A 57,300-nucleotide genomic window follows, 5' to 3' on the forward strand; every position below is an offset into this window, starting at 1 on the left:
CACGCGAGCCCACCTGGTTCGAGCCCGACAGCCGCCTGCCGGATCCCTATGACGGCTTGCTCGACGGCCATGTCGGAGAACCGTTGCCAGTGCATGACTGCATGGGCGTGAGTCTGTATGTGGAAGGGCGGATATGGGGGGCGATCACTCTCGATGCGTTGCATGCAGGGACCTTCGACAGCCACGCGCGGGAGGAGCTCAACCGCTGTACGTTGCAGATCGAGGCCGCCGTGCGGGTAACCCGGCTCGAGCAGGAAAATCGCAGCTTGCGCTTGTCGCGCAGCGATACTCAGGACGTGCGGATGCCCGCTGAAGAAGGTGAAATTCTCGGTCAGAGCGACGTGTTGCGCCAGTTGCTCAATGAGCTGGAGGTGTTGGCCGATTCCGAACTACCGGTATTGCTACTGGGTGAAACCGGGGTCGGTAAAGAACTGTTTGCCCGGCGTTTGCACCGTCTTTCACGTCGGCGTCACAAGCCTCTGGTGCATGTCAATTGTGCCGCCTTGCCGGAATCACTGGCGGAGAGCGAGTTGTTCGGGCATGTCAAAGGAGCTTTTTCCGGGGCGACCAGTGATCGCGCCGGACGTTTTGATGCGGCCAACGGCGGCACGCTGTTTCTCGACGAGGTCGGGGAGTTGCCATTGAGCGTGCAGGCAAAATTGCTGCGCACGTTGCAAAACGGCGAGATCCAGAGGCTGGGCGCCGACAAGCCGCTGCATGTCGATGTACGGATCATCGCCGCGACTAACCGACACTTGCCGGACAGCATTCGCGACGGCTTGTTTCGTGCCGATCTGTATCACCGTCTCTCGGTGTACCCAGTGCCCATTCCGGCCCTGCGCGAGCGCGGTAGCGATGTGTTGATGCTGGCTGGGCATTTCCTTGAACTCAATCGGGCGCGGCTCGGCCTGCGCGGTTTGCGTCTGTCGCCGGCGGCCGAGCGCGCGCTACTGGGCTATGCCTGGCCGGGCAATGTGCGTGAACTGGAACATGTGATCAGTCGAGCCGCGTTGAAGCAGTTAAGCCGCGGCACCAGTCGTAACCTGATCATGACGCTGGAGCCCGAGATCCTGGATCTCGACAGCGCGATGGGGTCACAGGGCTCGGTTGCCAAGTTGCCGCTGGATGCTGCGCCTGACGTGCCATTCCAGCCCTTGGGCGAGGCTGTGGACGATTACCAGCGACAAAAAATTCTCCACGCCTTGAGCGTGTCTGGGGAAAACTGGGCCAGTGCCGCACGGCTTCTGGAGGTCGACCCCAGCAATTTGCACAAACTGGCCCGGCGTTTGCGGCTCAAGTGAGGGACGGCTGCTGGGTGTCGTTGCTCTGTGTTGATGGTGGTCAAGGTGGTGTCGCGCAGTGGCTTGCACACTGGGCAGAACCTTCTGGAGATCACCACCATGCCCCTTTCCCTGGCTGAAATGCGCCGTAGTTACACCCGTGATGGCCTGCAAGACGATCTGGCGATAGACGATCCTTTGGCCTTGTTCCGACAGTGGATGCAACAAGCCCGTGAGACCGAGAGTGCCCCCGTCGAGGCTAATAGCATGGCCTTGGCGACGGTTGACAGCGCGGGGCGACCACATTGCCGGATTCTGCTGCTCAAGGGTTTCAGCGATGAAGGCTTTACGTTTTTCGGCCATTACCAGAGTGACAAGGGGCTGCAACTGGCGAGCAATCCCTGTGCTGCCATGACTTTTTTCTGGCCCGGTCTTGAACGTCAGGTTCGTATTGAAGGCCAGGTGTCCAGGCTCGACCCGCAGCTCTCGGATGCTTACTTCGACTCCCGCCCGCTGGCCAGCCGTCTGGGTGCCTTGGCTTCACCGCAAAGCCGTCCAGTGGCGAGTCGGGCAGCGCTGGAATCCTTATTGGCAGAAACCGAACAGCACCTCGTCGGCCAGACGTTGCCGCGACCCGAGCATTGGGGCGGTTACTGCCTGCATCCTGAACGGCTTGAATTCTGGCAGGGGCGTGCTGATCGCCTGCATGATCGTCTCGACTACCGTTTGCAGAATGGCGTGTGGCAACGAAATCGTTTGGCGCCTTGAGCCCAAACGATCGTCCGGATACTTGGCCGGCCGGCACTGACCCGTTGCCCTGTCGAGGTACCTCCTTGGAGGAATAGGCTCGATCTGGATTCCGGTTCAGGCTGGGCCATACCCTCATCTACGGGAAGGCTTGGATATGGCCCATCTGGCGCAACGCACGTTTCAACCGCTGAACATCGCCGTACTGACCATCAGCGATACGCGAACCTTTGAGACCGACACCTCGGGACAGACGCTGACGGATTTGTTGCAAACGGCCGGGCATGTATTGATCGACCGTGATCTGGTCAAGGACGACATTTATCAGATCCGCGCAAAACTCTCCCACTGGATCGCCGACCCCAAGGTGCAAGTGGTACTGATGACCGGCGGCACCGGATTCACTCCACGTGACAACACGCCGCAAGCGGTCCTGCCCTTGCTGGATAAACATGTGGAAGGCTTCGGTGAACTGTTCCGTCAGGTGTCTCTGGCGGAAATCGGCATGTCCAGTCTGCAGTCGCGGGCATTGGCCGGGATGAGCAATGGGGTGCTGGTGTGCTGCGTACCGGGCTCACCGGGCGCGTGCCGAACTGCCTGGGACAAGATCCTGCTCGGGCAACTGGACAGTCGCACCGGCCCATGTAATTTCGCGCCACATTTGAAGCAGCAGGCGCAGCAGGTGATTGACGCCTGCGAGGCACGCTCATGACCGGCCCGGTGTGCGACAGCGGCAACTTGATGCCTGTGGACGAGGCCATCAGCCGCCTGCTGAGCCAGGTACGGCCGCCGCCACCGGTGCAAAAGATTCCCCTGGATCAAGCCTTGGGGCGAGTGTTGGCAAGTGACATCCATTCCCCGGTAAACCTGCCGGCCTGGGACAACAGTGCCATGGACGGTTATGCCCTCAAGGCGTCTGACCTGCCACCGGCGGGCGGTTATCTGTCGGTGATTGGACGGATTGCCGCAGGGGCCAGCGACAGCTCGCCATTGTTGCCGCAACAGGCGGTGCGGATTTTTACCGGAGCGCCATTGCCACCGGGAGCCGATACCGTGGTGCCGCAAGAACGTTGCCGGGTCGAGGGCGCGCAAGTCTGGTGCCCACCGGTAAGCGTTGGCGAGCATGTGCGCAAGGAGGGCGAGGAAGTACGCCAAGGGCATCTGTTGCTTAAGGCGGGCAAGCGTTTGCGCGCACAAGAGCTAGGGTTTCTGGCGGGTGCCGGAATCGCGCAGGTCGAGGTCTACCGACCGTTGCAGGTGTGCCTGCTCAGCAGCGGAGATGAATTGCGAGAGCCAGGCGAACCGTTGGCGCCGGGGCAGATATACAACAGCAATCGTTACAGCCTCGCCGCGTTGTTGCGCGGTTGGGGCGTGGAAGTGCATGACTATGGGGTCATGGCCGATGAGTTAGCGACCAGCCGGCATGCCTTGAGCCTGGCTTCGTCGGAGTGCGACCTGCTGCTGACCTCTGGCGGCGTATCGGTGGGTGAGGAAGACCATCTCAAACAGGCCATCGAAGCGCTGGGCAGCGTCGATTTTTGGCGACTGGCAATCCAGCCGGGTAAACCGCTGGCGTTTGGCGAAGTCGCTGGAAAACCCTGGATAGGCATGCCGGGCAACCCATCGGCGGCGCTGATTACCGCGCTGGTGGTCGTGCGTCCGTTTCTGCTCAGGGCACAGGGGGTCACTGAGGTGATGCCTGTGCCATTGGCCGTGCCGGCCGGGTTCGATTGGCTGCAGCGCAACAAGCGTCGGCAGTATCTGCGGGCAAAGCTGACCCCAGGCGCTGATGGGCAATTGAGCGTGGAGCTGCACCCTCAGCAAAGTTCGGCCATGTTGAGCGCCGCCTGCTGGGCCGACGGCCTTGCCGTGATCGAGTGCGGGCAGCAGGTTCTCAAGCATGACAACGTCATGTTCCTGTCCTTCGCCGACCTGATGCATTGATAGCAATTGATCACCGTCAATGCCCTGTCTACCGGTCTCGCTAGACTGGCAGCGCATTTTCGACTGCTCTGAGTCTGCGGACGGCAGGTATCCGCCGAGGGTCGAGACGAGTTCTTTCATGAGGATTACCCGTGCAACTGGTCTGCCCGGCAGGGAACCTGCCTGCGCTTAAAGCGGCGGTGCGCCAAGGCGCCGATGCCGTCTACGTCGGTTTTCGTGATGACACCAATGCCCGGCATTTCGCCGGGTTGAATATGGACGACAAACAGTTCGATGCCGCAGTCGCGTTCATTCGCCAACATCAACGCAAACTCTACGTCGCGGTTAATACTTACCCTCAGCCCAAGGGCTGGGAGCGCTGGCAGCGGGCGGTGGATCGCGCCGCCGACTTCGGCGTGGATGCGCTGATCGCCGCCGACCCTGGCGTGCTCAACTATGCCAGTCAGCGTCACCCGCAACTGGCGCTGCACTTGTCTGTTCAGGGTTCGGCAACCCATGCCGCGGCGCTGACGTTCTATGCGCAGCGCTACGGTATTCGCCGCGCCGTGCTGCCTCGGGTGCTGTCGTTGACGCAAGTGCGGCAGGTTGCCGCCAGCAGTCCGGTGCCCATTGAAGTCTTTGGCTTCGGCAGCTTGTGCATCATGGCCGAAGGGCGTTGCCACCTTTCCTCCTACGTCACGGGCGAATCGCCGAACCTGTGTGGCGTCTGTTCGCCGGCCAAGGCAGTACGCTGGAGCGAAGACGCCCAAGGCCTGAGCGCACGCCTCAGTGAAGTCCTGATCGATCGCTACACCCCTGACGAACCCGCCGGTTATCCGACCTTGTGCAAAGGCCGTTTTCTGGTGGGTGGCAAGCGCTTTCATGCGCTGGAGGAACCTACCAGTCTCGATACCCTGGATCTGCTGCCGGAACTGGCGGCTATCGGCGTCGAAGCGGTAAAAATCGAGGGTCGCCAACGCAGCCCCGCCTATGTGGAACAAGTCACCCGCGTCTGGCGCGCCGCCCTGGATGCCCATCGCGGCTCGCCGGGCAGCTTTCGGGTCAAGGATGAATGGCGTCAGGTGCTGGCCGGTTTGTCCGAAGGCAGCCAGACCACATTGGGTGCTTATCATCGATCATGGCAATGAGGGACTGGACATGAAGCTCAGCTTGGGACCGGTCCTGTTTTATTGGGACAAAGAGCAACTCAGTAACTTTTACGCCGAGATGTCGGCCTTGCCTCTGGATGTGATTTATCTGGGGGAAACCGTGTGTTCGAAACGCCGGGCATTTTCATTGGATCAATGGCTGGGCCTGGGGCGCGAGTTGCACGAGTGCAGCCAGGCGCAGATGGTGCTTTCCAGCCTGACGCTGATCGAAGCAGCCTCCGAGCTCTCCAGCCTGCGCCGCCTGTGCGACAACGGCCAGTTGCTGGTGGAAGCCAACGACATGGGCGCGGTGCAGTTTCTGGCCGAGCGCAAGCTGCCCTTTGTTGGTGGCCCGGCACTCAATCTGTACAACGGCCATGCGCTGACGCAACTGCTGGACTGCGGAATGACCCGCTGGGTGCCACCGGTGGAGTGTTCGGCGGCGCTGATTGGCGATGTGATCGAGCAGGTGCGCGAGTTGGGACGTGAGGTGCCGGAAGTTGAAATCTTTGCCTATGGGCATTTGCCCCTGGCCTATTCCGCACGCTGCTTTACCGCCAGGGCGGAAAACCGACCCAAGGACGACTGTCAGTTTTGCTGCATCAACTACCCCGACGGCCTGGCCTTGAGCAGTCAGGAAGGCCAGCCGTTGTTCACCATCAACGGCATTCAAACAATGTCGGCCGACGTGACCAACCTGCTGGCTGATTATTCCGGACTGGTGGCCTGCGGTGCCGATCTGTTGCGCCTGAGCCCGCGAGCCCAGGGCATGGAGGAAGTGATTGCCGCCTATCAACGGGTTCGCCTGGGCGAGACGCCGCCGCTGTTCGTTGAGGGCTGTAATGGTTATTGGCATGGCCAGGCTGGCATGTTGCGCGTCGAGGAGGCAGGCCTGTGTTGAACCGAAAAAAATGGTTATTGAAAGGTGCTGATCGGTTGTTGCCGCTGGCGCACCGAGTGCCTTTTGCCGTACAGCGGTTGGTGTTGCAGCAAGCGCTCAATCGCTGCCTCGCCGAGCCGCTGCGCGACGGCAGTTTTGAACTGCTACGGGGTCGTTGGATGTGCCTGCGGATTCCAGATCTGAGCTTGTCTTGGTACCTGACCCTGGGGCGTGAGGGATTGCAGATCGCCGAGCGAGCAAAGGCGCAAGTGACCATCAGTGGCAACTGGCGGGAGTTTTTACTCCTGGCCAGTCGTCAGGAGGACCCTGACACCCTGTTTTTTCGCAGGCGTCTGGTGATTGAGGGGGATACCGAATTGGGGTTGGCGTTGAAGAACCTGATCGATAGCCTGGACCCTGATGTATTGCCTGTTTGGTTGTGGCGCAATCTGGAGCGGGCAGGGAAGGGGTTGGCGGCGGGGTGAGAATCTGCATTGCTGTGACCTACGCAGATTCGGTGTGTGGCTTGCCTGCGATGAAGGCGGCCTTACAGCCGGCTATCTTTCGCAGATGTACACTCTCCCACATTGGATTTTCATTGCATCAAGACCCTGCCAGATCCTCAAACCATCGTCTCGGCGGCTACGATTATCCGGTTTTTCTCCTCACAATCCTCCCCGACGATCAACCGTTTGATCTCCTCGAATAACTCATCACTCTGCTCCTCGGTGCAGTCCTCGCCATAGCGTTTGCGCAGGCCGTGATGGCTGAGGATCAGGTGCACATTGGCGTGTAGGCCGTGCTGGTTCAGGCAGGCTTCGACGCATTGCAGCGGGCAGCCGTCCAGCGCGAGGATCCGCCGTCCCGAGCGCGCTTTGTTGACCAGCGGCGCGACATGGCCGCCGACACCGACGATGCAGGACATTTCGGCCAGGCCTGCGCGATCCAGGCGCAAGGCCAAGGTGTTGGCCAGTTGTGCGACATTCGAACAGCCGGAGCAGGAGTAGACCAAAGGCAGGGTTGAATCGGGCATGAACATTCTCCACTGATGGACTCTGCCAGTGTGCAAGGCTGGCAGCATTGTGCCTTGACCATGGTCAAATCCGGGGGCGGCTACTGTTGGTAGGCGGCCAGATCCTCTTCGGCGAGGATGCGGATATTGCGGCGCTCCATGGTGATCAGGCCGCTCTCGACCAGACGATGCAAAATGCGCGAGAAGGTTTCCGGCTGGATCCCCAGTTTCGACGCCACCAGACGCTTGGACACCTGCAAGACGATCTGGCCGTTGACCGGGTCCCGTTCCTGGAACAGGAAATTGATGACCCGTCGGCTGGCGTTGGCGAGGGTCAGGGTGTCAATGTCCTTGAGGCGCTGGTGCAGGTGAATGCTCATGCTCGCCAGGATCGCCAGGCAGATCTTCGGCTGATCTTCCAGGGCGTTGCGGTAATGGCTGCCCTCAATGCTGACCAGCACGCAGTCCTTCAGCGCCGTGGCACTCACCGGGTAGAGTCTGGCCTGGCTGAACAGCAAGGCTTCGGCGAAGGTTTGCCCGGCATGGATGATCTCCACCAGGTTTTCCTGACCTTCACCCGTGACCCGGTGCAGCTTGATCTGACCGCTGACCAGCAAAAAAAAACGTTTGGCCGGATCGCCTTGGTGCATGAGTGTGGCGTGACAGCCCAAATGTTTGAGATTGGCCAGATTGCAGACGTCCTGAAAGACCCTTTCCGGCAATTGGCTGAACAGGTGGTGACGGCGCAAGATTAAAACGATTGAAGGGTGGGTCAGCATGGCGTACCTCCGCTGGCGGTCATGGTAGAGCTCGCGGACCCTTCGGCCTATGCCTCCGCAGGTCTACCTCCAAAGAGGGATGTCCGTCAGCTGGTGCTGCGCAGATGCTCCATGGCCCACACGGCCGCCTCTACCCGCGAGCGCAAGCCGAGCTTGTGCAGCAGGTTTTTGACGTGAACCTTGACCGTACCTTCGGTGATGCCCAGCTTGTGCCCGATGACCTTGTTGCTAAAGCCGCTGGCAATGGTTTTCAGTACCTGGCGTTCGCGCTCGGTCAGTTCCACCACAGTCTGGCGTGGTGGTGAACGCAGTGCTTGGGCCATGACCCGAGTCAGACCGGGGCTGATGACCAGTGCACCGTTCAATGCATCACGAATGTATTGAATCAACAGTTCGGGCTCCATGTCCTTGAGCAGGTAGCCATCGGCATCCAGGCGCAGCGCGTCACGAATATCATCTTCGGCGTCCGACACCGTAAACAGCAGCACCTTTCCCGTGTAGTGCGTGGCCCTTAACCGCCGCAGGGTTTCAATGCCATTCATCTGCGGCATGTTGTTATCGAGCAATATCAGATCGGGTTGCAACGGCTCTATGAGCGCGAGTGCTTCCTCACCGTTTCCGGCTTCACCGACGATCTCGAAATCATCCTCGAGTTCGAGCATTTGGCGGATGCCATGACGCATCATCGGATGATCGTCCACCAGCAGGATTCTGTGTCGCAGGGGCAAATTCATGAAACGCTACCTTCTGTTTGCTGCCCGAGAAACTCCGGTTGGAATTCCAGTTGGACGAGGGTGCCTTGCGGCACTCGGGAACATATTTGCAGTTGACCGTGCAAGCTGCGGGCGCGTTCTTCCATGATGGTCAGGCCGTGGTGTTCACGCTTGTCGGTATTGCCGCTGAAGCCCCGACCATCGTCTTCGACCGAGAGCCTGACGGTTTCGCCATCCTGACGCAGTTGCAGCCAGGCGTTTTGCGCATGGGCGTGGCGCGAGCAGTTGGACAGCGCTTCGCGAGTAATTTGCAGAATGTGGATTTGCTCACTGGCCGACAGTTGAAAGGCCAGGGTATCGACGTGCAGGTGCACCAGGAAATCCCCACGGCGGGAGAACTCCAGGGCGGTGTCCTTGAGTTCTTGCACCAGCCCTTCGTCGTGAATCTGCAAGCGAAAGGTGGTCAACAGTTCGCGTAACTGGCGGTAGGCATTGTTCAGCCCTTCGCGCAGTTCGGCGGTGACTGTTTCCAGGGTTTCGACCGGTTCGCCACGGCGCATCAGGGTTTGCATGCGGCTGACCTGGAGCTTCATGTACGACAGCGCCTGGGCCAGTGAGTCGTGCAGCTCGCGGGCGATGATGGTGCGTTCTTCGAGCAGCAGCAGGCGATGATCCTGTTCGCGCTGACGTTTGAGCGAGAGCGAGGTGCCAATCAGGTTGGCCAACGCCTGGATCAGTTGGGACTCCCAACTCTGTGCCCGATGCCCGTCGTCAAAATACGCTTTGAGCTCACCCAGTTCGTTGCCCTGGTTGCTGATGCTGAAAGTTTTCGGACTCGATTTAGTGTGTTTCTGGCAGGTGGCGCATTCACTGCTGGCACAGACTTCCCGCTGGTTTTCGCCATGCAGGGCGAGCATGTGCGAGGCGGGTGCCTGTACCGCGCCGCGTAAACACAGCGATAGACGCAAGCCAGGCAGGCGTTGCTGGAAGCGACGGATCAGTTCATCCAGCCCTTCGGCATTGGCCAGGCGCGTAGCCAGGCTGCGGCTGCTTTGGTACAGCAGTTCCAGGGCAGCATTGGCTTGTTGCAGGTTCAGGGTCTTCTGTTGGACCTGACTCTCCAGAGTACGGTGCGACTCTTCGATTGTTTCGGCCATGGCGTTGAAACTCATGGCCAACTGGCCCAGCTCATCTTGCGACTGATGGTTGACCCTCACTTTGAAGTCAGCGTCGCGAAAGCGCTTGGTGGCATCCACCAATTCTTGCAAGGGCTTTACGACGCCGTACTGCAACTCGTACAGACCGATCAGCAGGATGAAGATGGTGGTGAACAAGGCCATGCCCTGGATTGCCTGCTGCCAGCCTTGTTTGTGTTCGCTTTGTTGCTGCAACAGGCTGACGAACTGGTTCAGCTGCTCGACGAAAGGCAAGGCGTTGGCCTGGAAAAACGCCGAGTCGCCACGCTCCAGCGCCGGACGTAAATCGGCGTTCCATCGTTGCTGGATTTGTTGGTAACTGGTCTGCAGCGCGGTTGCCGGGCCATCTTCCAGCACAGCCTTGAGTGACTGGCTGTCCAGCCGTTGTTGCAGGCTGTCGGTGATGCTCGAGATTTCTTCGGCGGTTGCGCCAGAGGCCAGTTTCCAGCTCAGGTGGTAGGTCTCCATGCGCACGGAACCGGCGGTGTTGATGGCCGCCGCATCGCCTTGACTGAACCAGGCGATAAGCCCGGCGCTCAGGGAGCTGGCGAGGGCCAGGATGGCGATCAGTATTACCGCTAGCGCCGCACGAGCGGGCAGGGAGCTGCGCAACCAGCGCAGCATCAGCGCCGATCCAGAAATAAGATGAGGAAACCTGGCATGTAGAACTCCAAATGGTGGCTGCGGGTGGTTTTGCAGCCGATCTCGGTCGCACTACCTCTAAAGAGTTGTCGGCCGCTCCCAGTCGGTAAAAACGTCTGAAGGAGAATTTAAGTTGCTGATAAATATAGGATTTTATTATCTTTTTGAACTACCTCCTTGGAGGTAGCGCCCTTCAGCATAGGCTTATACCGCCATGGGCTTCGTTGATGTGGGTCAATTTTCTGCAGGGTGCGCCTCACTAGTCTCCAGCCATGGATAACTGACTGGAGAGCGTTGTGACCCAACCGCGTGTGCAACAAGGGCTAGTGCTGGGTATGAGTACGCTGGCCTTCACCGTGTGTTTTATGGTCTGGATGATGTTTGCCGTGCTCGGCGTGCCGATCAAGGAGCTTCTCCAGCTCAACGAAACCCAATTCGGCCTGCTCGCCGCAACCCCGGTGCTGACCGGCTCGCTGGTACGTTTGCCGTTGGGCCTGCTGACCGACCGCTTCGGCGGGCGCAGCGTGTTCTTCCTGCTGATGCTGGCCTGCGTGGCGCCACTGTATCTGATCAGCCACGCCACCGCCTACTGGCAGTTCTTGGCGTTGGGCTTGTTCGTTGGCCTCGCCGGCGGCTCGTTTTCAGTGGGGATTGCCTACGTCGCCAAATGGTTCGACAAGGAGAATCAGGGCTTCGCCATGGGCATCTTCGGTGCAGGGAATGCCGGGGCTGCGGTGACCAAGTTTCTGGCTCCTGCGCTTATCGCTGCCGGCAGCTGGCAGTTGGTGCCGAAAGTCTACAGCGCAATCCTGTTCATCACTGCACTGCTGTTCTGGTTCTTGAGCGCAGAAAACAAAGGCCATCGCAGCGCCACCGGCGCCAGCTTGCGTGAACAACTAAGCGCGTTGAAGGACCCGGCGGTGTGGCGTTACTGCCAGTACTACTCGATCGTTTTCGGCGGCTACGTCGGCCTCGCGCTGTGGATGACCAAATACTACGTGCAGGAATACGGCTTCAACTTGCAAAGCGCGGCTCTGTTGGCAGCCTGCTTTTCCCTGCCCGGCGGCGTACTGCGCGCCGTCGGCGGCTGGATGTCGGATCGCTGGGGGCCTCAGAGCGTCACCTGGTGGGTGTTGTGGGTCAGCTGGATCTGCTTGTTCCTGCTCTCGTATCCCCAGACCCAATTGCAGGTGCAGACCATCAACGGCCCGCTGAACCTTCATATCGGCTTGAGCCCCACGCTATTCACTGTGCTGCTGTTCGTCATGGGCATCGCCTTCGCGTTCGGCAAGGCGTCGGTTTTCAAATACATCGCCAACGACTACCCGGAAAACATGGGGGCGGTGTCCGGCATTGTCGGCCTCGCCGGCGGCTTGGGCGGTTTCGTGTTGCCGATTCTGTTCGGCGCACTGGTGGACCTGACCGGCGTGCGCTCCTCCTGCTTCATGTTGATGTATGGCGTGGTCTGGGTCTCTCTCACCTGGATGTATTTCAGCGAAATCCGCAAACGTCCGTGGCTCGGTAAGCAGCCGCCAGTGACCCCATTCCCGTTTTCCAGCATTGCCCAAGGAGAAGAACATGTCCGTTCTGCAAAAGCCTGATTCAGGCCCGGTCATTCACGACTGGCGCCCGGAAGACCCCGCGTTCTGGGGGCGTACCGGCAAACAAACCGCTACACGTAATCTGTGGATCTCCATTCCCGCGCTGTTGTTGGCCTTTGCAGTGTGGATGGTCTGGAGCACGGTGATTGTGCGTTTGAACGCCATTGGCTTCAGCTTCAGCACCGATCAGCTTTTTTGGCTGGCGGCATTGCCTGGGCTCTCTGGCGCAACCTTGCGGGTCTTCTACTCCTTTATGGTGCCGATCTTCGGCGGCCGCCGCTGGACCGCCCTGAGTACCGCGTCGCTGTTGCTGCCATCGATCTGGATGGGCTTTGCCGTGCAGGACCCGAGCACCTCCTACAGCGTGTTTGTCCTGATTGCGTTGCTCTGCGGTTTCGGCGGCGGCAACTTTGCTTCGAGCATGTCCAACATCAGCTTCTTCTATCCCAAGTCCCAGCAGGGTACGGCCTTGGGCCTCAACGCCGGGCTGGGCAACCTGGGCGTCTCGGTGATGCAGTTCTGTGTGCCGCTGGTGATTACCTTTGGTGTGTTCGGCTTCATGGGCGGGGCACCGCAAGTCCTGCCAGACGGCAGCCAGTTGTGGCTGCAGAACGCAGGGTTTATCTGGGTGCCGTTCATTGTCGCGGTGACGCTGATTGCCTGGTTCGGCATGAATGACTTGTCCAGCGCCAGAGCCTCGTTCAGCGAGCAGGCAGTGATCTTCAAGCGCAAGCACAACTGGCTGATGTGCTGGTTGTACCTGGCAACCTTCGGTTCGTTCATCGGCTTCTCCGCAGCTTTTCCGCTGCTGATCAAAACTTCCTTCCCGGATGTCATCGCCTTGAAATTCGCCTTCCTCGGCCCCTTGGTCGGTGCCTTGGTGCGCCCATTGGGCGGCTGGTTGGCGGACAAGCTCGGCGGCGCGAAAGTGACCTTGTGGAACTTCGTCCTGATGATCGTCATGGTCTTTGGCGTATTGCACTTTCTGCCGCAGAACGGTTCGGGTGGCAACTTCTACGGCTTCCTCGGCATGTTCATGCTGCTGTTTATCACCACGGGCGTGGGCAACGGCTCCACCTTCCGGATGATCCCGGTGATCTTCCGCACCCTTCATGAAAAGTTCTCCGCCGGGCAAGCGCCTGCCATCCGCGAACAAGCGATGAAAAATGCCGGCAAGGAGTCGGCTGCAGTGCTCGGCTTCAGTTCTGCGATGGGCGCCTTCGGTGCGTTCTTCATTCCCAAATCCTTCGGCACTTCGATGGCGCAGACCGGCGGCCCGGAGATGGCCTTCTACATGTTCGTCGGCTTTTACCTGAGTTGCATTGTGGTGACTTGGTGGTGGTACGCCCGCAAGGGCGCCGCGACGCCCTGCTGACACGACCCGAATCCAACCATTGCGTGGGCGGGGCACAGACCCCGCGGCAAGCCTGAGAGGAATACACCTTGAGTCATTTACTGGATCAACTGCGGTTTTTCAATCGCAAGCAAAACGAGTTTTCCGACGGTCATGGAGAAACCCGCAAGGAGTCCCGCGACTGGGAAAACGTCTACCGTTCGCGGTGGCAGTACGACAAGATCGTGCGTTCCACCCACGGGGTGAACTGCACGGGATCCTGTTCCTGGAAAATTTACGTCAAAAACGGTCTGATCACGTGGGAAACCCAACAGACGGACTACCCGCGCACCCGCAATGATCTGCCCAACCATGAGCCCCGTGGCTGCCCGCGTGGTGCCAGCTACAGCTGGTACATCTACAGCGCCAACCGGCTCAAGTACCCGAAAATTCGCAAGCCGTTGCTCAAACTCTGGCGCGATGCGCGGCAGACTATGGCACCGGTCGAAGCCTGGGCCAGTATCGTCGAGGACAAGGTCAAGGCCGACTCCTATAAAAGCAAACGCGGCATGGGTGGTTTCATTCGTTCCAACTGGGAGGAAGTCAACGAGATCATCGCGGCTTCCAATGTCTACACCATTAAGCAATATGGCCCTGACCGGATCGTCGGTTTCTCGCCGATCCCGGCCATGTCGATGGTCAGCTATGCCGCAGGTTCGCGTTACCTGTCGCTGATCGGTGGCGCGTGCCTGAGCTTCTATGACTGGTACTGCGACTTGCCACCGGCGTCGCCAATGGTCTGGGGCGAGCAGACCGACGTGCCGGAATCGGCCGACTGGTACAACTCCAACTACATCATTGCCTGGGGTTCCAACGTTCCTCAGACCCGTACCCCGGATGCGCACTTTTTCACCGAAGTCCGTTACAAGGGCACCAAAACGGTCGCTATCACTCCCGATTACTCGGAAGTGGCCAAGCTCACCGATCTGTGGCTCAACCCCAAGCAAGGCACCGATGCGGCGCTGGCCCAGGCGTTCAACCATGTAATTTTCAAAGAATTCCACCTGGACAAGCCAAGCGCCTATTTCACTGACTACGCCAAGCGCTTTACCGATCTGCCGGTGCTGGTGCTGCTCAAGCAAATGGTCGACAAGGCGCCGGGCGCCGGTTACCAGCCGGACCGCTTCTTGCGCGCCAGTGACCTGACCGACAATCTCGGCCAGGAAAACAACCCGGAATGGAAAACCATCGCCCTGGATGTCAGCGGCGAATTGGTGTCCCCTCAGGGTTCCATCGGCTATCGCTGGGGCGAGAAGGGCAAGTGGAACATCCTTCCCCGTGAAGGCGGCGAAGGCCGTGAGATCGATCTGAAACTGAGCCTGATCGGTGATGACGTAGCCGAAGTGGCGTTCCCGTATTTTGCCGGCGAGTCCCACGAACACTTCCAGCACGTGGCAGGCGATGCGGTGCAATACCGGCGTGTGCCGGTGCATAACGTGGTTCTGGCGGACGGCAGCGTGGCGAAAGTCGCCACCGTGTTCGACCTGTCGGCGGCCAATCTGGCGATCGATCGAGGCCTCGGTGGCGCTAACGTGGCCAAGGACTACGACGACGCCAGCGTACCCGGCACTCCGGCTTGGCAGGAGCAGATCACCGGCGTCAGCCGTGAGAAAGCCATCCAGATCGCCCGTGAATTTGCCGACAACGCCGACAAGACCAAGGGTCGCTCGATGATCATCGTCGGCGCGGCGATGAATCACTGGTACCACATGGACATGAACTACCGTGGGCTGATCAATATGCTCATGCTGTGTGGTTGTGTCGGCCAGACCGGTGGCGGTTGGGCGCACTACGTCGGTCAGGAAAAACTCCGTCCGCAATGCGGCTGGCTGCCACTGGCATTCGGCCTGGACTGGAATCGTCCGCCACGGCAAATGAACGGCACCAGTTTCTTCTACGCCCATAGCTCGCAATGGCGTCACGAGAAAATGAGCATGCACGACGTGCTCTCGCCGCTGGCCGATAAAAGTCAGTTCCCCGAACATGCCCTGGATTACAACATCCGCGCCGAACGCGCCGGTTGGCTGCCCAGCGCGCCACAATTGAACACCAACCCGCTGCATATTTGCCGTGACGCTGCTGCGGCTGGCATGGACCCCAAAGACTACGTGGTCAAGTCGTTGCAGGACGGTTCCCTGCGGTTCTCCTGCGAACAGCCGGACAGCCCGGTGAACTTCCCGCGCATCATGTTCATCTGGCGCTCCAACCTGCTGGGCTCCTCGGGCAAAGGCCACGAGTACATGCTCAAGTACCTGCTCGGCACCAAAAACGGTGTGATGAACGAAGATATCGGCAAGGTTGGCGACTGCAAGCCGGAAGAGGCGGAATGGGTGGACGAGGGCGCTATCGGCAAACTCGATCTGGTCACCACGCTGGACTTCCGCATGTCCTCGACCTGCGTCTACTCGGACATCGTGTTGCCGACGGCAACCTGGTACGAAAAAGACGACATGAACACCTCGGACATGCACCCGTTCATTCACCCGTTGTCGGCAGCCATCGACCCGGCCTGGGAATCGCGTTCGGACTGGGAAATCTACAAAGGCATCGCCAAGGCGTTCTCCAGCATGTCCGAAGGGCATCTGGGCGTTGAAAAGGACTTGGTGACCATCCCGCTGATGCACGACAGCGTCGGCGAACTGGCCCAGCCATTCGGCGGTACCGACTGGAAAAGTGCCGGCGTGGCCCCGGAACCAGGCAAAAACGCCCCGAACTTGCACGTGGTGGAGCGTGACTACCCGAACATTTACAAACAGTTCACGTCCCTTGGGCCATTGCTTGAGAAGAACGGCAACGGTGGCAAGGGCATCAATTGGAACACCGACGATGAAGTGAAATTCCTCGGTGAGCTCAATCACCACGAAGGCGCAGCCGGTATCAGCCAGGGTCGGCCGAAAATCGACACGGCGATCGATGCCGCTGAAGTGATCCTGTCCCTGGCGCCGGAAACCAACGGCCAGGTGGCGGTCAAGGCCTGGGCCGCGCTGTCGGAATTCACCGGGATCGACCACAGCCATCTGGCGCTGTCCAAGGCTCACGAGGCGATTCGTTTCCGCGACATTCAGGCGCAGCCGCGCAAGATCATTTCCAGCCCGACCTGGTCGGGACTCGAAGACGATCACGTCAGCTACAACGCCGGTTACACCAACGTTCACGAAGGGATTCCATGGCGCACCATCACCGGTCGCCAGCAGTTCTATCAGGATCACCCGTGGATGCAGGCGTTCGGTGAGCAACTGATGAGTTATCGGCCGCCGGTCAACACCCGCACCATTGAAGGGGTGAAAGGCAAGCGCAGCAATGGCGAAACCGAAATCGTCCTGAACTGGATCACTCCGCACCAGAAATGGGGCATCCACAGCACTTACAGCGACAACCTGCTGATGCTCACCCTCAGCCGTGGTGGGCCGATTGTCTGGCTCTCCGAGATCGACGCGAAACGCGCCGGTATCGAAGACAACGACTGGATCGAGTGCTTCAACATCAACGGTGCGCTGACCGCCCGGGCGGTGGTCAGTCAGCGGGTCAAGGAAGGCATGGTGATGATGTACCACGCCCAGGAACGGATCGTGAACGTACCCGGTTCCGAAACCACCAAGACCCGTGGAGGTCATCACAACTCGGTCACCCGCGTTGTGCTCAAGCCAACCCACATGATCGGTGGCTACGCCCAGCAAGCCTACGGTTTCAACTATTACGGCACGGTCGGTTGCAACCGCGATGAATTCGTCGTGGTGCGCAAGATGGCCAAAGTCGACTGGCTCGATGGTTCGACAGGCGATGACCTGCCGCGTCCCCTGCCGACCGAAATCGAGGAGAACTGAGATGAAGATTCGCTCACAAATCGGCATGGTTCTGAACCTGGACAAATGCATCGGTTGCCACACGTGCTCAATCACCTGCAAAAACGTCTGGACCAGTCGCGAAGGCATGGAATACGCCTGGTTCAACAACGTCGAATCGAAACCCGGGATCGGTTACCCGAAAGAATGGGAAAACCAGGACAAGTGGAAGGGCGGCTGGATCCGCAATGCCAACGGCACGATTAACCCGCGCATTGGCGGTAAATTCCGCGTGTTGGCGAACATTTTTGCCAACCCGGATCTGCCGAGCCTTGATGATTACTACGAACCCTTCGAATTCGATTACCAGCATCTGCACACCGCACCGCTGGGCGAGCACCAGCCAACGGCACGGCCGCGCTCGCTGATTTCTGGCAAGCGTATGGAAAAAATCGAGTGGGGCCCGAACTGGGAGGAAATCCTCGGTACCGAATTCGCCAAACGGCGCAAAGACAAGAACTTCGACAAGATCCAGGCCGACATCTACGGCGAGTATGAAAATACATTCATGATGTATTTGCCGCGTCTGTGCGAGCACTGCCTCAACCCTACGTGCGCAGCGGCCTGCCCGAGCGGGGCGATCTACAAGCGCGAAGAAGACGGGATTGTCCTGATCGACCAGGAAAAATGCCGTGGCTGGCGGATGTGCATCAGCGGCTGCCCGTACAAGAAGATCTACTTCAACTGGAAAAGCGGTAAATCCGAGAAGTGCATCTTCTGCTACCCGCGTATCGAAGCCGGGATGCCGACGGTCTGTGCCGAAACTTGCGTCGGGCGGATTCGCTACCTCGGTGTGCTGCTGTATGACGCCGACCGCATCAGCGAAGTGGCGAGCACGGCGAATGAGCAGGATCTGTACGAAAAACAACTGGAGATCTTCCTCGACCCGAACGACCCGGCAGTGATTCGCCAGGCCCTGGCCGACGGTGTGCCGCAGTCGGTGATCGATTCCGCACAACGTTCGCCGGTCTACAAAATGGCCGTGGACTGGAAGCTGGCGCTGCCGCTGCACCCGGAATACCGCACCTTGCCAATGGTCTGGTACGTACCGCCGCTGTCACCGATCCAGAACGCCGCCACTGCCGGCACCGTGGGCATGAACGGGGTGATCCCGGACGTTGACAGCCTGCGTATTCCACTGAAGTACCTGGCCAACCTGCTGACCGCAGGCGATGAAAAACCGGTCAAGCGTGCGCTTAAACGCTTGCTGGCAATGCGTGCCTACAAACGTTCCGAACAAGTCGATGGCGTTCAGGACCTGCAAGTGCTGGCGGATGTCGGCTTGAGCGTGGCCCAGGTCGAGGAGATGTATCGCTACCTGGCGATTGCCAACTACGAAGACCGTTTCGTGGTGCCCAGTGCCCACCGTGAAGATGCCATGAGCGATGCCTTTGCCGAGCGCTCGGGCTGCGGCTTCAGTTTCGGCAGCGGCTGCAGTGGCAGTTCCGACACCAATATGTTTGGCGCGAAGAAAGCCAACCGCCGCGACATCCTGAAAACCGTTCAGTTGTGGGAGGAATGAGCATGCGCATTCTCAAAGTGATTTCGCTTCTGCTCGATTATCCGACCGAGACATTGATCGCCGGCCGTGAAGAACTGGAACAGGCGATTATCCAGGCCCGGGAAATCAGCCCCAAGCAGCGCGGCGCGTTGTTCGAATTGCTTGAGCTGATCTGCGCCAATGACCTGATGGACGGGCAGGAGCACTACGGTGCGCTGTTTGGTCGGGGTCGCTCGCTGTCGCTGCTGCTGTTCGAGCATGTGCACGGCGAATCCCGTGACCGGGGTCAAGCCATGGTCGACATGATGGCGCAATACGAGGAGGCCGGTTTTGCCATCGGCGTCAAAGAGCTGCCGGACTACATCCCGCTGTATCTGGAGTTCCTCTCCACCCGCGAAGACATCGAGGCTCGCGAGGGCCTGGCCGATGTGTCGCATCTGTTGGCCTTGCTGGCGGCGCGTCTGGAAGAGCGTGAGAGTGCGTATGCCAGTTGCTTCCGGGCGCTGCTGCAGATCGCCGGAGCCGAGCCCCATCAGGCGGTGGCCGATCTGCGCGCACAGGTTGCAGCGGAACCCCGCGACGACTCCCTCGAAGCCCTCGACAAGATATGGGAAGAAGAGGCTGTGGACTTTCTCCAGGCTGAACAGCAGGACCGTTGTGGCTCCCTGCCGAGTGCGCCGGGCAAGGCCCGTGAGGAAAGCGCAGTCCCGCTGCACTGGGTCGATTTTCAGCATGAAGGGTTGGCCGCCGTGCCAGCCGGGGAGGTAGGTAATGTCTAAATGGAATCTGTTGTTGTTCGGGGTGTACCCCTATGTCGCCTTGGCGATCTGCCTGTTAGGCAGTTGGGCACGCTTCGATCTCTCGCAGTACACCTGGAAGGCTGGTTCCAGCCAGATGCTCAACAAGCGCGGGATGCGCGTGGCGAGCAACTTCTTCCATATTGGTGTGTTGTTTGTATTGGCTGGGCACTTTGTCGGCCTGCTGACGCCCGCGTCGGTTTATCACCATGTGATCAGCACTGAGAACAAGCAGTTGCTGGCGATGGTCTCCGGCGGGGTTTTTGGCCTGTTGTGCCTGATTGGTCTGCTGATGCTGGTCAATCGACGGCTCACTGATCCACGGGTCCGCGCCACTTCCAGCCCTTCAGATATTTTAATTCTGCTGGTGTTGCTGGCGCAGTTGGTACTCGGTCTGCTGACGATCGTGGCGTCCACTTCGCACATGGACGGCTCGGTGATGGTGATGCTCGCCGAATGGGCGCAGAACACCGTGCTGTTGCGTCCGATGGAAGCGGCAGCGGCCATCGAACCGGTCGGTTTGACCTACAAACTGCACGTGTTTCTCGGCTTGACCCTGTTCGTGCTGTTCCCCTTCACCCGTCTTGTACACATGATCAGTGCACCGATCTGGTACCTGGGACGGCGTTATCAAATCGTTCGGCAGAAAATCTGAGGAGGCAATCATGTCAGGTGGATGTGGATGTGGCGGCGGTAACGGCGGCAGCGGTGGCTGCGGTTCTTCAAAGCAAGCGGAGTCCTCGGCGCCCGGCGTCGTCGATATCGCGTCAGGCGGGGCGGTGCAGTTTGAGCCCCTCCCGGTTGAATCAGGCGCAACTGAACCGGCGGCTGCCGACGGCGCCCCGGTGCAATTGATCGCCAGCAGCGAACAGGAATGGCCGATCATCAGCGTCAACGATGTATCGATCACCCCAGAAATGATGGCTCTGGAGCTGCAATATCACCCGGCCGAAAGCCGCGAGGAGGCGGTCTATCTGGCCGCCAGGGCGCTGGTGATCCGCGAATTGTTGCAGCAGCGGATCGCCGAACTCGACCTGTCGTTGCAGATAGGTGCCGGTGAGAACGAAGAGGAAGCGGCCACCCGTTTGTTGCTCGAACGTGAGGTGCAGGTGCCTCAGTGTGATGAGGAAACCAGCCTTCGTTATTACGAAAACAATCGCGGACGCTTCCACAGCGCGCCGCTGTTAGCGGTGCGGCACATTCTGCTTGAATGTGCCCCGGACGATGCCGAGGCCCGCGGCCTGGCGCACGATCAGGCAGAAGTACTGCTACAGCGTCTGGAGGATTTCCCCGGCAGCTTCTCCGAGGTGGCGCAGAAGTATTCGGCCTGTCCGTCGAAGGCTCAAGGGGGCTCACTGGGGCAGATCAGCAAAGGGCAAACCGTGCCCGAGCTGGAACGCCAGCTGTTTACCCTGGCGCCGGGACTGGCCAGTAGACCGCTGGAGAGTCGCTACGGCTGGCACGTGATCAGTGTCGATCAACGGATCGAAGGCATGCCGTTGCCCTATGAGGTGGTTTCGACAGCGATTCGCACGCAGCTGCAGCAAGGTGTCTGGCAGAAAGCCTTGGTGCAGTACCTGCAAACCCTGATCGGTGCCGCGGATATTCGCGGTATTCACCTGCAGGGCGCCGACTCACCGCTGGTGCAGTAACCCTTTGGCAAACCGGGAGATGTAATGAGCGCTGTCATGCAGGATGGTTTTGGGCGGCAGATCGATTATTTGCGGATGTCGGTGACAGATCGTTGTGATTTTCGCTGTGTGTATTGCATGGCGAAAAATATGACCTTCTTGCCGCGTCAGCAGGTCCTTACGCTCGAAGAGTTGCAGCGCCTGGCGACGCTGTTTGTCGGTCTGGGAGTGCGCAAAATCCGCCTGACCGGCGGCGAGCCGCTGATTCGCCCCGGTATTGTCGGCCTGTGCCGCAACATCGCCGCTTTGCCCGGTCTGCGCGAATTGGTGATGACCAGCAACGGCTCGCAACTGGGCCGTTTGGCCCGGCCGTTGGCGGAGGCCGGGGTCAAGCGGATGAATATCAGCCTCGATAGCCTGGACGGGGAGAAATTTCGCGCCATCACCCGCAACGGCGATCTCGATCAGGTGCTCAGCGGCATCGAAGCGGCTCGCGGTGCGGGCTTTGAGCGGATCAAGCTCAATTGCGTGGTCATGAAAGGGCGCAACTTCGATGAAGTCTTGGGGTTGGTGCAGTACGCCATCGAGCAACACATCGATATCAGTTTCATTGAAGAGATGCCCTTGGGCGACGTCGGACGTTCGCGGGGCGAGACATTCTGTTCCAGCGACGAGGTACGTGCACTGATCGCGAGTCGTCATCGGTTACTCGACAGCACCGAAAACAGCGGCGGACCTGCACGTTATGTGCGCCTGGAGCGCTACCCCGATACCCGGATCGGTTTCATTTCACCCAACAGCCACAACTTCTGTGGCAGCTGCAACCGGGTGCGGATGACGGTTGAAGGGCGGCTGTTGCTTTGCCTGGGTCAGGACGATGCCCTTGATTTGCGCGGTTTGCTGCGCCGCTATCCGCTGGAGGACCAACCGGTGATCAACGCAGTGCGCCAAGCCTTGCTCGGCAAGCCGTTGCGTCACGATTTCAACCCCGAAGGTGAGGTGCAGATTCTGCGCTTCATGAGCATGAGTGGCGGTTGATCTTTCGTGTTTTCTGGCCGCCGTGGGCGGCCTTTTTTTTGCTGACGATTCTTGACGTCGATCAATTGCAGATGAGTCCTTTGTCCGTAGTCTTAACTGCATGTTGTGTTTTTAACAGTTAAAACATCTATATGTAGTGTTTGGAGGCCAAATGCAGAGCACGCTGATCACAGTAGGGTGTAACCGCTTGCACAAACGCGATGGCAGTCAGGTCGCCTTTGATGCAGACAAAATCCGTCAGGCGATCATCGCCACCGGTCGCGCCAGCGATGATTTCGTCGATGCGGCCATGGCCGAGGAGTTGCTCGACGCTGTGCTGGTCCATCTGGAGGATTTACCGGAGTTGCATGTCGAGCAGATCCAGGATCGGGTCGAGCGGGTCTTGATGGATGCCGGTTTCTTTCAGGCCCTGCGTGCCTACATCGTCTATCGGGAGCAGCATGGACGCCTGCGTCGTGACCGCAAGGCGATCGTCGAGGTGGCTGCTTCGATGAACGAGTACCTGTCTCGCGAAGACTGGCGGGTGCAGGCCAACGCCAATCAGGGGTATTCGCTCGGTGGGCTGGTGCTTAATGTCTCCGGCAAGGTCACTGCCAATTACTGGCTGGATGAGGTGTACAGCGAGGCCATTGGTCAGGCCCACCGCGAGGCCGATCTGCATATCCATGACTTGGACATGCTCGCTGGATATTGCGCCGGTTGGTCGCTGCGCACGTTGCTGCATGAAGGCCTCAATGGTGTGCCGGGCCGTGTCGAAGCAGGGCCGCCCCAGCACCTGAGTAGCGCCTTGGGGCAGATGGTGAACTTCCTCGGCACCCTGCAAAACGAATGGGCCGGGGCTCAGGCGTTCAGCTCATTCGACACCTATATGGCGCCTTATGTGCGCAACGACGAATTGAGCTACAAGGACGTCCGCCAGGCGCTGCAAGAGTTCATCTACAACCTCAATGTGCCCTCGCGCTGGGGGACCCAGACACCGTTCACCAACCTGACGTTCGACTGGGTATGCCCGGAGGATCTACGTGAACAGATTCCCGTTGTCGGCGGAGTGGAAATGCCTTATGCCTACGGCGATTTGCAGGCTGAGATGGACCTGCTCAACCGTGCCTATATCGAGGTGATGCAAGCCGGGGATGCCAAGGGGCGCGTGTTCACCTTCCCGATTCCGACCTACAACATTACCCATGATTTCCCCTGGGACAGTGAGAATGCTGATCGCCTGTTCGAGATGACGGCACGTTACGGGCTGCCGTACTTCCAGAACTTTCTCAACTCGGACTTGCTACCCAATCAGGTGCGCTCGATGTGTTGTCGCTTGCAGCTGGATGTTCGCGAGTTGCTCAAGCGCGGCGGCGGCTTGTTCGGCTCGGCGGAACAGACTGGCTCACTGGGCGTCGTTACCCTCAACTGCGCGCGTCTGGGCTATGTGTTCAAGGGCGATATCAGCGGCCTGCTGCGCCGTCTGGACACCCTGATGGAACTGGCGATGGAAAGCCTGGAGGTCAAGCGCAAGGTGATCCAGCACCACATGGACGCAGGTTTGTACCCTTACACCAAGCGTTATCTGGGCACCTTGCGCAACCATTTTTCCACCATAGGCCTCAACGGCCTGCATGAAATGCTGCGCAACTTCACCGGAGACGAGCAGGGCATGCACACCGAGCAGGGCCGGGAGTTTGCCCTGAAGCTGCTGGACCATGTACGTGCCACTTTGCTGCGTTTTCAGGAGGAAACCGGGCACCTCTACAACCTCGAAGCGACCCCGGCCGAGGGCACCACTTACCGTTTCGCCAAGGAAGACCGCAAACGTTATCCGGATATTCTTCAGGCTGGTAGCGTTGAAGCGCCGTATTACACCAACTCTTCGCAACTGCCAGTGGGCTATACCGACGATCCTTTCGAGGCGCTGGAGCTTCAGGACGAACTGCAATGCAAATACACCGGCGGCACGGTGCTGCATTTATACATGGCCGAACGGATTTCCTCGACCGAGGCCTGCAAACAGCTGGTGCGCAAGGCACTCGGACGTTTCCGCCTGCCTTACCTGACCGTGACCCCAACGTTTTCCATCTGTCCGGTACATGGCTACCTCGATGGTGAACATGAGTTCTGCCCCAAATGCGACGAGGCATTGCTGCTCAAGGAACAGCAAACCGGCACCGTTCATTGATTTCGATTCACTCACCGCAAGGAACTTCACCATGAATGCATCGCAAACCCTGCCTCAGGCTCAACGTCAACGCTGCGAAGTCTGGACCCGAGTGATGGGCTATCACCGTCCGGTATCGGCGTTCAATCCGGGCAAGCAGTCCGAGCATCGCGAACGGGTCCATTTCACTGAAAGTGCGGCGCTGGCCGGGCGCCAATGAGTCGAACGCTTCGGGTCGGGGCATGGTGCCCCTGACCACTCTCGACTATCCGGGACAGCTAGCCTGCGTGTTGTTTTGCCAGGGTTGCGCCTGGCGCTGTCGTTATTGCCATAACCCGCAATTGATCCCGCCTCGCGGCAGTGAAGAAGTGGATTGGTGTCAGGTGCTGGCGTTTCTGCGACGTCGTCAGGGCTTGCTCGATGCCGTGGTGTTCAGCGGCGGAGAGCCAACGCTGCAGGACGGCTTGCCTGGCGCTATGGAACAAGTGCGAGAGATGGGATTTCGTATCGGTTTGCACAGCGCCGGAATCAAACCGGCCGCCTTTGCCAAGGCCGTTAGAGGGGCCGATTGGGTCGGTTTCGATATCAAGGCGTTGCCTGAGGATTGTCAAACCATTACCCGGGTCGGGGGCAGCGGTGCCGCCAACTGGCTGAGCCTGGAGCATCTGTTGGCCAGCGGTGTCGACTATGAGTGTCGGACTACGGTGCATTGGCACTTGTTCGACCCGACACAGTTGTTGACTCTGGCCCGGCGTTTGAGTGCTCAAGGGGTCAAATGTTTTGCCGTGCAGTTGGTCAGGACTGCGCGGATGCTTGATCCGCACCTGTCGAGCGTTTCGGCACAGGCTGAGCAAGCCGATCTTTGGGCTGTCATGCGTGAGTTGCTTCCGCAGTTTGTGTTGCGTGGGGGATGAACACCTCCACAGTTTCACTTTGAGACGGCTACCAACCCCAAAATTGCAGCCACCAGCCATACCCCACCAACCCATTAGCCAATAACAGGCACCCGCTGCCTGCGACGCGCCGAGGCAATGAAACCTGCTCGTGGCCCAGTAGTTTCCAGCCCAGCGACAAACTCCAACCCATCGCCGCCATCAACAGCGATGCCCTTGTCGGCTGCACCCATTCCACCAGCAGACCTTCATAGCGCAGCAATTTTACGGTAGTTGCCGACAGCCCCAGAAACAGCCCGGCGCCGCCAAGGGGCGTGAGGGTCAGGGCCAGGGGCGAATACAGTGCCGGATTTCCTGCCAGTCGCGCGGTGAAACGCAACAGAATCAGCAAGGCCGTACCCAGCAGCATCGAACTCAAGGCCAGATAAGTAATAATGCTGAAGCCGTCTAGCCAACTGAAGCTGTCGTTGAGCTGCGGATAATGCGTGAGTAGCCACCAGGGGGCGTTGTCCTGCAAGGGCCAGAGCAGGTCCTGTTCCACCAACCATGAGGCGAGCTGTTGTTTGAGGGAGACGAACCACGGGCTGACTGTCCACTGAAAAGCGCCCATGGCCAGACCGATCACGCCGAAGAGCAGTAGTCGTGCATCCCAGGGCGATAGTCTGTGTTTCGTTGATTGAAGAATTTCCTGATTGCTGGAGCGGGCGATCAACCGAACCGCGCCGCGTTGCCCGCTACAGCGTCCGCAGGCATGGCAGTCACTGGCCCCTTGCAGGCGACGGATATCGAGCAAGGGGGCGCAATTGGGCGGCGGCAGGCGTGGTTCGGCATTTTCCATCCAGCGTTGTTCGTCTACCTTGAAATGCACGGGTGCCAGTCGGGCGAGGAGGGCAAAGACCCCACTGACCGGGCACAGGTATCGGCACCAGACCCGCTTGCCACGGGCGAACAGCAAGCCGACGATGACTGCTGCGACCGTCGAACCCCCTAGAATCAACAGCGCCGCTTGAGCGTAGTCATAAACGCTGATCAATTGGCCGTAGAGGGTGGTCAGGCAAAACGCCAACGTTGGCCAGCCGCTCCAGCGTAACCAGCGCGGCACGCCCAAGCCTTTGCCGTAGCGGCTGGCCCACTCGGTCAGAGACCCTTCCGGACACAGAACACCACACCACAGCCGGCCGAACAGCACCATCGACAACAGTACGAATGGCCACCAGATGCCCCAGAACAGGAATTGCGCGAGCAAGGTCAGGTTGTCGAGGAACCGTGCCTGGCTGTCCGGTAGCGGTAACATCGCGGGTATCACTAAAAGCAAGGCATAGAAAAGTACAACGGCCCATTGCACGGCGTGAATCACTGGCGCGTGGCGGCGCATTCCGTGACCCAGGCGCTGGAGCCATTGATTGCAGCGACTCAGGTCAGGCATGGGGTTTTTCCCGTAGGGTGTTGCCGCAACCAGCCGCCGACGGCCAGCCAGTAGCCGACCAACACCAGCAAGGTCACACAACTGGGGGTTGCCCTATAACCTGTAAAGCCAGCGAGGAAGCCACCCAGCCCGCGGCTGTCACTCAGCAACGCGCTGCTGTCCCAGAGGGCTTCACCAACGCCTCTATAAACCACTTCCGGCAGATCCAGGGCGAGCAGTTGGCCGCCAATCCGCTCGGTGCCGCTGACCAACAAGGCTGCGCCGAGCATGAGCAAAAGGATTTCGCTGATCACAAAGAACCTATGCCATGAAATGAATCGGCGGCTGCTGTGCAGCAGGGCGATGGTCAACGTTGCCAGCACCAGTCCCGACACCCCACCGACTGCGAACAGTCCGAGCTGCGGGCCGCGCAACTGAGCTCCAGCGCCGTAGAGGAAAACTACGGTTTCGCTGCTTTCGCGACTGACCGCGAGCATTGCCAGCAACAACAGACCAAGGCCACCTTGCCGAGCCAGGTGGCTATCGGCATGGCGCCGTAGATCATGCTTGAGGGTGCGTCCATGACGATGCATCCAGCCGACCATTTTCACAATCAGCAGGCTGGCAATCAATGCCAGTGCGGCTTGGAACCATTCGTTGGCCGATCCACTCATGGCTTCTCCGGCAAACAGAATCAGCGCTGCCAACAATCCCGACAGCAACAATCCCAGAGTCACCCCGGTCCATAAGTATCTGGCCAGACGATTGCCTTGGCTTTGTTGGCTGACCCAGGCCTGGAGAATGCCGATCACCAGCAGCGCCTCGACGCTTTCACGCCAGACGATGAACATTGATTGATTCATGAAAAACCCCGTGTGCGGCCTGGTTATTTGGCGAGGATGCCGCCCTCTGGCAATTGCGGATTGAACTCGTCGAAGAACGGATAGTGACCGGGTCTGAGGGGGTGAATGACGACGAAGGTTGTCACCCCCGGCGACAGGACCTTTTCAACCCGCAACGGCGTGCTCTCGAATTCTGCTGGACCGTTACCTATGTTTTTCAGAACGATCTTGAAGCGCTGACCGGCAGGCACCTCTAATAAGGCAGGGATAAAGTGCCCGTCGTTCAGGCTCAGCTCGTAGCTGGGTAACTCTGCGTAGGCGGTCAATGGCGTGGTCATCCAGGCCAGAATCAACCAGACAACGCGCGGGTGAACCCAGGCGAACCTCCTTGGGCCGCGCGGTGCGGGCTGTGGGCGGTTCATTCAATAGCCACCTTTTTTGCCAATGCCGGCATAGATGAACGTGTAGTGCAGTTCGCAGCGTTCAAACCAGGGCTCCACACCTGTTTCCTTGTCGGTATGACGCCCGAGGGACGCATGACCGCTGGGTGGCAGCACGGTGAGCGTCAAGTGGTATTTACCAGGGCCGAGCAGCTTTACATTGTCGCCATAGTGCGGACCGTCATTGGCCACCATCGCATGGAAGTCACCGTTGATTTCCGACTCGCTGCCCTGTTTTTTCAGATTGAAAGAGACGCTGAGGTAGGGCATGAAACTGCCTTCCTGAAAGCCTTGGCGATTGTCAGCGGTGGCCCGAATGTCGGCTTCCAGGTGAACATCGGAATCCGCAGTGGCCCGCATCATCCCGGCAGGAGCCATCTCGATTGGCTGCAAATACACCGCTCCGACTTCCAGCCCCGGGCATGACTGAGGTTCCCCGATCGGGTATTCCTTGGCGTGGGCAAGCGGTGCAAGCAAGATCAGGGCGAATGACAGCAAAAAAGGGGCACGCATGAGGTCTTCCTGAGGGCACTGAGGAGTAAGGGCCCTAGTCTAGGAGGCTTTCTTGCGAATAATAATGATTAGCGTCAATTTTTGGAGCGATCAGGTTTATAACGCGGAGAGTTTTCGAAAACGCACGGCGCGGTCGACGCTGTCGAACATGTGGGAGGCCGCATGAACCGTTAGCGGGTGTTGGGTGAAACCCGGTCTCGGCGAGATGTAGGAGGCCATTTCGCGGGCTACAGCAAGTTGTTGATCCGGCCCTTGCGCTAGCAAAGCGATAACCAGATTTTCCAGGGCTATCACACGGACACGAAGATGAACCAGTTCGGCATTCGATAATTCAGGTGTTCGGTCAAACGCCTCGACATGGCGTGATCCTGCTGCATCTTCATCGTCCCATTTTGAGAGTGCGCTCTGGGGTTGTTCCGAAGGCACTGATGAAGCGGTCTTTTCAGGCATAAGAAAGATCTCCAGGTAAAGGTATGTGCCGTCCGAGGGGGCCGGAAATCGCTGACGCTGACCATCCTGCGAGCACATTCAATACAGAGAAGCTTAGCTTCATCAGTGTCACGGTGTCACGGTGTGACGCACGCATCTTAATGCGTGGTTCTTGATTTGTATCAAGCGCATTTTCGCCCAAGCGCTATAGGTTGAAGGCACTCCTATACGTTATCTGGGGATAGGCATGGCCAAGAATTTTCCCATCCACCCGAAACATCCCGAGCGCATTTGCTGGGGGTGCGATAGATACTGTCCGACGAGTTCCATGGCGTGCGGGAACGGTTCCGATCGCACAATGCATCCGGCCGAGATGATCGGAGACGATTGGTATTTACACGGTGACTGGGGCATCGACCCGCTAATCGCGACAGATAAAGTGTCGGATGATTCGCGTAGCTGAGTGCAGATGATGATGGCGGCGGTCGCGTCGACTGGCGTTATGGATGGTTATGGACTATTGCATGAGCGTCCGGCATGGGGCTGGATCGAGGAGATCTGATGAAAGACAAACTGGTTGATCATCAATGGACGAAAATTATTGAGCGAGATTCTTTCGCCAAGGACATCCTCAGGGAAAAGATCAAGCAAATAACGCAACTTGAGGAAGTGATTCGCTCAGAAGATGGCGAAGAGGCTGCACGTATCGTTTTCGATGATGGACGCATAAAACACGCACTGACGAGATGCCTGGAGAATCTTGAGGGCTCAAATTCAGTCAACGAACACGACTTTTGGATCTGCTACGAATACGCAACCGCCGCAGCGAAGAAAGCTCAGGTGATCATTGATGATCAATAGGTAGGCCTTATTTTGCGCACCTGCCCTTTTCTCTGCATTCAGCGCATGAGGCGAGGGTGGGTGAGGGCGTGATCGGGTCGAGATTAGATATGGCTAACTATTTCTAGGATTGTGTCGATACGCTGGAAACCTCTTTTTAAAGTTGAGACGTAATGGTCAGTATCAGCAGCGTAACGATCAACTATGCGACAGCGACTACCAGCACAGCCAAGACGTCGTCTGCTGAAAGCAGCGAAACAACCGACAAAAGCGGCGCTGCAGCGTCAGTTTCGGGCGGTACTGCTGCCAAAGGCGCCACTAAGGCAGGCGGCGCCAGTGCAAGCAGTAGCACCGGCAGCACCGGCAGCACTGAATCCGACATTGTAAAACAACTGAAAAAGCAGATTGCCCAGCTGCAAAAGCAGCTGGAAGTACAAATGAAGGCTCTCGCTGCGGCGCAAAAAGGCAACGAGTCTTCAGACGCCAAGGCCGCTGCAGTCGCTCAGGCACAGTCCCAAGTGGCGGCGACCAATAGCCAGTTGGTGGCAGCTACCAGCGCATTGGTACAGGCTATCAAGAGCGCAAGCGGCAGTGCCTCGGGCTCGTTGGTCAATACCAGCGCCTGACATAAGGTCACTTGGGTTAGCGCTGGGTGGGGAGAGACAAGCCGTCTTTCTGATTTTTATCAAGTCCACTCCATTACTCACAGCATAGTCTGGCTCAAAGCCAGTCCCACGCGGAACGTCGTAGTCGTACATGCACGTCATCGCTGGCTGACGCACCCAAGGGTCGAGTGCTCTGGACCCTCACAGTCTCTGTTCAATCGAGTCCATGTAAGGGGGTCACCATGACATCATCGAGCAATCCATCGGTGTATATTTTTGACAGCCACGCCGCTGCGGAAGAGGCTATTCGCCTTTTGAGCCAGTCCGGTTTCGATGTCAAGAAGCTGTCTCTCGTCGGCAAGGGTTATCACAGCGAGGAGCACCCGGTAGGTTTCTATACGTTGGGGGATCGTGTGAAAACCTGGGGTGGGATCGGCGCTTTTTGGGGGAGCATCTGGGGCATGCTGATCGGTCCCGCGGTTTTTCTTTTGCCGGGCCTGGGAGTTGTCGCATTGGCCGGGCCGGTGGTTTCATTGCTGGTGGGAGCACTGGAAGGCGCTTTGGTGGTCGGGGGACTTTCGGCGTTGGGCGCGGCCTTGTCCCGGGTCGGGGTGCCCAATGATGAGATCATCAAATACGAGACTGCCCTCAAGGCTGACAAGTACCTGTTGATGGTGCACGGCACGACTGCTGAAATCGCAGAGGCGCAGACGGTGCTGGGGCACTGAATGCAGCTCACGCAATAACGCAGGTTAAAGGACCGTCGAGGTAACCCGATGCACGCTATGGTGTTGAAGACGCTAGGTGCCGCACTGGAATGGACCGAGCTTCCGGATCGGCTACCCGGTCAAGGTCAGATACGGATCAAGGTAACCGGGTGTGGTGTATGTCGTACCGACCTGCATGTCGTTGACGGAGAGTTACCCAATCCGCACCTGCCTATCATTCCGGGCCATGAAATCGTCGGGCGGATCGATGCTATCGGCCCCGGCGTGATCGGGTTATCGATGGGCGAGCGGGTTGGGGTGCCGTGGCTGGGCCATACCTGTGGCGTGTGTCCTTATTGCATCGGACACCGCGAGAATCTGTGTGATCACCCACTGTTTACCGGTTATACGCTTGACGGCGGCTTTGCTACTTCGGTCATCGCCGAGGCGCACTATGTATTTCCGTTGGGCGAGACAGGGAGCGACGAATCGCTTGCACCCCTGCTGTGCGCGGGCCTGATCGGATGGCGAGCGTTAGTGATGGGGGGCGAAGGCGAGCGGGTCGGTTTGTATGGGTTCGGCGCTGCGGCACACATTCTGGCGCAGGTCGTCAAATGGCAGGGCCGCTCGGTATACGCCTTCACGCGTCCGGGCGATACCGCTACACAGGACTTTGCCAGACAGCTGGGTGCGACATGGGCCGGTAATGCGGATCAATCCCCTCCAGACTTACTGGATGTAGCGATCATTTTTGCTCCGGTCGGTGCGCTCGTACCCCTTGCCCTAAAGGCTGTGCGCAAGGGTGGGCGCGTGGTGTGCGCAGGCATTCACATGAGCGATATCCCGAGCTTTCCTTACGCACTGCTCTGGGAAGAGCGGGTCTTGCTGTCAGTCGCCAATCTGACTCGCCGTGACGGTCTGGATTTCCTGCAACGGGTGCCAGAAATCGGCATTGTCACGCGTACTCATCGCTACCCTCTGACTGACGCTAATCAAGCGCTGGAAGACCTTCGTGAAGGCCGGTTCGAAGGGGCTGCGGTACTGGTGCCCTGAGCCAATGACCGCGTGCCGGGGTTGGGTCTTTATTGATAAAAGTCAAAAGGTAGCGAGCTGTTTCATAGAGGCTGAAAGCAATCGTCAGTCACTGGACAGCAGAGGAGATTACCCCGATGGCTCACAGCAAAATTTTGTTCCGCGCCGCTGCTCGCGAGAAAATCCTGTGTGGCGCGACTCAACTCGCGGACGCCATCCGCGTGACACTCGGACCCAAGTCGAAATCGGTATTGATTCAGAAAAAATGGGGCACGCCTATCGTCTGTAACGATGGGGTGACCATTGCCAAGCAGGTGGACCTGCAGGACCCGGAGGAAAACCTCGGTGCGCAAATGTTGCGCCAGGCGGCTGAACGTACCGGTGAAGCGGTGGGGGATGGCACCAGTACCTCAACGGTCCTGGCCCATGCGATCTTTGCTGACGGTGTGCGCAATGTGGTCGCAGGTGCCAGTGCCATAGACCTCAAACGTGGATTGGACCGGGGCCTGTTGCTGGCGGTGCAATCACTGGCGGCACAATCTCGTCCGGTCAGCACGCTCAAGGAAAAGGCCCAGGTAGCGACCCTTTCAGCCCACAACGATGCCACTATTGGCGAACTGGTTGCTAACGCTCTGGAGAAGGTCGGTGTTGAGGGCGTGGTCAGCGTCGAGGAATCCAAGACCACCGAAACAGTGGTCGAGGTGGTTGAGGGGATGCGTTTTGATAGAGGTTATGTCTCACCCTATTTCGTGACGGATGCCGACAAGATGCAGGTTGAGCTCGAAGATGCTTACCTGCTGCTCTGTGACCACAAGATTGGCTTACTTAAAGACCTTATCCCGTTGCTTGAAATGATCGCAAAAAGCGGCCAGCCGCTGGTCTTGATCGCCGACGACATTGAAGGCGAGGCGTTGACTACTTTGGTCGTCAACCAGATTCGCGGCGTATTGCGCGCGGTGGCGATCAAGGCGCCCGGCTTCGGCGACCGTCGTAAAGAGATGCTGCAGGATATTGCCATTCTAACGGGGGGCACGGTGATTTCCAGCGAGCTGGGTATTAGCCTGGAGCACGTGGAGTTGAGCCAACTGGGGCGAGCTCATCGCGTGGTGGTGCAAAAAGACAACACCACCCTGATTGGTGGCGCGGGCACGCACAAGGCGATTGAAACCCGGCTGCAACAGATCCGCCAGCAAGTCGACGCGACGACCAGCGACTACGACCGTGAGAAATTGCTGGAGCGCTTGGCCAAGTTGTCTGGCGGTGTCGCGGTGATCCGGGTGGGCGCACCCACCGAAGCTGAAATGAAGGCGCGCAAGGATGCTCTGGACGACGCTATTTCAGCGACCAAGGCGGCGATTGCCGAAGGCACCGTCCCCGGTGGCGGCTTGGCACTGCTCAAGGCCGTGCCGATTATCGTGGCAGAGGAGGCCCTCTATGAGGGTGACGTAAAAACCGGGTTACAGATTCTTCGTCGGGCTTTGGAAGCGCCCGCCCGAGTCATCGCGGAAAATTCGGCGGTGGACGCCGGGGTCGTCGTTGCCCGGATGCTAGCGGAGCCTGGAAATGTCGGCTTCGACGCGTCGGCCAATTGTTACGTGGATATGTATGAAGCCGGGATCATCGATCCGACAAAAGTCGTGCGTATTGCGTTGGAAAACGCCGTCTCGGTCGCCAGCATCCTGCTACTGACAGAGGCGACCATGACCGAGATTCCGGAAAAGGACACGCCAGCGGAACCTCCGTATCCAGGATGATCCGGACCTTCCCGTACGGTTGATCGGCACATAACCCGGCGTTGCGCTGTCACAGGCAACGTCGAATGTTTGCAAACGCCCGAGTATGGCGGGCGCGTTGAAAACCCAAGGAAGAGATTTGATGTAAATCAAGTTAACGGGCATTGCATGGGAGCAGTGTGGACCTGTGCTGGTACTCAATCCGGCATTGGCGCATGGGCTGGCAACAGGTGATTGATCAGCTGCAGGCGTCGAAGCCCACTCTTTCTGGAGGCAGACCATGAGCCAGTATCAACGGCTGTTGCTGATCATCGACCCGGCGTTACGCCACTCCCCCGCTATAAACCGTGCTGCCGCCTTGGCCAAGGCCAGTGGCGCGACCTTACATATCGCCGCGTTGATAAAACCTGTGGAAACCCTCTTGTTGCTCGAAAAAAATATTCAGGAGAAGGTCCGCGAAAGTTACTTCAAGGACCACAGTGAGTGGCTTAAGGATGAAGCCACAAGAATGCGCGTGAGAGGCATCGACGTCACTACCGAGGTGACGTGGGCTGACGACACAGAGTACGAAATCCTCCAGCACGTCACGAAAATACAGCCTGACCTGCTGATCAAGGACGTGCAGCATGAACCTGCGATCAAGCGGGCCTTCATCACTCCGATGGATTGGTACCTGCTTCGCGAGTGTCCGGTCCCGGTCTATCTGGTCGGTGCGACCGGTCATACGTTGCCGCACAACATCGTCGCTGCTGTTGATCCTTCACGGCCTGAGTTGCAGGAAAGCGGCCTCAATGACCGGATTATTCAGGAAGCGAACAGCCTGGCGCTCCAGTGCGACGCGGAACTGCACCTGCTGCATGCCTATGACGTGTCATCGGTTTATCTGGGCGATGCGGGCGGTGGTGGCCTGGCGCTGACGAATCTGACCAAGGAGCTGAGAAACGTGCTGGAGAAGTCTTTTCTCACGCTTGCGGACCACTACGGCGTGCCACCTGATCGGCGGCACTTCATCCTTGGACAACCGGTCTCGGTGCTCGCCGAATTCGCTAGCCAGCATCAGGTGGATGTCATCGTGATGGGGCGAATCCACCGCCACGGGCTGGAGAAGTTGATCGGCAGTACGACCGAACATATTTTGTACCAGACGTCCTGCAGCATTCTCGCGGTTTAGGCCGGGGCCAACATTGATGCACGGCGCTCCGAGCATTTCGACGACCTGTTCCGCGACGGGTAACTCGACACCGTGCTGTGAGGTAAATCATGCATTCGCCGACTATCAAGAAAACGCCGGTCGACTGCCCGGTGGTACCTAACTGGCTCGACAGCGCGCAAGCCCGTGAGGCTTTTTCCTGGCAGACGGAAGCCGGCGAGTTGGCCGGATTGCCGGGGGGTGGATTGAATCTCGCGTATGAGGCGGTCGACAGGCATGCCATGGGAGCGCACAGGAAGCATACGGCCTTGCGTATTATTGATCGCAACGGTGGGCCCAGAGACATCAGCTTCGCCCAATTGAGCAGCATGACCAACCGTTTCGCCAATGTCCTGAAAACACTGGGCGTTGGTCCGGGCGACCGCCTGTTCGTGCTCAGTGGCAGAGGGCTGGAACTGTACCTGAGCGTACTCGGTGGTCTGAAGAATGGCTGCGTGGTTTCGCCGCTATTTTGTGCGTTCGGTCCAGAGCCGATTGAGACTCGCTTGCGCCTCGGTGAGGGCAGTGTGCTGATCACCAGCGAGACACTTTACCAACGCAAGGTCGCAGGTATCCGTGAACGTTTACCGGCACTCAAACATGTGTTGCTGTACGACGAAAATGGCGGCAACACCACACCTGTGGAAGGGACGCTCAGTTTGCACCGATTGCTGGCTGAGGCAGGCGAAGACTTCAACATTGCACAGACCACGGCCGATACCCCCGCGCTTTTACACTTCACCAGCGGTACCACGGGGACCCCGAAAGGTGTGCTGCATGTACACGGTGCAGCACTGACCCACCGGGTTACCGGAAAATACGCCCTGGACCTGCACCCTGAGGATATTTATTGGTGCAGTGCCGATCCCGGCTGGGTCACCGGCACCTCATACGGCATATTCGCCCCCCTGCTGCTGGGCGTGACCAGTGTGGTCGACAGCGGCGAGTTCGATGCAGAACGCTGGTATCGCCTGCTCGAAAAACAGCAAGTCACTGTCTGGTACACCGCCCCGACGGCGATCCGCCTGCTCATGAAAGCCGGCGCAGAATTGGCGCGTGACCATCACTTTCCGCATCTGCGTTTTATTGCCAGTGTCGGTGAACCGCTCAATCCCGAGGCCGTCTGGTGGGGCCTGGAGGTACTGGGCTTACCGATCCATGACAACTGGTGGCAGACCGAAACCGGCGGCATCATGATTGCCAATACAGTGTCCATGGACATCAAACCGGGTTCTATGGGCAAACCGCTGCCGGGCGTTGAGGCGGCCATTGTTGCACGCGGCAAAGACGGAGCATTGGCGTTTCTCGGTGATGAGGAGGTTGGCGACCTGGCCCTGAAAAAACCATGGCCCGCCATGTTCCGTTCCTATCTGGGACAAGAGGCGCGTTACAGCCAGTGCTTTGTCGGCGACTGGTACTTGAGTGGCGATCTGGCGCGTCGTGATGCTGATGGCTATTACTGGTTCATTGGTCGCAGCGACGATGTGATCAAGTCGGCCGGGCACCTGATCGGTCCTTTCGAGGTTGAAAGTTCGCTGATGGAACACCCGGCCGTGGCGGAGGCTGCAGTGATCGGCAAGCCCGATCCTTTGCTGGGTGAAACGGTGAAGGCCTTTGTCTCACTCAAGAGCGGTTTCACTCCCAGCCAGGCCCTGCACGATGAGCTGATGGGCCATGCGCGTAAACGCCTAGGCGCCGTGGTGGCGCCCAAGGAGCTGACGTTTCTGCCGGACCTCCCGCACACGCGCAGCGGCAAACTCATGCGGCGTCTGCTCAAGGCACGGGAGCTGGGGCTGCCTGAAGGCGATACCTCCAGCCTGGAGAACCCGGGATGAGCATTGAGCCGCTGCCTTATACGCGAGATTTTGCTCTCGATCTGCTGCGCGACATGCTGCGAATTCGTCGGCTTGAGGAGCGCGCCGCCGAACTGTACGGGGAGGGAAAAATCCGAGGCTTCCTGCACCTGTATATCGGCGAAGAAGCCGTGGCAGTTGGCGCTCTGCATGCGCTCGCGGCGAACGATGCGGTGGTCGCTACCTATCGCGAACATGGGCATGCGTTGATCAAGGGTGTGCCCATGACGGCGATCATGGCCGAGATGTATGGCCGGCAGGAGGGATGCTCGCGAGGACACGGCGGTTCGATGCACCTGTTCGACGCCAGGACACGCTTCTTCGGTGGCAATGCCATCGTTGCCGGCGGTTTGCCGCTGACGGTGGGGCTGGCCCTGGCCGAAAAACTGCAGAGTGGTTCACGGATTGCCGCGTGCTTCTTTGGGGAAGGGGCGATGGCGGAAGGAGCCTTTCATGAGTCAATCAATCTGGCGGCACTGTGGAAATTGCCGATGCTGTTCTGCTGTGAGAACAACCTCTATGCCATGGGCACTGCGCTTGAACGTTCGCAGTCGCAAACTGATTTGTGCGCCAAGGCCTCGGCGTACAAGGTTGCCACTCAATCGGTCGACGGTATGGACGTGGTCGCGGTGTACGAGGCCACCCGTGCAGCGGTGGAACAGATTCGAGCAGGGCACGGGCCGTTTTTCCTGGAGTTCCGGACCTATAGATTTCGGGCCCACTCGATGTTCGACCCAGAGTTGTACCGGGACAAGGCAGAGGTTGAGCAATGGAAAGCGCGCGGGCCGATTCATACCTACAGTGCGCGGCTCAAGGCCCAGGGCTTGCTGGACGAAGCGGGCTTTCTCGCCATCACCGTCCAGGTAGAGGCTGAGGTAGAGGCTGCCGTCGTGTATGCCGAGGCTGGCAGCCTGGAGCCGGTTGAGGACCTGTGTCGAGATGTTTATACACCGGAGTCGGCCTCGTGAGCCGCCGCACGACGTACCGCGAGGCACTGCGCGAGGCGATGCGCGAAGCCCTGCAGCGCGATGCCCGGGTATTTTTGATGGGTGAGGACGTCGGTCGATACGGTGGCAGTTATGCCGTCTCCAAGGGGATGCTGGCTGAGTTTGGCCCGGAGCGCATACGCGACACGCCATTGTCCGAATTAGGCTTCGTCGGTGCCGGCATTGGTGCCGCGCTGGGGGGGATGCGGCCAATCGTCGAAATCATGACCGTGAACTTCAGTCTGCTCGCCCTCGACGCGCTGATGAACACGGCGGCAACCCTGAGGCATATGTCTGGCGGGCAGTTCTCTGTACCCCTTGTCCTGCGAATGGCTACGGGGGCCGGACGCCAGCTCGCGGCGCAGCACTCCCATAGCCTGGAAGGCTGGTACGCGCACATTCCCGGGCTGAAAATCCTCGCCCCGGCCACCCTCGAAGACGCCCGCGGAATGCTCTGGCCCGCACTCCTCGATCTCGATCCGGTTCTGATTTTCGAGCATGCCCAGCTCTACAACCAGGAAGGTGAGCTGAGTGAGGGAGCGGAAGTGGACATACGCTCCGCCAAGGTCCGTCGGGAGGGTAGCGATCTGTCATTGATCACCTACGGCGGTACCCTCGGCAAGGCGCTGGCGGCTGCCGAGCAACTGGCCGATGAGGGTATTGGCGTCGAAGTCATTGACCTGCGCGTCCTGCGACCACTGGACGACGTGACGATCATGGCTTCGGTCTGCAAAACCCGTCGAGCGTTGGTGGTCGACGAAGGTTGGCGCAGTGGCAGTCTTGCCGCCGAGATTATTGCGCGGATCGTCGAACAGGCATTTTTCGAACTGGATGCGCCGCCCTTACGCGTCTGCGGCGCCGAAGTGCCGACGCCGCATCCCCGGCATCTCGAAGAGGCGGCGCTACCACAAGTGTCGATGATCGTTGCCGCCGCACAGAGCTTGTGCCGAGGGCCATGACCATGATTGCAACAGCTGACCCAGGGCGGGAGTACCCATCATGATCGAATTCGACCTGCCATCCCTGGGTGCCGATATGGACGAAGGCACCTTGCTGGAGTGGAAGATCCATCCCGGTGACAAGGTCCATCGCGGACAGGTGATCGCTGTCGTCGATACTGCTAAGGCCGCCGTGGAGGTGGAGTGCTGGCATGATGGCACGGTCTTTGAACTGCTTATTGGCGTCGGGGCCAAGGTTCCGGTAGGGACACCGATTGCCACGTTGCTGGAGCCAGGGGAGACCTTGCCAAGCGTGCGACCCACACCAACGCCTGCACCTGTTGAAACGCCCGTCACCGCGCTGATTGAGGGAACAATGGCATCAGCCAGCCGCCCACGGGTATCGCCAGCGGCGCGCAAGCGGGCGGCCGAACTGAGTATCAACGTCGATGAGTTGAAAGGCAGCGGCCCACAGGGCGTGGTCACCCTGGAGGACGTTGAGGATGCTGGCCGTCAGGCTGAGCCGACCGATCGCAATCGGGCCATGCGGCATGCCATTGCTGTGGCCATGAGCCGCTCGAAACGTGAGATTCCCCATTACTACCTGTTTGAGACCATCCCCTTGGGAAATGCCATGGCGTGGCTGCAGGCACACAATGCTCAAAGCAAGCCGCAGCAACGCGTATTGCCGAGTGCCTTGTTGCTCAAGGCTGTCGCGGTGGCCCTGCGTGAGCTGCCGCAACTCAATGGCTTCTGGAAAAACAATGCTTTCCAGCCGGCAACCGGGATCCATCTGGGCGTAGCGATCACCCTGCGCCAAGGTGGTTTGGTCGCTCCAGCACTGCACGATGTCGCCGACAAGACACTGACACAGGTGATGAGTGAACTCGCCAGTCTGGTGGAACGCGCGCGCAACGGCTCCCTGCGCAGTTCAGAACTGAGCGACGCAAGTGTGACGGTCACTCAACTCGGTGACCAGGGTGTGGACAGTGTGCTTGGCGTGATCTATCCGCCCCAAGTGGCGCTGATCGGCTTTGGTCGCATCTGCGAGCGGCCTTGGGTTCGGGACGGCCAACTGTGTGTGATGCCTACCGTTGTCACTAGCCTGGCGGCCGACCACCGTGCCAGCGATGGGCACTATGGCGCACGCTTCCTGGGTGAAGTTCGTCGCGTATTGCAAACGCCAGAGAATCTTTGAGCCGGAGCATCTATGAGGAGTAGACAGTGGACCAGCAACTCATCCGTAGCCACGTGCTGATCGCCCTGAAGAGCATTGCTCCAGAAGTCGAAGCGGAGCGTTTACGCAATGACCGGCCACTTCGCGAGGAGGTCGATCTGGACTCGATGGACTGGCTGCGCTTCATCGCAGCCGTGTATCAGCGGGTAGGGGTCAACATTCCTGAAGTCGATTACCAACGTGTGAGCACGCTGGATGCGCTCGTCGCTTATCTGGCGCAACACGGGGCATCAGACGCAGAGCATCCGTTGGCCCGGAATTGATGAAAGTCAAAGTAACAGGGGATCGCGCGGTGCAAGCTGAACTGCAGTTATCGGCCGGCGGGCCAGCAACTCAGGCTGTCAGCCAAGAACCGTCCGGCGCTATTTGGCGAGGCATACCACCTATAGGAGGTTGTCAAATGACTCATTATCCCTCTATGCAAACCACGTTGCGTGACAGGACTGCTGCGGGCCAAAGCTTGGTGGAGCCACTGCTGAAATACCGTCGAAGGCCCGATGTGATTGTCCTTGCGTTGCCTCGTGGCGGGGTTCCGGTCGCGTATGAAATCGCCACTGCACTGGAAGTCCGTCTGGACCTGATGCTGGTCCGCAAGCTCGGCGTTCCGTTCCACGAGGAATATGCAATGGGCGCCATTGCCAGTGGCTCCATACGGATAATCAACGAAGACGTCGTTCGGACTAACCATATCGATCAACGCACAATCGAGAGTGTGGTCGCGCGGGAAACGACGGAGCTGCTGCGTCGTGAGCGCGTCTACCGTGGAGCACGTCCTGCTTTGGATCTGCATGGCCAAGTGGTGATTCTGGTCGATGATGGCTTGGCCACAGGCGCTTCCATGCGGGCGGCGATACAAGCCGTACTTCTGCAAAAGCCCTCACGGATCGTCGTTGCGGTACCGGTGGCGTCGTTTGATACCGCAGAGGTATTGCGTGGCGAAGTGGATGAGGTCGTTTGCCCGATGGAACCCGAGTGGCTGGTATCGATCGGCAATTGGTACATGGACTTTTCTCAGACCTCGGACGAGGACGTCATCAACCTGTTGCAGCAGGCCTGGAGCAGAGAATCCAAGTCAGCACACTGACCCCTCTGGAGAATCCCGATGTTTAAGCCGCAGTATCGAAAACTGGACTTGGCAGATGTGGACTTATCAGCCGATTTGCGCCTGCCGAAAAACGCTATCGGGTTGGTGGTGTTCGTTCATGGCAGCGGCAGCAGTCGTACAAGCCCGCGTAACCAGCAGGTTGCGCAGTACCTGTCCGAGCGAGGTTTGGGCACGTTGCTGTTCGATTTACTGACCGACGAGGAGCAAGTCCTGGACCGCCTGACACGGGAACTGCGCTTTGATATCCCGCTGCTGACCAGACGGCTGGTGGGTGTGATCGACTGGATAGAAGGCAGTGCTGAACTGAGACCCTTGCGTATCGGCCTGTTCGGGGCGAGCACCGGAGCTGCGGCAGCGCTGTTGGCGGCGGTAGAGCGGCCTGACGTGGTGCATGCCGTGGTCAGCCGAGGAGGGCGGACTGACCTGGCCGGGCCGGCGCTGGGGCGGGTAAAGGCGCCAACCTTACAGATCGTTGGTGGTGAGGACCTGCAGGTGCTCGATATGAACCGCGAAAGCGCCGATGCCCTGCAGTGTGAGCAGCGCCTGGAAGTCGTCGCGGGCGCCACCCACCTGTTTGAAGAACCCGGAACTCTTGAGGAAGTCGCCAGACTGGCTGGCGACTGGTTTGAAGTGCATCTGCGCACGCCGGTAACAAAAACACCGTCCCGATAAAGCTTTTCATCCGTTGATGGGGATCACACACCAAAGGGAAACATGTCGTCTTCCGGTTCCACGCTTTGGCTTGACGGCAGTGGAATCGCGGTCACTGCTTGCGTCTGTTCAATCCAGACCATGGCGTCGAATTGCTCGGCCAGCACGGCCTTGAAATAATGGCTGCTGCGCTCGCTCTCAGGTCGGTAGATCACACCGATGGCCCGCTCAAGCAGTGGCGTGGACAGCGCCTGGCGCAAATCTTCGCGCAGGGGATCGCGCCAGTCGGTCAATGACGCGGCGACGCCCGCTTCAAGAAACTGATGCTCCCAACTGTCCGCACGCGAAGGGCGGACGTCCTTGATGTGCATGTCGCCGTCCCAGTCATCGGCTGCGGCCACCTGGCCACGGTCTGTGCTCATGCCTATAAGCACAACGTCGCGTCCATAAGCGGTGCGGCACAGTTGGCCGATATTGAACTGGCCCTCCCAGCCCATTTCCGTGGCGGCTGCGTTGCCAATATGAGAGTTGTGCGCCCACACCACAGCCTTGGCTTCAGGTCCTCGATGCTTGAGCAGCGCGCGCAAGGTATCGAACATGTGCCTGTCACGCAGATTCCAGGAGGCTGACGTCCCGCGATAAATGGCGCGGTAATATTGTTCCGCCGCCTGAACGACCGTGGCATTTTGTGTGGCATTGAAGAATGCTTCGTCGTCTTTGATAAACCCGGCCAATTGCTCGGCCAGCATGGCATTGAGTTGCTCGACCACGGGTTGCTCACAGGGCATTACGCCACCACGTTCGACAAAGTGGCCGTACAGCGCAGGATCATCTTGCCAAGGTGTCAGGCAGCCATAACGTCGCCGTGCTTCGTGCGCAAGCTGAGGGTCGACCCGGTCCAGGTAGTTCAAGACCTCGCGAATGGAGTTGCGCAAACTGTAAACATCCAGTCCGCGGAATTCGACGCGCAGTTCGGGCGCCTTCTGATGATTGTGATGATGTAGCCAGCGGGCGAATGCCTGCACATCGGTATTACGCCACATCCAGACCGGGAATCGACTGAACACGTGGCGTTTCCAGGCTGAGGGCGCCAGCCCGCGAACATAACGGTCGACATGGCCCGCGTCCGGCCAATCCGCTTCGACAGCAACGATAGTGAACCCATGCCGTTCAATCAGACGTTTCGTGATGGCGGCTCGGGTTCGGTAAAAGTCGGAGGTGCCATGGCTGGCTTCACCGATCATCACTACGCGAGCGTCGGCATAACGGTCGAACATTTCGCCGAAGTCCTCTGAATCCAGCGCGGGTAGCGGTTCTGCGCATTGGCGCAATAGGGGCGCAATGGGGGGCTGGGTACCGCTGCCATGGGGGCCTGTGAATGTCTTCAGTATGTTCTGCAAAGGTGAGTTCATGACCGTCATCCCGATGAGTGTGGGTTACTCGACGTGCAGCGCTTTTTTTGAATCTTGCGTTGATCCTCCGCTTCAGGCGCTGCCTCTTTGCTCATTCCTACGCCTGGATTCAGGCGATTGTTTGAGTTGCATCAACAACGGGCGCAATAAAACCCATGATCTGCTCTGCGGCCATTCACTACGGGTGCTTTCATGAACTCTGATCTACATCAAGGAGCGGCTGGCAGGATAGGCAATGCTCGTTATTACGCCCATTGCCACGCCCACGTGTCGGTACCGCGCCATGACGCCCACCGGAGTACCCCTCAAGAGCCTGTTGCCAGACCCGGAGTCGTCACCGGCAACACTCGGACACGTGGTCAGTAATGATCAGATTGCGGCGATTTTCGATGATATTGCCGACCTGCTGGAAATCGAGGATGCCAATCCTTTTCGTATCCGGGCCTACCGCAATGCGGCGCGGACCCTAAGGGCTCTGGCGCTTGAGCTTGCGCGGGTGATCGGACGGGGTGAAGAGCCGCCCAAGTTGCCAGGTATCGGGGTTGATCTTGCGGGCAAAATCAAAGAAATCGTAGCCACAGGCGACTGTGTGCTGCGCCAACGGTTACGTCTGACGTTACCGTCCGGGCTGGTTGAACTACTGTCTGTCGCCGGTCTGGGCCCTAAACGGGTGAAGCACCTCTATCACGATCTGGGCATCGAAACCGTGCAGCAGCTGTGCCAGGCGGCCAAAGAGGGGCGCATTCGTCATCTGCATGGCTTCGGTGCAAAGATGGAGGCTCGACTGTTGGAGGCTGCGCAGAAGGGGATCGGCGTAGACCGGCGTCTGCCGTTGGCCTTTGTCGCCCCCATCGCGCAAACGCTGATCGATTATCTGCAGAAAATCCCCGGCGTGGTTTCAGCCACAGTGGCCGGGAGCTTGCGGCGCATGCGCGATACCGTCGGCGATATCGATATTCTGGTTGCTGCCGAGCCCTCGGTTGAGGTCATGACCTCTTTTCTCAAACATCCGGACATAGCGACCGTACTGGTTCACGGTCCTACTCGCGCCAGTGTGGTGCTGAGCACCCGGTTGCAAGTTGACCTGCGCGTGGTCAAACCGTCGGCCTACGGCTCAGCCCTGGTGTATTTCACCGGCAGCAAAGCGCATAACATCGAAATTCGTCAATGGGCGCAGAAACAAGGTCTGAAACTTAGCGAATATGGCGTGTTCAAGGAAAAAAAGCGCATAGCCGGCGCTACGGAGTTTTCCGTGTACCAGGCCTTGGGGCTGGAATGGATCGCGCCGGAATTACGCGAAGCCCGTGGCGAAGTTGCTGCGGCTCAAGCAGGTCGACTGCCCAAGCTGATTGAGTTGCGCGATCTGAAAGGGGACCTGCATGCCCACACGTCGGCGTCCGACGGCGGCAGTAGTCTCGAAGACATGGCGCTTGCCGCGCGTGCGGCCGGGTTGGAATATTTGGCAATCACCGATCACTCACAACACCTCAGGATCGCCCACGGTCTGGATGCCGACCGATTACTGAGGCAAATCGACCAGATCGATGCACTCAACGAACGTTTGTCGGGCATTACCTTGCTCAAGGGGGTTGAGGTGGACATTCTCGAGGAGGGCGATCTGGACCTCCCGGATGACATTTTGCGGCGTCTGGACCTGGTGGTCGGTGCCGTGCACAGCCATTTCGGCCTGACGCTACGCCAACAGACTCGCCGCTTGCTGCGTGCGATGGAGCATCGTTATTTCACGATTCTCGCGCATCCTTTGTGCCGCTTGATCAACGAGCGAGAAGCACTGGTCATTGACCTGCCCGAGGTCATCAAGGCAGCAAAACAGCGTGGTTGCTGCCTGGAGCTGAACGCGCAGCCGCAACGCATGGACATGATCGACCTGCAGTGCCATTACGCCAAGGATCAAGGCGTGATGATTTGCATCAACTCGGATGCGCACCGGACCGCTGACTTCGCAAACTTGCAGTATGGCGTCGGTCAGGCACGACGCGCCTGGCTGGAGAAACACGATGTCCTCAATACACGTTCGCTGGTCGAACTGAGAGGGTATCTGACGTCATGTTCTGGCAAGGGATAAGCCTGTTTGCGGGCGACTCGGTGCGATTTTAAACAGTGGTTTATTGGTTTACGCCTCGGCATGCAGCCGAATCAAGGGGGCTGAGATGAGGGCGCGCGTGGATCAGGTCTCGACGGTTGATTACGTTCACCCGGACGGCGTGACGGCAAAGATTCATTTTATATGGGGTGCAACAGATGACCTGGTCCCGAAGGGGCTGCGTATCACCGTGAAATTCGCCGATAGAAAAATCCATATCCTCCGGGAAAAGGCTGTTTACCGGAGCTTCGACGAAGCCAAAAAGCAGGGGATAAAACTGGCTGCCGGCGTTATTGACCTGCTCGGCGAGCCGCTAGGTTGAATACAGCCCCGGAGAGGATGGCAAGCAGACTTTCGCCGTCTCTATGAAAGACATCACGAGCCAGGAACCATGACTACGATGAAAGTGCTTTCTCTGTCCAAGGTATACCAGCTGCTTGAACCGGGCCCGGTGGTCTTGCTGACGACCGCGAGCGGTGGGTGTAGCAACGTCATGACTTTGTCATGGCACATGATGGTCGAGTTCGCGCCGCCATTGGTGGCCTGCATCGTGAGCAGCGCCGATTACAGTTTCACGGCATTGCGCGCGACCAAGGAGTGCGTCATCGCCATCCCGGCGCTGGAGCTGGCACCCAAGGTGGTTGAGGTCGGCAATTGCTCTGGGCGTAATGTCGACAAGTTTACGAAGTTCGGACTCACGCCGATACCCGCGCATGAGGTTGCGGCGCCTCTGGTTGCAGAGTGCTTCGCCAATCTCGAATGCAAGGTGGTGGATACGAGGCTGGTGAACAAATTCAATCTATTTGTGCTCGAGGTGGTAAAGGCGTGGATCGATCCAGAGCAGAAGGCCCCCAAGACGATCCATCATCAGGGCTACGGTCGGTTCGTGGTCGACGGAGAGACGATCACATTGGACTCGAAAATGCCCTGACAATGACTAAACACCTGACAGATCCGGGATATGGATCGGCAGCCGATGAGTCTATTTGCGAGCAACCATCAACCGTGGCCCGGCCCCCGCGGGGTTGAGGGACATTAGCGCCGGAAACTCTTCAGGCGTCAGTGTTTCTTTTTCCATCAGGAGTTTGGCGCCAGTATCCAAGTCAGCCCGTCGACTCTCAAGCAACTCCTTGGCGCGACTGTAGGCTTCATCGAGTAAGGCCCTGATGCCGAGGTCTATTTCCCGTGCAGTTTGCTCTGAGTAGTCCTTCTGGCCCAATCCCGGTATATGGTCGCTCAGGTACGTGGGATTTTGCCGCTCCAGTACCGACTGACCAAGCTCTGCGCTCATGCCGAAGCGGGTAATCAGTTGTCGGGCTATATCAGTGGCCCGGGTCAGGTCGTCAGCGGCGCCTGTCGAGATCTGACCATAGGCGATGAACTCGGCAGCACGACCGGCCATCAACACTGCGATACGATCCTTGAGCATCTGGCAACTGATGAGGAAGTGATCCTCTGTCGGGCGTTGCAGGGTATAGCCCAGCGAGCCGATGGAGCGGGGGATAATCGAGACTTTATGCACTGGGTCCATTCCCGGCAAGGTTCCGGCAGCCAAGGCATGGCCCATTTCGTGGTAGGCGACTACCAGGCGTTCCGCGGGCTGCAGCAAGCTGCTCTTGCGCTCCACGCCGGCGACGATACGCTCCACCGCCGCCGTAAAGTCATCCAGACTGACCGCCTGGGCCCCGCGACGGGTTGCGACAATCGCGGCTTCGTTGATCAGGTTTGCCAAGTCTGCGCCGGTGAAACCGGTGGTGATCTCGGCAATGCGTTCACAGTCGGCGCTGGGCTCGGCGGTGATGTTTTTGATGTGCACTTTGAGAATAGCGACTCGCCCCTTGCGATCCGGGCGGTCGATGAGAACTTGACGATCAAAGCGGCCGGCCCGCAGCAGTGCCGGGTCGAGAATTTCCGGGCGATTGGTGGCCGCCAGCAGTACCACGCCTTCGCGAGGATCGAAGCCGTCCAGTTCTGCCAATAGCTGGTTTAGCGTCTGTTCTTTTTCGTCGTTGCCCCCAAACGCGCCAACGCCCCGCATCTTTCCCAGCGCGTCCAGCTCGTCGATGAATATGATGCACGGCGCAGCCTGTCGAGCTTGCTCGAACAGGTCGCGCACCCTGGCTGCGCCGACGCCGACGAACATCTCGACGAATTCGGAGCCCGAGATGGAAAAAAATGGCACCCCGGCTTCTCCTGCGACGGCCTTGGCGACCAGGGTCTTGCCGGTACCTGGAGGGCCGACCAGCAAAATGCCCTTCGGTATGTGGGCGCCCAAGCGGGCGTACTTGGCTTTATCCTTCAAAAAGGACACCACCTCCACAAGCTCTGCCTTGGCTTCGTCGATGCCCGCCACATCAGCGAAGGTGATCCCTGTATCGCGCTCGACGAATATTTTCGCCCTGGATTTACCGACGTTCATCATGCCACCGATGCCTTGTTTATCGGCGAGGCCGCGAAACAGAAAGTGCCAGACCACCATGATCATGACGAAGGGCAGAAGCCAGCCCAACAGCGCATTCAGAAGTGTATTTTCGTTGACACCGGAGAAGCTGACATTGGATTGAGCAAGCTCTGTGGCCAAGGTGGAGTCAACCCGGACCGTCGAGAACTGGTTGTGCCCATTGATCGGTTCTTGCAGTTTTCCGCTGATATGATCCTTCTCGACGCTCAGCTCGCTAACTTTGTGTTCATTGAGCAACTGAAGGAATTGGCTGTAAGGAATCGACTCCACTGCCGCCCGTCCGGCAAACAAGAACTGGACCAGTGTCAGCGCAACAAAGGCAATAAAAAAATATGAAATATTCAACTGATGGTTCTTCTTCATGGCCTTCGCTCAAGGGTGAACAACGAATGTGGACATCAGCCCGTTACAACGCAACATAAGGTCATTCAGCCGCTTTTGGGCGAACGTGGATACCGTTCAACTTTAGACCCGCAGCCACCGATCAGCTTGATGTAAATCAACGTGGCCCTTTGTCTTGAGTTTGTTCAATTCGAGTAAGCCGTGCCGGGGCATGACACAGGTCGAGGGCGGTGGACAGATCGTCGTACCGATTGATATATATCAACGCGATCAGCCGCGAAGAGGAAGAACATAATTTTTTGAGTGCTTTGCCCCATCGTTATGGAGTGTTCGGATCTGTTTTTTGGCGTTTATGAGTGCTCAGGAAGGTCTATGAACGCTGATCATTTAGAAAAATCCGAGAGTCAGGCCATCGTCTCGACAGGTCTGAGCAAGTGGTTTGGCGAAGGCGATGTGCGAATGACGGCCGTGGACAACGTTGAATTTGTCGCGCATTTTGGCGAAATGGTGTTCATCGTCGGTCCCTCTGGCAGTGGAAAGACCACCTTCTTGAGCATGATTTCTGGCATTTTGCGTCCCAACACCGGGACGGTGACGGTCAACGGCGCAGACATCTGGGCGTTGAGCAGCGATCAATTGGCTGACTTTCGCCTGAACACCATTGGCTTCGTATTCCAGGACTATCACCTGTTTCCGCGACTGACGGCTGCCGAAAATGTCGCGATCCCGCTGATCCTCAAACATCACGATTGGGATGACTCCATCGCTCAGGCTACGAAAAGCCTGGAAGTGGTCGGCCTCAAGGGTCGGGGGGATGTGCTACCGGTAAAACTTTCAGGAGGAGAGCAGCAGCGGGTCGCCATTGCTCGTGCCATTGTCAGCAGCCCGCAGATACTTATTCTTGATGAGCCGACAGCCTCGCTCGACGGTGACACCGGCAGGATGATCATCGCCTTTGTGAAGGAGAAGGTCCTCAACAAAAGCCGTTGCATCCTGATCGTCACCCATGACGCGCGGATCAACGAGTATGCGGACCGCATCATCCATATGGAGGATGGTCGCATTAAGGATGTCGATGGGGGTACTGAATGAGGAACAAGATTCTGTTCGCACTTGCTGTGCTGGGTGTGTTGGCCGGGCTTACAGCCGCTTACATTCTTGGCAGAGAGGCAAAAGCGTTACCCCCCGTGTTCAAGCCAGCCAGCAGCCCCTATGAGACTGCCATTTTTGCCAATGGCATCATTGAAGGCGAGCAGTCGGGTGGTTCGAACATTGTGATTTACCCGCAAGTGTCTGGGCCTGTCACCCAGGTATTTGTGCATGAAGGTCAGGTCGTGTCGACCAGGATGCCATTGCTGAGCATCGACGACTCAGTGCCCAGAGCCAACCTTGAGTTGGCTGAGTCCAATTTGAAAACGGCCCGTGACCAATACCAAAAGCGTCTTGCCTCTTACACGATTGATCCCAAGTCGATCAGTAAGGACACGCTGGATACGGCAAAAGACCTTGAGGGACAAGCAAGTGCAGCCCTGAAAGCCTCCAGTGCATTACTCCAGCAATATACAGTCAGGGCGCCAGTGGAGGGTGTGATATTGGCCGTCAATACCACTGTTGGCAGCTATGTATCGTCTCAGGGTGCATACGACACGTACATCCAGGGGTTCAGTCCGCTGGTGGTCATGAGCGCTTCTGTGGCTACCCTGGCTGTGCGCTGTTATGTGGACGAGATACTGATTTCGCGTTTACCTGCTCCGGACCATATTCGTGCGCAAATGTCTATTCGCGGCACGGACATAAAAGTCCCCCTGGAATTCGTTCGCGTTCAGCCTTATGTGTCGCCGAAAATCGAGCTGTCTAATCAACGTCAGGAGAAAGTTGATCTCCGGGTGTTACCAGTCATTTTCAGGTTCCAGAAAAAAGACTTTCCGGGGCTGTATCCGGGGCAACTGGTAGATGTCTTCATAGGGCAGAAATAATGCGCAAGCCCTGCAGTTCATTGCCTCGCAAACCTCTGGGTTTACTCAAGGGCATTGCATGGCCGATCATCAGTATTGTGTTCATGAATGCCTGTACGGTCGGTCCTGATTTCTCACGCCCGGAACCGCCTGCGCTGAGCCGCTACACGCAGGATCCGATGACCCGCACCGTCACGGCAGAAGGGCAGGCGCAACACTTTCTGTCGGGCTCCGAAGTGCCCCACGATTGGTGGCGACTGTTCAAATCCGAGCCGTTGAATGCGACTGTCCGTCAGTCGATCTCCCACAACCTTACCCTTCAGGCGGCGGAAGCAAGCTTGCGTCAAAGCCAGGACAATCTCCGCGCCGGGTATGGTGTGTTCTACCCGCATGTTGACGCCCGTTTTGGTGCTTCTCGTGAATTAAGCGCCCCGATACAACAGGGTTCGACGGTGCCCGGTTCGATTTTTAACGTGGTGACCCTGAGTGGAACCATCAGTTATGCGCTCGATGTCTTTGGTGGCGAGCGGCGAACAGTCGAGGGCTTGCAAGCCCAGGTCGACCGTCAGTTGTACCTGAACAAGGCGGCGTACCTGACCTTGACCGCGAATGTCGTCAACACCTCCATTGCTCGCGCCGCTTATGCCGCACAAGTGCGTGCGACCGAGCAGCTTATTGCGCTTGAAAACGAACAACTTCAGACCACCGATGTCCAGGTTCGCGCCGGTACAGCGCCTTACTCGTCCGTGCTGAGCCTGCGCAGCCTGATCGCCACGAATGAAGCGGCGCTACCGGCGCTAAAACAGAAAATCAGTCAAACCGAACATTTACTGGCGACGCTTGAAGGCGTGGTGCCGACTGACGTCATATTGCCCGACATTGATTTGGCGGGACTTGCATTGCCCCAGGATTTGCCTGTCAGTTTGCCGTCCGCGCTGGTCCGTCAACGCCCGGACATCCTGTCCTCCGAAGCACAATTGCACGTGGCTAGCGCCAACATCGGGGTTGCAACGGCCGCCCTTTTTCCCAGCTTCAGCTTGAGCGGAACCTACGGGACCGGCAGCTCCAGCCTGGGCTCACTGATTGGCGGGGGAAACAGATTCTGGAGCATAGGGCCTGCGGTTGATGCGCCTTTGTTTCAAGGCGGCAGCTTATGGTATGGCCGCCAAGCGGCGATAGAGGCGTATCAGCAAGCCGCCGCAACCTATCGACAAATCGTCTTGGAGTCGTTTGCACAGGTCGCCGACGCACTGCGGGCGCTGGAGTTCGATGCGCAAGCCCTGCAAAAACAAGGGGAGGCGCAGGCGACGGCCGAAGAGGCGCTTCAGGTGTTGCAAGTCAGCTATCGGTCGGGGCTGGTGACCTACCTGGACTTGCTGGTGGCGGACATACAGCTTCATGAAGTAAATATTGCTTATCTTCAAGCACTCGCCCAACGCCATCAGGACACGGTTGCGCTGTTCGTCGCGCTGGGGGGCGGCTGGTGGAATACGCCGGGTTCTGTCAGCCATGAGCACGCGCCATGAAGTACGCCGGCATCTTGCGAATCGGTTTCAAGCTGTTGGTGAATGACAAGGCCAAGTTTTCTGCCTTGCTGATAGGGATCACCTTTTCTGTATTTCTAATGATGCAAATGACCGCCATGTTCGCGGGCATCCTGAACCGCGCTTACTCGACCGTGACCAACATTGGGGCGACGATGTGGGTCATGGACCCGGCGGTCAATACCCCGACCAGTACCATCCCGCTCCCTGACTATTTGCTCGACGCCGTACGCAGCATGGATGAGGTCAGTTACGCGGTCCCCATCTTTATTGGTGGCGCGCAGGTCAGGCTGGACAGCGGAACCTATCAATCTGTCAGCGTTATCGGTCTGGACGACTCCAGTCTATTCGGCCGTCCTGAACTTGAAGAGGGACACATCGAAGACATCTATGCTGACAACGCCTTCATCATGGTGCATGACGCTGAGTTTTCCAAACTGGAGAATCCGAAGGTGGGTACCTCATTCGAACTTAATGACCATCGTGGCACGATCGTCGCTATCGCCAAGGTTGCTGCCAGTGGGCTGACGGGCGTACCGACGCTCTACACAACCTATCGACGTGCCATCGAATACATCCCGACCACGCGGTTCACCGTTTCTTACATATTGCTTCAACCAAAGAACACAGAGGACGTGGCGAGTATTCAAAAGCAAGTGGATCAATTGGGTTATGTCGCGCTGACCAAGGACGAGTTCAACCAGCACATTACCCATTTTTACATCTACCAGACGGGGGTGGGCGTCAACATCTTGATGATGACCATTATCAGTTTTCTCGTCGGACTGTCGATCTCCGGGCAGACCTTCTACACCTTTATCCTGGAAAATCTGGACAAATTTGCTGCCTTGAAAGCTATCGGTGCGAAGGGGCGCGAGCTGATTTATATGATCCTGTTTATGGCGACGTTTACGGCGATGACCGGTTATGGACTGGGCATTGGCCTGGTCACGTTAATGATTTCTATCGCACGATCCAATGTGCCGAACTATGCGGCCATCATCACCTTCTGGAACCTGGGGCTTGCGTTCGGCATGGTGCTATTGATCGCCGGAGTTTCCAGTTATGTGGGGATACGCAAGGTCCTCAGAATCGAGCCTTTCGATATTTTCAGGGGATAACAGCCTTGAAAAAAGTGCGGAAAAGATTGAAGTGGAGGAGGGTGCAGCCTGTCCGCGTCAGGTTTGACAAATATCAAGATGCCCAAGGGTAGAACGGAGGCACATTGAAGCTCGTATGCAGCAATAGCTCACTCTCGGGGGGCAAGACGATGGACAAGTATCAGCAGAGTCAGAAGAACAAAATTTTCAAAGAAGGCACCCATGATCCCTACCGGATGGAACATGTCAGCGGCACGGCGCTCTGCCCACAGTGCGGCGCACTCTATCAGGAAGGCAACTGGACGTGGCATATCCCGGAAAGCACTATCGTCGGGGATGCAGAAGAGACTGTTTGCCCTGCGTGTCGGCGCATTGCAGACGACAGGCCCGCTGGCACGTTGAAGCTCTCTGGAAAATTTTTGCACGACCACCAAGAGGAGATTTTGAACCTGATCCACCACACGGAGGAGGTGGAGAAAGCCGAACACGCTCAGGAAAGAATCATTAAAGTGGTTGAAGTGGATGATACGCTCGAAGTGACTACCACAGGCATCCACCTTGCCAGCCGTATAGGTCATGCACTTAATGCAGCTTATAAAGGCAACTCTCACTACCACTACAGTGATGATGAAACCCACCTCACGGTAAATTGGGAGCGGCTATAACGTAGTCACGTGCCGACCGCCAGGGTCCAGGAGGGTCATGGCGGTCCGCCCCGTTTAGCTCCGACGCGCTGCACGCTCAGCCGCCAGCAGTTCCACATAGAGTTCGGCATAGGGTTCTATCGCCTTATGCCAATTGAACGGAGCGGCCATGGCGCGGCAACGCATGGCATTGAGCAGCTCAGGATTGGCGAAGACCTTGATCGCCCGCGTCAGCGCTTCGGCGTAGCTTTCCACGGTCGATTCTTCGAACAGAAAACCAGTCACGCCATCTTCAATGGTGTCGGCCAACCCCCCTGTTTTACGGGCCACCGGCAAGGAGCCAAAACGCTGGGCATACATCTGGCTCAAGCCACAAGGCTCATAACGCGAAGGCATCAGCAAGAAATCGCTGCCGGCAAACATGCGTCGGGCATCCGTTTCGTTGAACCCGATGCGCACCCCGATCTGGCCCGGGAAACGCAGGGCCAGTGCGCGCATGGCATCCTCTTCCTCCGGTTCGCCGCGACCGATGATCGCAATTTGCCCGCCTTGATTGACGATATGCTCGGCAACACCGATGGTCAGGTCCAGGCCTTTCTGGAAGACCAGGCGCGATACCACAGCGAACAAAGGACCCGTGGAAGGCTCAAGCTCGAACAACTCACGTACATGGTCGGCGTTGATTTCCTTGCGCTGCCATTCGTTTGGGGCAAACCGGCAAATCAAGTGTTCATCGGTTTCCGAATCCCAACTGGCGTCGATGCCATTTGGAATCCCGCTGAGCAGTCCTTGCCTGGCCTTGCTTTGCAGAAAGCCTTCCAGACCACAGCCAAAGGCCGGCGTGGTGATTTCCTTGGCGTAAGTCGCACTCACGGTGGTGATGTGGCTGGCATAAGCCATGCCTGCCTTGATGAATGAGAGCTTGCCGTAGAACTCCATGCCGTCGGCGCCCAACGCCTGGTCAGGAATACCCAGTTCGCGGCTGGAGCCGGTGCTGACCGTGCCTTGATACGCCAGGTTGTGGATGGTGAAGATGCTCGGTGTGGCCTGACCCCGCCAGCGCATATACGCCGGCGCCAATCCGGCAGGCCAATCGTGGGCATGCACCAGTTCCGGGCACCACTGGGTTTTTACCGCGCCAGCGGCGAAGTCGGCTGCGGCCAGGCCGAGGCGGGCAAAGCGGATATGGTTGTCAGGCCAGTCACGGCCGTTGTTATCACCGTATGGCGTGCCTTCACGTTCGTACAGTTCGGGGCAGATCAGTACGTAAATGACCAGACCGTCTTTCATGTCCATGCGCCCGATCTTACACGGTGGCAGGGCTGCATGACCGCCCAGCTCGCTGATGACATGGATCGGGTTACCACTGTTGAGCACTTGCGGGTAGCCGGGAATCAGCACGCGTACATCGTGCAGGTGGCGCATGGCTCGCGGCAGTGCGGCAGACACATCGCCCAAACCTCCGGTTTTCACCAGATCAGCCAACTCTGAGGTCACGAACAGAACTTTTCTTCTGTGGGTCAGGGTAATACTTGGCTGTGAAGTCGGCAGTTGCAGCAGTGGAACGCTGGTCGAAGCGAAGGCCTGTGGAGCGACCTGCTCGCTGGCTGGCGGGTTAAAACGCGCTCCCTTCTGGGGGATGACGGCAACGCCCATAATCTTTTCCTTTCACTATCAAGTCGAGGGAGCATTGATGCACTTTTGTTAATGATGCAAACGCTTGATGGTAAACAGGGCGATCAAAGGGTCTCTGTGTTCGAAAACCGTAACCGTGTGTTTTTTCAATCAAGCAGGATAAAAGAGCGTGCATTGGTTATATCGGTGGTCGGAGAAACGCACCGTTATTCCTATAGATAATTAACAAATAATCTCATCCCTAACACCTCAACGAATGCTCAATACGTAATCGATCAACTGTTCGGCTTCTTCCTGACTAACAGGTGTGCGCGCATTGGCAGAGGGCATTTTTATAGATCCCCAATGGTAGGGAGCAGAGGCGGTGTCCGTGCCGGTTTGGACGACACGAACAAGCATGGGCTTGGCATTTTTAAGCCCATGAAAACGGCGGGAAATATCGCGAAAAGATGGCCCTATCGCTTCAGTCTTCACGCTATGGCAGGCAGTGCATCCCTTGGCGTCTGCCAGCGCCGCCCCTTCAGTAGCATAGGCGGTACCGACCTGGGCGAAAATGATAATCGACGCTATGCACCATGGCTTATTGATCATGATAAATCCCTCTCTTGCGCACTCGCGCTGTGCACTACTCCCGCCTACCACTGTCATGAAAGGAGTACCCAATTGTTGGCAGATTTGCATGGGCCTGTTCTGCGGGTGTTGATCTAGATCAATTAGCGCCCTTTGAATATTGAGACCTGTGAATCGGGGCATGTAGGTGCGCCGTCTCTGATGCGGGGTCAAGATTTTGTCCCCGTGTGGAGGTCATCCAAATTGTCCCTGAGCGCCATCTTTGACTTCGATCAAGCGCCGTTGGCGAGTAAGGGCAACAGTACTGACTGTGGCGCGATTGAGCGCCGTTGTTCAGTGTCGAAAAATGTCTTTTCCTATCAGCGCAACAACCGTCAGAAGAGGATTTTGTCATGGCTCATTCCCTAAAAAAAATGCCTGCCCAGGCCAATGAACCGAACCGGGACGTTGCGATCAGTACGAATGCATCGCATCCGTTTGAACAGCTTCGTCGTCAATTCGACCACCTGTTCCAGGACTTCAATAATCTGCCTTCGTTGCTGTCTTCGAGGCGCAGTGGATTTGACCTTGATCCGCTCTTCTCGGGCGATTTCGTCGGGCTGCAATCGCCCGCTGTCGACATTGTTGAAAACGAAAAAGATTTTGAAATCACCGCAGAAGTACCTGGCGTGGACGAAAAAAATCTGACCGTGAAAGTCGTCAACGGCAATTTGCAGATCAAAGGCGAAAAAAGAGAGAACAAGGAAGACAAATCCGGGAGCTACCACCTGACCGAGCGCCGTTACGGTTATTTTGAACGGACCTTCAGCCTGCCCAAAGGGGTGGACGCAGATAAAATTCAGGCACGTTTCAGTAAGGGCGTGTTGACCGTCAATCTGCCGAAGAAACCCGAAGCGATGAAGCCTGAGAAAAACATCAACATTGAGCTGGACTGACGTTTTTGGCGCTTGTCCATGATCTAGCCGGCGGGCGATACCTGTGCTTTTGCGGCATTGAGTATCGTCCAGCCGGTGATCCTCGACGTTAACAGGGCTCCGCCCATTGAGGTGTGAAATGGCACAGCGTCAACGTCTACTGTTGATTGCGCCTTGTAAAATGACTCACAGCCCGGCGTTTGAAAGGGCTGCGGCCTTGGCCGAGGCAATGGATGCATCACTCTCCATCGTCGCTTTTGCCTATTTCGAGACGATGGAAACGTTTAATTTGTTAGACACGCAGGGACGTGAAGCAGCCCGCGAGAGCCGTCTCAAACTATTCCATAACTGGTTGGACAGCGAAACGGCGCAGCTAAGGCACCAAGGGCTGGAGACGTCTTTCGAGGTTGTCTGGGCTCCGCGCTCGGCGCTTGATATATGCCGATACATCAGCGTTTCCAACGTCGATTTCGTACTCAAGGATTTGTATGCCGAGTCAGCGGTCAGGCCCTTGAGTCTTTCAGACCTGGATTGGCAGTTGTTGCGCGGAAGTCCAGCGCCGGTTCTTCTTGTGACGGATGCCAGGCACCCCCATCCTCGGAAAATTCTGGCAGCTGTCGATATTCTTCATGAAGATCCTCATGTTCAACAGTTGAACGACTCGATCATTGAAACTGCGGGACGTCTAGCGCAAGCATGCCACGCATGTTTGCACCTGTTATCCGTGTATGACCGGTCGGTCCAGCCTTTAGCGGACATTGATGAGCCACATGTAGCGACGCCCCCCAGTTACGAGGAAGAGGAAGCGCTGTTCAACGCGCTTGCCGATAAATACGCAATCGACGAGGAACATCGGCATTTCATCGCAGGGGCGGCTGCCAATGTGATCAACACTTATGTCGCTCGGTGCAACTACGACATCTTGGTCATGGGAACGGCGAACCATCGC

Annotated in this window: 55 protein-coding genes (2 of these 55 running past the window's edge); 42 read left to right on the forward strand and 13 right to left on the reverse strand. The window is 58.1% G+C overall.

Going from position 1 to position 57,300, the window contains the following annotated elements:
• The 7 genes from norR to ubiT all read left to right on the forward strand — a co-directional run.
• On the forward strand, positions 1 to 1,301 hold the 3' portion of the coding sequence (gene norR, locus RHM55_RS25350) for a nitric oxide reductase transcriptional regulator NorR (RefSeq protein ID WP_322178861.1). Its footprint begins 229 nt before the window's first position; 1,301 of the gene's 1,530 nt are visible here — the last part of the coding sequence; the start codon falls outside the window, past its left edge; it ends in the stop codon at positions 1,299 to 1,301.
• Positions 1,302 to 1,400: 99 nt separating this feature from the next.
• Positions 1,401 to 2,048, forward strand: coding sequence for a pyridoxamine 5'-phosphate oxidase (pdxH, locus tag RHM55_RS25355; protein ID WP_322178862.1), 648 nt, complete (start codon positions 1,401 to 1,403; stop codon positions 2,046 to 2,048).
• A 136-nt stretch (positions 2,049 to 2,184) separates the two neighbouring features.
• Entirely contained in the window at positions 2,185 to 2,739 is a 555-nt protein-coding gene (moaB, locus tag RHM55_RS25360) for a molybdenum cofactor biosynthesis protein B (protein WP_322178863.1), read from the forward strand.
• The gene (gene glp / locus RHM55_RS25365) at positions 2,736 to 3,971 is read left to right on the forward strand and encodes a gephyrin-like molybdotransferase Glp (protein WP_322178864.1); all 1,236 of its coding nucleotides are present in this window, start codon (positions 2,736 to 2,738) and stop codon (positions 3,969 to 3,971) included. The genes moaB and glp overlap by 4 nt, the downstream gene beginning before the upstream one ends.
• 131 nt (positions 3,972 to 4,102) lie before the next feature.
• Complete coding sequence (ubiU, locus tag RHM55_RS25370) at positions 4,103 to 5,098, forward strand: ubiquinone anaerobic biosynthesis protein UbiU (RefSeq protein WP_219060025.1); 996 nt, start codon at positions 4,103 to 4,105, stop codon at positions 5,096 to 5,098.
• Positions 5,099 to 5,108: 10 nt separating this feature from the next.
• Complete coding sequence (locus RHM55_RS25375; protein WP_322178865.1) at positions 5,109 to 5,999, forward strand: U32 family peptidase; 891 nt, start codon at positions 5,109 to 5,111, stop codon at positions 5,997 to 5,999.
• A complete protein-coding gene (gene ubiT, locus RHM55_RS25380; protein WP_322178866.1) occupies positions 5,993 to 6,463 on the forward strand; it encodes a ubiquinone anaerobic biosynthesis accessory factor UbiT in 471 nt (156 codons plus the stop codon). Before RHM55_RS25375 ends, ubiT begins: the two co-directional genes overlap by 7 nt.
• A gap of 137 nt (positions 6,464 to 6,600) precedes the next feature.
• Here ubiT and RHM55_RS25385 read toward each other — a convergent pair whose 3' ends face one another.
• The 4 genes from RHM55_RS25385 to RHM55_RS25400 form a co-directional block, all read right to left on the reverse strand.
• Positions 6,601 to 7,011 (reverse strand): putative zinc-binding protein, encoded by a 411-nt coding sequence (locus RHM55_RS25385; RefSeq protein WP_322178867.1) that lies wholly within the window; start codon positions 7,009 to 7,011, stop codon positions 6,601 to 6,603.
• Positions 7,012 to 7,091: 80 nt separating this feature from the next.
• Positions 7,092 to 7,769 carry a Crp/Fnr family transcriptional regulator gene (locus tag RHM55_RS25390; RefSeq protein ID WP_322178868.1) on the reverse strand — a complete coding sequence of 226 codons (678 nt, stop codon included), beginning with the start codon at positions 7,767 to 7,769 and terminating at the stop codon, positions 7,092 to 7,094.
• Between the two features lie 86 nt (positions 7,770 to 7,855).
• Entirely contained in the window at positions 7,856 to 8,503 is a 648-nt protein-coding gene (gene narL, locus RHM55_RS25395) for a two-component system response regulator NarL (RefSeq protein ID WP_322178869.1), read from the reverse strand.
• Entirely contained in the window at positions 8,500 to 10,302 is a 1,803-nt protein-coding gene (locus RHM55_RS25400; protein WP_322178870.1) for a HAMP domain-containing protein, read from the reverse strand. Before RHM55_RS25400 ends, narL begins: the two co-directional genes overlap by 4 nt.
• A 314-nt stretch (positions 10,303 to 10,616) precedes the next feature.
• On the opposite strand from RHM55_RS25400, the gene RHM55_RS25405 reads away from it, so the two are divergent.
• The 11 genes from RHM55_RS25405 to RHM55_RS25455 all read left to right on the forward strand — a co-directional run bounded on the left by RHM55_RS25405 (position 10,617) and on the right by RHM55_RS25455 (position 25,186).
• A complete protein-coding gene (locus tag RHM55_RS25405; RefSeq protein WP_322178871.1) occupies positions 10,617 to 11,921 on the forward strand; it encodes a nitrate/nitrite transporter in 1,305 nt (434 codons plus the stop codon).
• Positions 11,899 to 13,296 (forward strand): NarK family nitrate/nitrite MFS transporter, encoded by a 1,398-nt coding sequence (locus RHM55_RS25410; RefSeq protein ID WP_322178872.1) that lies wholly within the window; start codon positions 11,899 to 11,901, stop codon positions 13,294 to 13,296. The genes RHM55_RS25405 and RHM55_RS25410 overlap by 23 nt, the downstream gene beginning before the upstream one ends.
• A gap of 68 nt (positions 13,297 to 13,364) precedes the next feature.
• A complete protein-coding gene (locus tag RHM55_RS25415; protein WP_322178873.1) occupies positions 13,365 to 17,138 on the forward strand; it encodes a nitrate reductase subunit alpha in 3,774 nt (1,257 codons plus the stop codon).
• 1 nt (position 17,139) lies between these two features.
• Positions 17,140 to 18,678, forward strand: a complete 1,539-nt coding sequence (gene narH, locus RHM55_RS25420; RefSeq protein WP_322178874.1) for a nitrate reductase subunit beta — start codon at positions 17,140 to 17,142, stop codon at positions 18,676 to 18,678.
• Between the two features lie 2 nt (positions 18,679 to 18,680).
• Positions 18,681 to 19,436: a nitrate reductase molybdenum cofactor assembly chaperone gene (narJ, locus tag RHM55_RS25425; protein WP_219060015.1), complete on the forward strand. Its 756-nt coding sequence runs from the start codon at positions 18,681 to 18,683 to the stop codon at positions 19,434 to 19,436.
• Positions 19,429 to 20,109 (forward strand): respiratory nitrate reductase subunit gamma, encoded by a 681-nt coding sequence (gene narI, locus RHM55_RS25430; protein WP_322178875.1) that lies wholly within the window; start codon positions 19,429 to 19,431, stop codon positions 20,107 to 20,109. The genes narJ and narI overlap by 8 nt, the downstream gene beginning before the upstream one ends.
• Positions 20,110 to 20,119: 10 nt before the next feature.
• Positions 20,120 to 21,106: a peptidylprolyl isomerase gene (locus RHM55_RS25435; protein WP_322178876.1), complete on the forward strand. Its 987-nt coding sequence runs from the start codon at positions 20,120 to 20,122 to the stop codon at positions 21,104 to 21,106.
• Positions 21,107 to 21,130: 24 nt separating this feature from the next.
• Positions 21,131 to 22,123: a GTP 3',8-cyclase MoaA gene (moaA, locus tag RHM55_RS25440; protein WP_322178877.1), complete on the forward strand. Its 993-nt coding sequence runs from the start codon at positions 21,131 to 21,133 to the stop codon at positions 22,121 to 22,123.
• A 151-nt stretch (positions 22,124 to 22,274) separates the two neighbouring features.
• Positions 22,275 to 24,293: a ribonucleoside triphosphate reductase gene (locus RHM55_RS25445; RefSeq protein ID WP_322178878.1), complete on the forward strand. Its 2,019-nt coding sequence runs from the start codon at positions 22,275 to 22,277 to the stop codon at positions 24,291 to 24,293.
• 31 nt (positions 24,294 to 24,324) lie between these two features.
• Positions 24,325 to 24,492 (forward strand): anaerobic ribonucleoside-triphosphate reductase, encoded by a 168-nt coding sequence (nrdD, locus tag RHM55_RS25450; RefSeq protein ID WP_219060010.1) that lies wholly within the window; start codon positions 24,325 to 24,327, stop codon positions 24,490 to 24,492.
• Between the two features lie 22 nt (positions 24,493 to 24,514).
• Entirely contained in the window at positions 24,515 to 25,186 is a 672-nt protein-coding gene (locus RHM55_RS25455; RefSeq protein WP_322178879.1) for an anaerobic ribonucleoside-triphosphate reductase activating protein, read from the forward strand.
• A gap of 28 nt (positions 25,187 to 25,214) precedes the next feature.
• Here the strand turns inward: RHM55_RS25455 and RHM55_RS25460 are convergent, their stop codons facing one another.
• From RHM55_RS25460 to RHM55_RS25480, 5 genes are all read right to left on the reverse strand, one after another.
• A complete protein-coding gene (locus RHM55_RS25460) occupies positions 25,215 to 26,591 on the reverse strand; it encodes a 4Fe-4S binding protein (protein WP_322178880.1) in 1,377 nt (458 codons plus the stop codon).
• Positions 26,579 to 27,433: an FTR1 family iron permease gene (locus tag RHM55_RS25465; protein ID WP_322178881.1), complete on the reverse strand. Its 855-nt coding sequence runs from the start codon at positions 27,431 to 27,433 to the stop codon at positions 26,579 to 26,581. Before RHM55_RS25465 ends, RHM55_RS25460 begins: the two co-directional genes overlap by 13 nt.
• Positions 27,434 to 27,456: 23 nt before the next feature.
• Complete coding sequence (locus RHM55_RS25470) at positions 27,457 to 27,750, reverse strand: cupredoxin domain-containing protein (protein WP_322183114.1); 294 nt, start codon at positions 27,748 to 27,750, stop codon at positions 27,457 to 27,459.
• Positions 27,751 to 27,834: 84 nt separating this feature from the next.
• Positions 27,835 to 28,365 (reverse strand): iron transporter, encoded by a 531-nt coding sequence (locus tag RHM55_RS25475; protein WP_322178882.1) that lies wholly within the window; start codon positions 28,363 to 28,365, stop codon positions 27,835 to 27,837.
• A gap of 96 nt (positions 28,366 to 28,461) precedes the next feature.
• Positions 28,462 to 28,815 (reverse strand): hypothetical protein, encoded by a 354-nt coding sequence (locus tag RHM55_RS25480; RefSeq protein WP_322178883.1) that lies wholly within the window; start codon positions 28,813 to 28,815, stop codon positions 28,462 to 28,464.
• A 226-nt stretch (positions 28,816 to 29,041) separates the two neighbouring features.
• Between RHM55_RS25480 and RHM55_RS25485 the strand changes: the two genes are divergently transcribed.
• The 14 genes from RHM55_RS25485 (at position 29,042) to RHM55_RS25550 (ending at position 41,691) form a co-directional block, all read left to right on the forward strand.
• Positions 29,042 to 29,257 carry a DUF3079 domain-containing protein gene (locus RHM55_RS25485; RefSeq protein WP_322178884.1) on the forward strand — a complete coding sequence of 72 codons (216 nt, stop codon included), beginning with the start codon at positions 29,042 to 29,044 and terminating at the stop codon, positions 29,255 to 29,257.
• 98 nt (positions 29,258 to 29,355) lie between these two features.
• Complete coding sequence (locus RHM55_RS25490; RefSeq protein ID WP_322178885.1) at positions 29,356 to 29,655, forward strand: hypothetical protein; 300 nt, start codon at positions 29,356 to 29,358, stop codon at positions 29,653 to 29,655.
• Positions 29,656 to 29,807: 152 nt separating this feature from the next.
• Complete coding sequence (locus RHM55_RS25495; protein ID WP_322178886.1) at positions 29,808 to 30,260, forward strand: hypothetical protein; 453 nt, start codon at positions 29,808 to 29,810, stop codon at positions 30,258 to 30,260.
• A gap of 221 nt (positions 30,261 to 30,481) precedes the next feature.
• Positions 30,482 to 30,967 carry a hypothetical protein gene (locus RHM55_RS25500; RefSeq protein WP_322178887.1) on the forward strand — a complete coding sequence of 162 codons (486 nt, stop codon included), beginning with the start codon at positions 30,482 to 30,484 and terminating at the stop codon, positions 30,965 to 30,967.
• 48 nt (positions 30,968 to 31,015) lie between these two features.
• The gene (locus tag RHM55_RS25505; RefSeq protein WP_322178888.1) at positions 31,016 to 31,999 is read left to right on the forward strand and encodes a zinc-dependent alcohol dehydrogenase family protein; all 984 of its coding nucleotides are present in this window, start codon (positions 31,016 to 31,018) and stop codon (positions 31,997 to 31,999) included.
• A gap of 116 nt (positions 32,000 to 32,115) precedes the next feature.
• Positions 32,116 to 33,732, forward strand: a complete 1,617-nt coding sequence (gene groL / locus RHM55_RS25510; protein WP_322178889.1) for a chaperonin GroEL — start codon at positions 32,116 to 32,118, stop codon at positions 33,730 to 33,732.
• 259 nt (positions 33,733 to 33,991) lie between these two features.
• A complete protein-coding gene (locus tag RHM55_RS25515; RefSeq protein ID WP_322178890.1) occupies positions 33,992 to 34,882 on the forward strand; it encodes a universal stress protein in 891 nt (296 codons plus the stop codon).
• An 89-nt stretch (positions 34,883 to 34,971) separates the two neighbouring features.
• Complete coding sequence (gene acsA, locus RHM55_RS25520) at positions 34,972 to 36,735, forward strand: acetate--CoA ligase (RefSeq protein WP_322178891.1); 1,764 nt, start codon at positions 34,972 to 34,974, stop codon at positions 36,733 to 36,735.
• Positions 36,732 to 37,721, forward strand: coding sequence for a pyruvate dehydrogenase (acetyl-transferring) E1 component subunit alpha (gene pdhA, locus RHM55_RS25525; protein WP_322178892.1), 990 nt, complete (start codon positions 36,732 to 36,734; stop codon positions 37,719 to 37,721). The genes acsA and pdhA overlap by 4 nt, the downstream gene beginning before the upstream one ends.
• A 38-nt stretch (positions 37,722 to 37,759) precedes the next feature.
• Complete coding sequence (locus RHM55_RS25530) at positions 37,760 to 38,698, forward strand: pyruvate dehydrogenase complex E1 component subunit beta (RefSeq protein ID WP_322183116.1); 939 nt, start codon at positions 37,760 to 37,762, stop codon at positions 38,696 to 38,698.
• Positions 38,699 to 38,738: 40 nt separating this feature from the next.
• Entirely contained in the window at positions 38,739 to 39,875 is a 1,137-nt protein-coding gene (locus tag RHM55_RS25535; RefSeq protein ID WP_322178893.1) for a dihydrolipoamide acetyltransferase family protein, read from the forward strand.
• 26 nt (positions 39,876 to 39,901) lie between these two features.
• Positions 39,902 to 40,177: an acyl carrier protein gene (locus tag RHM55_RS25540; protein WP_322178894.1), complete on the forward strand. Its 276-nt coding sequence runs from the start codon at positions 39,902 to 39,904 to the stop codon at positions 40,175 to 40,177.
• 137 nt (positions 40,178 to 40,314) lie between these two features.
• On the forward strand, positions 40,315 to 40,998 hold the full coding sequence (locus tag RHM55_RS25545; RefSeq protein ID WP_322178895.1) for a phosphoribosyltransferase: 684 nt from the start codon (positions 40,315 to 40,317) through the stop codon (positions 40,996 to 40,998).
• Positions 40,999 to 41,016: 18 nt separating this feature from the next.
• Positions 41,017 to 41,691, forward strand: coding sequence for an alpha/beta hydrolase (locus RHM55_RS25550; RefSeq protein WP_322178896.1), 675 nt, complete (start codon positions 41,017 to 41,019; stop codon positions 41,689 to 41,691).
• Positions 41,692 to 41,714: 23 nt separating this feature from the next.
• Here RHM55_RS25550 and RHM55_RS25555 read toward each other — a convergent pair whose 3' ends face one another.
• Positions 41,715 to 43,082: an erythromycin esterase family protein gene (locus RHM55_RS25555; RefSeq protein ID WP_322178897.1), complete on the reverse strand. Its 1,368-nt coding sequence runs from the start codon at positions 43,080 to 43,082 to the stop codon at positions 41,715 to 41,717.
• A gap of 235 nt (positions 43,083 to 43,317) precedes the next feature.
• On the opposite strand from RHM55_RS25555, the gene polX reads away from it, so the two are divergent.
• From polX to RHM55_RS25570, 3 genes are all read left to right on the forward strand, one after another.
• Positions 43,318 to 45,168 carry a DNA polymerase/3'-5' exonuclease PolX gene (gene polX / locus RHM55_RS25560; protein WP_322178898.1) on the forward strand — a complete coding sequence of 617 codons (1,851 nt, stop codon included), beginning with the start codon at positions 43,318 to 43,320 and terminating at the stop codon, positions 45,166 to 45,168.
• Between the two features lie 97 nt (positions 45,169 to 45,265).
• Positions 45,266 to 45,508, forward strand: a complete 243-nt coding sequence (locus tag RHM55_RS25565; protein WP_322178899.1) for a hypothetical protein — start codon at positions 45,266 to 45,268, stop codon at positions 45,506 to 45,508.
• A gap of 69 nt (positions 45,509 to 45,577) precedes the next feature.
• Positions 45,578 to 46,117, forward strand: coding sequence for a flavin reductase family protein (locus RHM55_RS25570; protein ID WP_322178900.1), 540 nt, complete (start codon positions 45,578 to 45,580; stop codon positions 46,115 to 46,117).
• A 51-nt stretch (positions 46,118 to 46,168) separates the two neighbouring features.
• Here RHM55_RS25570 and ftsH read toward each other — a convergent pair whose 3' ends face one another.
• Positions 46,169 to 48,010, reverse strand: a complete 1,842-nt coding sequence (gene ftsH, locus RHM55_RS25575; protein WP_322178901.1) for an ATP-dependent zinc metalloprotease FtsH — start codon at positions 48,008 to 48,010, stop codon at positions 46,169 to 46,171.
• A gap of 351 nt (positions 48,011 to 48,361) precedes the next feature.
• Here ftsH and RHM55_RS25580 point away from each other — a divergent pair, with 351 nt between their 5' ends.
• The 5 genes from RHM55_RS25580 to RHM55_RS25600 all read left to right on the forward strand — a co-directional run bounded on the left by RHM55_RS25580 (position 48,362) and on the right by RHM55_RS25600 (position 53,253).
• Positions 48,362 to 49,081: an ABC transporter ATP-binding protein gene (locus tag RHM55_RS25580; protein WP_322178902.1), complete on the forward strand. Its 720-nt coding sequence runs from the start codon at positions 48,362 to 48,364 to the stop codon at positions 49,079 to 49,081.
• Entirely contained in the window at positions 49,078 to 49,965 is an 888-nt protein-coding gene (locus tag RHM55_RS25585) for an efflux RND transporter periplasmic adaptor subunit (RefSeq protein ID WP_322178903.1), read from the forward strand. The genes RHM55_RS25580 and RHM55_RS25585 overlap by 4 nt, the downstream gene beginning before the upstream one ends.
• Positions 49,965 to 51,470, forward strand: coding sequence for an efflux transporter outer membrane subunit (locus RHM55_RS25590; RefSeq protein WP_322178904.1), 1,506 nt, complete (start codon positions 49,965 to 49,967; stop codon positions 51,468 to 51,470). Before RHM55_RS25585 ends, RHM55_RS25590 begins: the two co-directional genes overlap by 1 nt.
• Complete coding sequence (locus tag RHM55_RS25595) at positions 51,467 to 52,609, forward strand: ABC transporter permease (RefSeq protein ID WP_322178905.1); 1,143 nt, start codon at positions 51,467 to 51,469, stop codon at positions 52,607 to 52,609. Before RHM55_RS25590 ends, RHM55_RS25595 begins: the two co-directional genes overlap by 4 nt.
• Positions 52,610 to 52,758: 149 nt before the next feature.
• Complete coding sequence (locus RHM55_RS25600) at positions 52,759 to 53,253, forward strand: BCAM0308 family protein (RefSeq protein WP_322178906.1); 495 nt, start codon at positions 52,759 to 52,761, stop codon at positions 53,251 to 53,253.
• A gap of 54 nt (positions 53,254 to 53,307) precedes the next feature.
• Here RHM55_RS25600 and glgA read toward each other — a convergent pair whose 3' ends face one another.
• Both glgA and RHM55_RS25610 read right to left on the reverse strand, forming a co-directional pair.
• Positions 53,308 to 54,888 carry a glycogen synthase GlgA gene (gene glgA / locus RHM55_RS25605; protein WP_416151996.1) on the reverse strand — a complete coding sequence of 527 codons (1,581 nt, stop codon included), beginning with the start codon at positions 54,886 to 54,888 and terminating at the stop codon, positions 53,308 to 53,310.
• Positions 54,889 to 55,116: 228 nt separating this feature from the next.
• Positions 55,117 to 55,458: a c-type cytochrome gene (locus RHM55_RS25610; protein ID WP_322178907.1), complete on the reverse strand. Its 342-nt coding sequence runs from the start codon at positions 55,456 to 55,458 to the stop codon at positions 55,117 to 55,119.
• A gap of 371 nt (positions 55,459 to 55,829) precedes the next feature.
• Between RHM55_RS25610 and RHM55_RS25615 the strand changes: the two genes are divergently transcribed.
• Complete coding sequence (locus RHM55_RS25615; RefSeq protein WP_407074648.1) at positions 55,830 to 56,372, forward strand: Hsp20/alpha crystallin family protein; 543 nt, start codon at positions 55,830 to 55,832, stop codon at positions 56,370 to 56,372.
• A 118-nt stretch (positions 56,373 to 56,490) separates the two neighbouring features.
• Positions 56,491 to 57,300, forward strand: the 5' portion of a protein-coding gene (locus RHM55_RS25620) for a universal stress protein (protein WP_322178909.1). It continues 150 nt past the right edge of the window; only the first 810 of its 960 coding nucleotides appear in the window; the start codon lies at positions 56,491 to 56,493; the stop codon falls past the right edge of the window.

Source organism: Pseudomonas sp. MH9.2, from assembly GCF_034353875.1.
Lineage (GTDB): Bacteria > Pseudomonadota > Gammaproteobacteria > Pseudomonadales > Pseudomonadaceae > Aquipseudomonas.

Coding starts and splice junctions, on each gene's coding strand:
- RHM55_RS25585 (WP_322178903.1), top strand. CDS start 49,078: ATGAGGAACAAGATTCTGTTCGCACTTGCTGTGCTGGGTGTGTTGGCC.
- pdxH (WP_322178862.1), top strand. CDS start 1,401: ATGCCCCTTTCCCTGGCTGAAATGCGCCGTAGTTACACCCGTGATGGC.
- RHM55_RS25480 (WP_322178883.1), bottom strand. CDS start 28,815: ATGCCTGAAAAGACCGCTTCATCAGTGCCTTCGGAACAACCCCAGAGC.
- nrdD (WP_219060010.1), top strand. CDS start 24,325: ATGAATGCATCGCAAACCCTGCCTCAGGCTCAACGTCAACGCTGCGAA.
- RHM55_RS25375 (WP_322178865.1), top strand. CDS start 5,109: ATGAAGCTCAGCTTGGGACCGGTCCTGTTTTATTGGGACAAAGAGCAA.
- RHM55_RS25550 (WP_322178896.1), top strand. CDS start 41,017: ATGTTTAAGCCGCAGTATCGAAAACTGGACTTGGCAGATGTGGACTTA.
- RHM55_RS25445 (WP_322178878.1), top strand. CDS start 22,275: ATGCAGAGCACGCTGATCACAGTAGGGTGTAACCGCTTGCACAAACGC.
- moaA (WP_322178877.1), top strand. CDS start 21,131: ATGAGCGCTGTCATGCAGGATGGTTTTGGGCGGCAGATCGATTATTTG.
- RHM55_RS25410 (WP_322178872.1), top strand. CDS start 11,899: ATGTCCGTTCTGCAAAAGCCTGATTCAGGCCCGGTCATTCACGACTGG.
- RHM55_RS25590 (WP_322178904.1), top strand. CDS start 49,965: ATGCGCAAGCCCTGCAGTTCATTGCCTCGCAAACCTCTGGGTTTACTC.
- RHM55_RS25535 (WP_322178893.1), top strand. CDS start 38,739: ATGATCGAATTCGACCTGCCATCCCTGGGTGCCGATATGGACGAAGGC.
- narI (WP_322178875.1), top strand. CDS start 19,429: ATGTCTAAATGGAATCTGTTGTTGTTCGGGGTGTACCCCTATGTCGCC.
- RHM55_RS25400 (WP_322178870.1), bottom strand. CDS start 10,302: ATGCTGCGCTGGTTGCGCAGCTCCCTGCCCGCTCGTGCGGCGCTAGCG.
- pdhA (WP_322178892.1), top strand. CDS start 36,732: ATGAGCATTGAGCCGCTGCCTTATACGCGAGATTTTGCTCTCGATCTG.
- RHM55_RS25435 (WP_322178876.1), top strand. CDS start 20,120: ATGTCAGGTGGATGTGGATGTGGCGGCGGTAACGGCGGCAGCGGTGGC.
- RHM55_RS25610 (WP_322178907.1), bottom strand. CDS start 55,458: ATGATCAATAAGCCATGGTGCATAGCGTCGATTATCATTTTCGCCCAG.
- narL (WP_322178869.1), bottom strand. CDS start 8,503: ATGAATTTGCCCCTGCGACACAGAATCCTGCTGGTGGACGATCATCCG.
- RHM55_RS25595 (WP_322178905.1), top strand. CDS start 51,467: ATGAAGTACGCCGGCATCTTGCGAATCGGTTTCAAGCTGTTGGTGAAT.
- RHM55_RS25460 (WP_322178880.1), bottom strand. CDS start 26,591: ATGCCTGACCTGAGTCGCTGCAATCAATGGCTCCAGCGCCTGGGTCAC.
- ftsH (WP_322178901.1), bottom strand. CDS start 48,010: ATGAAGAAGAACCATCAGTTGAATATTTCATATTTTTTTATTGCCTTT.
- groL (WP_322178889.1), top strand. CDS start 32,116: ATGGCTCACAGCAAAATTTTGTTCCGCGCCGCTGCTCGCGAGAAAATC.
- RHM55_RS25485 (WP_322178884.1), top strand. CDS start 29,042: ATGGCCAAGAATTTTCCCATCCACCCGAAACATCCCGAGCGCATTTGC.
- RHM55_RS25545 (WP_322178895.1), top strand. CDS start 40,315: ATGACTCATTATCCCTCTATGCAAACCACGTTGCGTGACAGGACTGCT.
- glp (WP_322178864.1), top strand. CDS start 2,736: ATGACCGGCCCGGTGTGCGACAGCGGCAACTTGATGCCTGTGGACGAG.
- RHM55_RS25500 (WP_322178887.1), top strand. CDS start 30,482: ATGACATCATCGAGCAATCCATCGGTGTATATTTTTGACAGCCACGCC.
- RHM55_RS25390 (WP_322178868.1), bottom strand. CDS start 7,769: ATGCTGACCCACCCTTCAATCGTTTTAATCTTGCGCCGTCACCACCTG.
- polX (WP_322178898.1), top strand. CDS start 43,318: ATGCTCGTTATTACGCCCATTGCCACGCCCACGTGTCGGTACCGCGCC.
- RHM55_RS25555 (WP_322178897.1), bottom strand. CDS start 43,082: ATGAACTCACCTTTGCAGAACATACTGAAGACATTCACAGGCCCCCAT.
- RHM55_RS25475 (WP_322178882.1), bottom strand. CDS start 28,365: ATGCGTGCCCCTTTTTTGCTGTCATTCGCCCTGATCTTGCTTGCACCG.
- RHM55_RS25505 (WP_322178888.1), top strand. CDS start 31,016: ATGCACGCTATGGTGTTGAAGACGCTAGGTGCCGCACTGGAATGGACC.
- narH (WP_322178874.1), top strand. CDS start 17,140: ATGAAGATTCGCTCACAAATCGGCATGGTTCTGAACCTGGACAAATGC.
- RHM55_RS25615 (WP_407074648.1), top strand. CDS start 55,830: ATGGCTCATTCCCTAAAAAAAATGCCTGCCCAGGCCAATGAACCGAAC.
- moaB (WP_322178863.1), top strand. CDS start 2,185: ATGGCCCATCTGGCGCAACGCACGTTTCAACCGCTGAACATCGCCGTA.
- RHM55_RS25470 (WP_322183114.1), bottom strand. CDS start 27,750: ATGACCACGCCATTGACCGCCTACGCAGAGTTACCCAGCTACGAGCTG.
- RHM55_RS25600 (WP_322178906.1), top strand. CDS start 52,759: ATGGACAAGTATCAGCAGAGTCAGAAGAACAAAATTTTCAAAGAAGGC.
- RHM55_RS25490 (WP_322178885.1), top strand. CDS start 29,356: ATGAAAGACAAACTGGTTGATCATCAATGGACGAAAATTATTGAGCGA.
- glgA (WP_416151996.1), bottom strand. CDS start 54,888: ATGGGCGTTGCCGTCATCCCCCAGAAGGGAGCGCGTTTTAACCCGCCA.
- RHM55_RS25455 (WP_322178879.1), top strand. CDS start 24,515: ATGGTGCCCCTGACCACTCTCGACTATCCGGGACAGCTAGCCTGCGTG.
- RHM55_RS25515 (WP_322178890.1), top strand. CDS start 33,992: ATGAGCCAGTATCAACGGCTGTTGCTGATCATCGACCCGGCGTTACGC.
- RHM55_RS25570 (WP_322178900.1), top strand. CDS start 45,578: ATGACTACGATGAAAGTGCTTTCTCTGTCCAAGGTATACCAGCTGCTT.
- RHM55_RS25580 (WP_322178902.1), top strand. CDS start 48,362: ATGAACGCTGATCATTTAGAAAAATCCGAGAGTCAGGCCATCGTCTCG.
- RHM55_RS25530 (WP_322183116.1), top strand. CDS start 37,760: ATGCGCGAAGCCCTGCAGCGCGATGCCCGGGTATTTTTGATGGGTGAG.
- RHM55_RS25465 (WP_322178881.1), bottom strand. CDS start 27,433: ATGAATCAATCAATGTTCATCGTCTGGCGTGAAAGCGTCGAGGCGCTG.
- RHM55_RS25385 (WP_322178867.1), bottom strand. CDS start 7,011: ATGCCCGATTCAACCCTGCCTTTGGTCTACTCCTGCTCCGGCTGTTCG.
- RHM55_RS25495 (WP_322178886.1), top strand. CDS start 29,808: ATGGTCAGTATCAGCAGCGTAACGATCAACTATGCGACAGCGACTACC.
- acsA (WP_322178891.1), top strand. CDS start 34,972: ATGCATTCGCCGACTATCAAGAAAACGCCGGTCGACTGCCCGGTGGTA.
- narJ (WP_219060015.1), top strand. CDS start 18,681: ATGCGCATTCTCAAAGTGATTTCGCTTCTGCTCGATTATCCGACCGAG.